Origin of the sequence: Chromobacterium sp. IRSSSOUMB001, from assembly GCF_023507765.1 — a bacterium.
Classification (GTDB): Bacteria; Pseudomonadota; Gammaproteobacteria; order Burkholderiales; family Chromobacteriaceae; genus Chromobacterium; species Chromobacterium haemolyticum.
Genome location: NZ_JALCYU010000015.1, coordinates 57,672 through 115,342, shown reverse-complemented (window position 1 = coordinate 115,342; position 57,671 = coordinate 57,672). Strand labels below are relative to the sequence as shown.

General features: G+C 61.8%; 47 protein-coding genes (2 of these 47 cut by a window edge). 25 read left to right on the top strand and 22 right to left on the bottom strand.

Going from position 1 to position 57,671, the window contains the following annotated elements; all coding sequences use genetic code 11:
- The 8 genes from MOV80_RS18895 to MOV80_RS18860 all read left to right on the top strand — a co-directional run.
- Window positions 1-821: the 3' portion of a ferritin-like protein gene (locus MOV80_RS18895; protein ID WP_043592613.1), read on the top strand. The gene continues 241 nt to the left of window position 1, outside the view; the window shows 821 of its 1,062 coding nt (coding positions 242-1,062); its start codon lies off the left edge, out of view; its stop codon occupies window positions 819-821.
- Between the two features lie 228 nt (window positions 822-1,049).
- The gene (locus MOV80_RS18890) at window positions 1,050-2,282 is read left to right on the top strand and encodes a 3-dehydroquinate synthase (RefSeq protein ID WP_019100962.1); all 1,233 of its coding nucleotides are present in this window, start codon (window positions 1,050-1,052) and stop codon (window positions 2,280-2,282) included.
- Window positions 2,269-3,504 (top strand): metabolite traffic protein EboE, encoded by a 1,236-nt coding sequence (gene eboE / locus MOV80_RS18885; protein ID WP_019100963.1) that lies wholly within the window; start codon window positions 2,269-2,271, stop codon window positions 3,502-3,504. Before MOV80_RS18890 ends, eboE begins: the two co-directional genes overlap by 14 nt.
- A complete protein-coding gene (locus MOV80_RS18880) occupies window positions 3,501-4,442 on the top strand; it encodes a UbiA family prenyltransferase (protein ID WP_052052146.1) in 942 nt (313 codons plus the stop codon). Before eboE ends, MOV80_RS18880 begins: the two co-directional genes overlap by 4 nt.
- Before the next feature lie 16 nt (window positions 4,443-4,458).
- The gene (locus tag MOV80_RS18875; protein ID WP_019100965.1) at window positions 4,459-5,157 is read left to right on the top strand and encodes an EboA domain-containing protein; all 699 of its coding nucleotides are present in this window, start codon (window positions 4,459-4,461) and stop codon (window positions 5,155-5,157) included.
- Window positions 5,144-6,034, top strand: coding sequence for a TatD family hydrolase (locus MOV80_RS18870; protein ID WP_198001622.1), 891 nt, complete (start codon window positions 5,144-5,146; stop codon window positions 6,032-6,034). The genes MOV80_RS18875 and MOV80_RS18870 overlap by 14 nt, the downstream gene beginning before the upstream one ends.
- A 4-nt stretch (window positions 6,035-6,038) precedes the next feature.
- On the top strand, window positions 6,039-7,454 hold the full coding sequence (locus tag MOV80_RS18865; RefSeq protein ID WP_249605385.1) for a nucleotide pyrophosphatase/phosphodiesterase family protein: 1,416 nt from the start codon (window positions 6,039-6,041) through the stop codon (window positions 7,452-7,454).
- A 1,055-nt stretch (window positions 7,455-8,509) separates the two neighbouring features.
- A complete protein-coding gene (locus MOV80_RS18860; protein WP_249605384.1) occupies window positions 8,510-8,959 on the top strand; it encodes a hypothetical protein in 450 nt (149 codons plus the stop codon).
- A 133-nt stretch (window positions 8,960-9,092) separates the two neighbouring features.
- Here MOV80_RS18860 and MOV80_RS18855 read toward each other — a convergent pair whose 3' ends face one another.
- The 3 genes from MOV80_RS18855 to MOV80_RS18845 form a co-directional block, all read right to left on the bottom strand.
- Window positions 9,093-10,625, bottom strand: coding sequence for a catalase (locus MOV80_RS18855; protein WP_019102509.1), 1,533 nt, complete (start codon window positions 10,623-10,625; stop codon window positions 9,093-9,095).
- Between the two features lie 127 nt (window positions 10,626-10,752).
- A complete protein-coding gene (locus MOV80_RS18850) occupies window positions 10,753-11,331 on the bottom strand; it encodes a TMEM175 family protein (protein ID WP_043592606.1) in 579 nt (192 codons plus the stop codon).
- A 72-nt stretch (window positions 11,332-11,403) separates the two neighbouring features.
- Window positions 11,404-12,435, bottom strand: a complete 1,032-nt coding sequence (locus tag MOV80_RS18845) for a histidine kinase (protein WP_019103969.1) — start codon at window positions 12,433-12,435, stop codon at window positions 11,404-11,406.
- A 125-nt stretch (window positions 12,436-12,560) separates the two neighbouring features.
- Here MOV80_RS18845 and argH point away from each other — a divergent pair, with 125 nt between their 5' ends.
- The 3 genes from argH (at window position 12,561) to MOV80_RS18830 (ending at window position 16,821) form a co-directional block, all read left to right on the top strand.
- Window positions 12,561-13,949 (top strand): argininosuccinate lyase, encoded by a 1,389-nt coding sequence (argH, locus tag MOV80_RS18840; protein ID WP_019103970.1) that lies wholly within the window; start codon window positions 12,561-12,563, stop codon window positions 13,947-13,949.
- A 376-nt stretch (window positions 13,950-14,325) separates the two neighbouring features.
- On the top strand, window positions 14,326-15,933 hold the full coding sequence (locus MOV80_RS18835) for an EAL domain-containing protein (protein ID WP_043592601.1): 1,608 nt from the start codon (window positions 14,326-14,328) through the stop codon (window positions 15,931-15,933).
- A gap of 120 nt (window positions 15,934-16,053) precedes the next feature.
- On the top strand, window positions 16,054-16,821 hold the full coding sequence (locus tag MOV80_RS18830) for a DeoR family transcriptional regulator (protein ID WP_019103455.1): 768 nt from the start codon (window positions 16,054-16,056) through the stop codon (window positions 16,819-16,821).
- A gap of 127 nt (window positions 16,822-16,948) precedes the next feature.
- Here MOV80_RS18830 and MOV80_RS18825 read toward each other — a convergent pair whose 3' ends face one another.
- A complete protein-coding gene (locus MOV80_RS18825) occupies window positions 16,949-18,538 on the bottom strand; it encodes a diguanylate cyclase (RefSeq protein WP_232060462.1) in 1,590 nt (529 codons plus the stop codon).
- A 113-nt stretch (window positions 18,539-18,651) separates the two neighbouring features.
- Between MOV80_RS18825 and MOV80_RS18820 the strand changes: the two genes are divergently transcribed.
- Window positions 18,652-20,571 carry an RNB domain-containing ribonuclease gene (locus MOV80_RS18820; protein ID WP_249605383.1) on the top strand — a complete coding sequence of 640 codons (1,920 nt, stop codon included), beginning with the start codon at window positions 18,652-18,654 and terminating at the stop codon, window positions 20,569-20,571.
- A gap of 213 nt (window positions 20,572-20,784) precedes the next feature.
- Here MOV80_RS18820 and MOV80_RS18815 read toward each other — a convergent pair whose 3' ends face one another.
- The 3 genes from MOV80_RS18815 to edd form a co-directional block, all read right to left on the bottom strand.
- Window positions 20,785-21,606, bottom strand: coding sequence for an HDOD domain-containing protein (locus tag MOV80_RS18815; protein WP_043592597.1), 822 nt, complete (start codon window positions 21,604-21,606; stop codon window positions 20,785-20,787).
- Between the two features lie 236 nt (window positions 21,607-21,842).
- Complete coding sequence (locus tag MOV80_RS18810; RefSeq protein WP_039753845.1) at window positions 21,843-22,469, bottom strand: bifunctional 4-hydroxy-2-oxoglutarate aldolase/2-dehydro-3-deoxy-phosphogluconate aldolase; 627 nt, start codon at window positions 22,467-22,469, stop codon at window positions 21,843-21,845.
- A 2-nt stretch (window positions 22,470-22,471) separates the two neighbouring features.
- Window positions 22,472-24,322, bottom strand: coding sequence for a phosphogluconate dehydratase (gene edd / locus MOV80_RS18805; protein WP_249605382.1), 1,851 nt, complete (start codon window positions 24,320-24,322; stop codon window positions 22,472-22,474).
- A 254-nt stretch (window positions 24,323-24,576) separates the two neighbouring features.
- Between edd and zwf the strand changes: the two genes are divergently transcribed.
- The 5 genes from zwf to pgi all read left to right on the top strand — a co-directional run bounded on the left by zwf (window position 24,577) and on the right by pgi (window position 30,693).
- Entirely contained in the window at window positions 24,577-26,055 is a 1,479-nt protein-coding gene (gene zwf, locus MOV80_RS18800; protein ID WP_043592594.1) for a glucose-6-phosphate dehydrogenase, read from the top strand.
- Window positions 26,056-26,489: 434 nt separating this feature from the next.
- A complete protein-coding gene (pgl, locus tag MOV80_RS18795) occupies window positions 26,490-27,167 on the top strand; it encodes a 6-phosphogluconolactonase (RefSeq protein ID WP_019103154.1) in 678 nt (225 codons plus the stop codon).
- A complete protein-coding gene (locus MOV80_RS18790; protein WP_043592587.1) occupies window positions 27,148-28,173 on the top strand; it encodes a glucokinase in 1,026 nt (341 codons plus the stop codon). The genes pgl and MOV80_RS18790 overlap by 20 nt, the downstream gene beginning before the upstream one ends.
- Window positions 28,174-28,177: 4 nt before the next feature.
- Window positions 28,178-29,029, top strand: coding sequence for a transcriptional regulator HexR (hexR, locus tag MOV80_RS18785; protein WP_019103156.1), 852 nt, complete (start codon window positions 28,178-28,180; stop codon window positions 29,027-29,029).
- A gap of 5 nt (window positions 29,030-29,034) precedes the next feature.
- Window positions 29,035-30,693: a glucose-6-phosphate isomerase gene (pgi, locus tag MOV80_RS18780; RefSeq protein ID WP_249605381.1), complete on the top strand. Its 1,659-nt coding sequence runs from the start codon at window positions 29,035-29,037 to the stop codon at window positions 30,691-30,693.
- A 67-nt stretch (window positions 30,694-30,760) separates the two neighbouring features.
- Here the strand turns inward: pgi and MOV80_RS18775 are convergent, their stop codons facing one another.
- The 8 genes from MOV80_RS18775 to MOV80_RS18740 all read right to left on the bottom strand — a co-directional run bounded on the left by MOV80_RS18775 (window position 30,761) and on the right by MOV80_RS18740 (window position 39,621).
- Window positions 30,761-31,438, bottom strand: coding sequence for an META and DUF4377 domain-containing protein (locus MOV80_RS18775; protein ID WP_249605380.1), 678 nt, complete (start codon window positions 31,436-31,438; stop codon window positions 30,761-30,763).
- Window positions 31,439-31,502: 64 nt separating this feature from the next.
- Window positions 31,503-32,174, bottom strand: a complete 672-nt coding sequence (locus MOV80_RS18770; RefSeq protein WP_249605379.1) for an META and DUF4377 domain-containing protein — start codon at window positions 32,172-32,174, stop codon at window positions 31,503-31,505.
- Window positions 32,175-32,348: 174 nt separating this feature from the next.
- Window positions 32,349-33,725: an NAD(P)(+) transhydrogenase (Re/Si-specific) subunit beta gene (locus MOV80_RS18765; protein ID WP_118268560.1), complete on the bottom strand. Its 1,377-nt coding sequence runs from the start codon at window positions 33,723-33,725 to the stop codon at window positions 32,349-32,351.
- 9 nt (window positions 33,726-33,734) lie between these two features.
- Window positions 33,735-34,031, bottom strand: a complete 297-nt coding sequence (locus MOV80_RS18760; RefSeq protein ID WP_019101645.1) for a proton-translocating transhydrogenase family protein — start codon at window positions 34,029-34,031, stop codon at window positions 33,735-33,737.
- Between the two features lie 10 nt (window positions 34,032-34,041).
- Window positions 34,042-35,163, bottom strand: a complete 1,122-nt coding sequence (locus MOV80_RS18755; RefSeq protein ID WP_019101644.1) for a Re/Si-specific NAD(P)(+) transhydrogenase subunit alpha — start codon at window positions 35,161-35,163, stop codon at window positions 34,042-34,044.
- 463 nt (window positions 35,164-35,626) lie between these two features.
- The gene (locus MOV80_RS18750; protein WP_249605378.1) at window positions 35,627-36,334 is read right to left on the bottom strand and encodes a transporter substrate-binding domain-containing protein; all 708 of its coding nucleotides are present in this window, start codon (window positions 36,332-36,334) and stop codon (window positions 35,627-35,629) included.
- A 258-nt stretch (window positions 36,335-36,592) separates the two neighbouring features.
- Window positions 36,593-38,671 (bottom strand): M60 family metallopeptidase, encoded by a 2,079-nt coding sequence (locus MOV80_RS18745; protein WP_249605377.1) that lies wholly within the window; start codon window positions 38,669-38,671, stop codon window positions 36,593-36,595.
- Window positions 38,672-39,135: 464 nt separating this feature from the next.
- Window positions 39,136-39,621, bottom strand: coding sequence for a hypothetical protein (locus MOV80_RS18740; RefSeq protein WP_019101543.1), 486 nt, complete (start codon window positions 39,619-39,621; stop codon window positions 39,136-39,138).
- A gap of 497 nt (window positions 39,622-40,118) precedes the next feature.
- On the opposite strand from MOV80_RS18740, the gene MOV80_RS18735 reads away from it, so the two are divergent.
- The 8 genes from MOV80_RS18735 to MOV80_RS18700 all read left to right on the top strand — a co-directional run bounded on the left by MOV80_RS18735 (window position 40,119) and on the right by MOV80_RS18700 (window position 49,651).
- The gene (locus MOV80_RS18735; protein WP_249605376.1) at window positions 40,119-41,369 is read left to right on the top strand and encodes an MFS transporter; all 1,251 of its coding nucleotides are present in this window, start codon (window positions 40,119-40,121) and stop codon (window positions 41,367-41,369) included.
- A gap of 29 nt (window positions 41,370-41,398) precedes the next feature.
- The gene (locus MOV80_RS18730) at window positions 41,399-42,523 is read left to right on the top strand and encodes an acyl-protein synthase (RefSeq protein ID WP_081575297.1); all 1,125 of its coding nucleotides are present in this window, start codon (window positions 41,399-41,401) and stop codon (window positions 42,521-42,523) included.
- A 1-nt stretch (window position 42,524) separates the two neighbouring features.
- Complete coding sequence (locus MOV80_RS18725; RefSeq protein ID WP_249605375.1) at window positions 42,525-44,948, top strand: acyl-CoA reductase; 2,424 nt, start codon at window positions 42,525-42,527, stop codon at window positions 44,946-44,948.
- Window positions 44,945-46,219 carry a phenylacetate--CoA ligase family protein gene (locus tag MOV80_RS18720; RefSeq protein WP_240333846.1) on the top strand — a complete coding sequence of 425 codons (1,275 nt, stop codon included), beginning with the start codon at window positions 44,945-44,947 and terminating at the stop codon, window positions 46,217-46,219. Before MOV80_RS18725 ends, MOV80_RS18720 begins: the two co-directional genes overlap by 4 nt.
- Entirely contained in the window at window positions 46,216-47,124 is a 909-nt protein-coding gene (locus tag MOV80_RS18715; RefSeq protein ID WP_107731404.1) for a GNAT family N-acetyltransferase, read from the top strand. Before MOV80_RS18720 ends, MOV80_RS18715 begins: the two co-directional genes overlap by 4 nt.
- A 442-nt stretch (window positions 47,125-47,566) precedes the next feature.
- The gene (locus MOV80_RS18710; RefSeq protein WP_107731405.1) at window positions 47,567-47,947 is read left to right on the top strand and encodes a hypothetical protein; all 381 of its coding nucleotides are present in this window, start codon (window positions 47,567-47,569) and stop codon (window positions 47,945-47,947) included.
- A 17-nt stretch (window positions 47,948-47,964) separates the two neighbouring features.
- Window positions 47,965-48,354 carry a hypothetical protein gene (locus MOV80_RS18705; protein ID WP_107731406.1) on the top strand — a complete coding sequence of 130 codons (390 nt, stop codon included), beginning with the start codon at window positions 47,965-47,967 and terminating at the stop codon, window positions 48,352-48,354.
- Window positions 48,355-48,727: 373 nt separating this feature from the next.
- Window positions 48,728-49,651 (top strand): LysR family transcriptional regulator, encoded by a 924-nt coding sequence (locus tag MOV80_RS18700; RefSeq protein WP_081575301.1) that lies wholly within the window; start codon window positions 48,728-48,730, stop codon window positions 49,649-49,651.
- Window positions 49,652-49,748: 97 nt separating this feature from the next.
- Here MOV80_RS18700 and MOV80_RS18695 read toward each other — a convergent pair whose 3' ends face one another.
- The 7 genes in view from MOV80_RS18695 to MOV80_RS18665 are tightly spaced (at most 59 nt apart) and all read right to left on the bottom strand, a layout consistent with a single transcriptional unit that may run on beyond the window.
- Window positions 49,749-51,422 (bottom strand): hypothetical protein, encoded by a 1,674-nt coding sequence (locus MOV80_RS18695; RefSeq protein ID WP_146176161.1) that lies wholly within the window; start codon window positions 51,420-51,422, stop codon window positions 49,749-49,751.
- 59 nt (window positions 51,423-51,481) lie between these two features.
- The gene (locus MOV80_RS18690; RefSeq protein ID WP_146176162.1) at window positions 51,482-52,561 is read right to left on the bottom strand and encodes a hypothetical protein; all 1,080 of its coding nucleotides are present in this window, start codon (window positions 52,559-52,561) and stop codon (window positions 51,482-51,484) included.
- A complete protein-coding gene (locus tag MOV80_RS18685) occupies window positions 52,539-53,999 on the bottom strand; it encodes an ABC transporter ATP-binding protein (protein WP_107732985.1) in 1,461 nt (486 codons plus the stop codon). The genes MOV80_RS18690 and MOV80_RS18685 overlap by 23 nt, the downstream gene beginning before the upstream one ends.
- On the bottom strand, window positions 53,996-54,817 hold the full coding sequence (locus tag MOV80_RS18680) for an ABC transporter permease (RefSeq protein WP_107732986.1): 822 nt from the start codon (window positions 54,815-54,817) through the stop codon (window positions 53,996-53,998). Before MOV80_RS18680 ends, MOV80_RS18685 begins: the two co-directional genes overlap by 4 nt.
- Complete coding sequence (locus MOV80_RS18675; RefSeq protein WP_146176163.1) at window positions 54,814-56,052, bottom strand: polysialyltransferase family glycosyltransferase; 1,239 nt, start codon at window positions 56,050-56,052, stop codon at window positions 54,814-54,816. The genes MOV80_RS18680 and MOV80_RS18675 overlap by 4 nt, the downstream gene beginning before the upstream one ends.
- Window positions 56,053-57,009: a myo-inositol 2-dehydrogenase gene (locus tag MOV80_RS18670; RefSeq protein WP_107732988.1), complete on the bottom strand. Its 957-nt coding sequence runs from the start codon at window positions 57,007-57,009 to the stop codon at window positions 56,053-56,055.
- Between the two features lie 29 nt (window positions 57,010-57,038).
- Window positions 57,039-57,671: the 3' portion of an oxidoreductase gene (locus tag MOV80_RS18665; protein ID WP_146176164.1), read on the bottom strand. It continues 333 nt past the right edge of the window; 633 of the gene's 966 nt are visible here — the last part of the coding sequence; its start codon lies beyond the right edge, outside the window; it ends in the stop codon at window positions 57,039-57,041.

Below are 57,671 nucleotides of genomic sequence, written 5' to 3'. Positions count from 1 at the left end.
GCCATCCGCAGATCAACAAGCCGCCGTTCATCCCCAAATATCCGGGGCCGCTGCCGATGTCCATAGGCGGCGAGGACTTCATCGTCGGCATCGAACCGTTCTCCAAGGAGCTGGTGTTCAACACCTTCATGGTAATCGAGGAACCGGAAGATCCGGTGCCGGTGGAAACGCCCAAGCTCGCCGCCGAGGACGAGCCGGACTACGCCACCATCGGCGAGTTTTACGACGCGATCAAAAAGAAGATCAAGGAGCTGGGCGACGGCATCTTCATTCCGGCCACCGTGCCCAAGCAAGTGCTGGGCTGGTTCTCCCCGGAACGCTTGTTCCCGATCACCGACGTGGCCAGCGCCCTGCACGCCATCAACATCATCATCGTTGAAGGCGAGGGCACCAGCACCAACCCGAACCAATCTCCGGGCAACCCGGCGCACTACTACAAGTTCGGCGAAATCTACTACGGCCGCCGCATCGTCAGCACCCCGGACGGCGGCTACGCCTACGCCGGCGCGGAAGTGCCCTACGACCCGGCCGGGGTCTACCCGATGGTGTCCAACCCGCAGGACTACGACTATCAGGACAACACCCAGGCCAAGGTGAGGGTGGAAGCCTTCGCCTACAGCTACAGCAGCCTGCTCAACGCCCTGCACCAGGCGTTCAACGGCGATCCCAAGCGCATCGACACCGCCATCGGCCTGATGTACGACCTCAAGGTGCAAGCGGTGAGCCTGATGGAAACGCCGGTGGCGCCGGGCAGCGAGAAGACGGCTGGACCCAGCTATCGCTACGTGAATACGCAAGGAGGGATGGACACCAGCGATTAAACGCCGTCCGCCATTGCGCAAGGCCAAAGCGGTCCGGCGGATGCCGGGCCGCGTTTGCCGTCTCATCGACGCGCAGCAGATTTAAGAACCGCTAACAAAACCTCGCAGAGAACCTGAGCCAAGGCGCGCTGACGCAGGCAGTACAAAGTGGTACGACAAGGAGGCGCAACGCGGGGTCAGGGGTTTTGTTAGCGGGTCTAAGAACCGGTTTTATTTAGGAGCAGAGCCATGCCACTGCCAGTCAGCAAGCCAGACCTCGGAGACGCCGCAAGCGGCCGCAGCGCCGGGGCCATGACCATGCAGCGCTTCAGCGTGCCGTTCGAATACCCGGTGTATTTTGGCCGCGGCTTGCTGAGCGACCCTGGCAACCCGCTGTTGCGGCAAGCCATCTGCCGGCGCGAGCCGGAACGGCGCCATCGATTCGTGGTTCTGATTGACCAGGACGTGGCCGCCGCCCACCCGCGGCTGCCCGCCGCCTTCGAGCGCTACGCCCGGCGTCACCGCGACGCGCTGGAACTGGCCGCGCCGCCGCGGCTGACCATGGGCGGCGAAGCTTGCAAGAACGATCCGGAGCAGCTGTTCGCGCTGCAAGGCTGGTTGCAGCAATGCCATGTAGACCGTCACAGCTGCGTGGTCATCGTCGGCGGCGGCGCGCTGCTGGACATGGCCGGCTTTGCCGCGGCCACCACCCACCGCGGCGTGCGCGTGGTGCGCATGCCCACCACCGTGCTGGCGCAGAACGATTCCGGCGTGGGCGTCAAAACCGCGATCAACGCCTTTGGGGCCAAGAACTTCCTCGGCGCCTTCGCGCCGCCGTTCGCCGTGCTCAACGACTACGACTTCATCGCCAGCCTGCCGCGCCGAGACCGCATCGCCGGCATCGCCGAAGCGGTGAAAGTGGCGGCGATACGCGACCGCGCCTTCTTCGACTGGCTGGACGCCAACGCCGAAGCGCTGACCGACGGCGACGACGAAGCGATGCAATGGATGATACGGCGTTGCGCCGAACTGCATCTGAACCACATCGGCCAGGGCGGCGACCCCTTCGAGTTCGGCAGCGCCCGGCCGCTGGATTTTGGCCATTGGGCCGCGCACAAGCTGGAAGCGCTGAGCGGCTACGCGCTGCGCCACGGCGAAGCGGTGGCGATAGGCCTGGCGCTGGACTGCCGCTACGCGGTGTTGGCCGGCTTGCTGCGCGAACCGGCGCAACTGAGTTTGCACCGGCTGCTGCTGCGGCTGGGCTTTTCGTTATGGCACCCGGCGTTGGACTGGCGCGACGGCGAGCGTCGCCAGGTGCTGGCCGGGCTGGATGAGTTCCGCGAACACCTAGGCGGCGAACTGACCATCACCCTGTTGCAGCGTTTGGGGCAGGGTGTGGAAGTGCACGCCATCGATGCGGATCGGATGAACGCGGCCATAGACTGGCTGCGCGACAGGAGCGATGACCATGTTGCTGCTTGACCCCCAACAACGGCCGGACAGTCTGCCGGCCACCACTCTGCCCGCGGTCCACATGAGCTACTGCACCAATATCCACCCCGGCGAAAGCTGGCAGGAAATGCGCGCTCAACTGGGCTTCCACCTGCCGCGCATCAAGGCGCGAGTGGCGCCGGACCGGCCGTTCGGCATTGGGCTGCGGCTGTCCGCGCTGGCCGCGCGCCAGTTGGAGGAGGAACCGGCGCAGGCGGAATTCCGCGATTTTCTGACCGAGCACCAATGCTATGTGTTCACTCTCAACGGCTTTCCCTTCGGCGCCTTCCACCGGCAAGTGGTTAAGGATGGGGTTTACCTGCCGGACTGGCGGGACCCGCAGCGGCTGATCTACAGCAACCGGCTAGCCCAGCTGCTGTCCGCGCTGCTGCCGCCGGAACTGGAATACGGCAGCGTCAGCACCGTGCCCGGCGGTTATCGCCAACACCTGAGCGGCGACGGCAGCGGCGCGCTGTGGATCGCCACCCATCTGCTGGAGCACGCCGCCTTTCTCCACCGGCTGCGACAGGACAGCGGCCGCCGCATCGTGCTGGCGCTGGAACCGGAGCCGGACTGCCTGCTGGCCACCAGCGAAGACGCGGTCGCCTTCTTCGAGCTGCATCTATTGAGCCGGGCCGCGCTCAACCAAGTGGCCAAATGGTGCAATGTCAAACGCGAAGAAGCCGAAGCCATCGTGCGGCGGCACCTGGGCGTGTGCCTGGACGCCTGCCACGCCGCAGTGGAGTACGAACAGCCGGAAGACGCGGTGGCGCGGCTGGATCAGGCCGGCATCGCCATCGCCAAGCTCCAGCTCAGCGCCGGCCTGCGCGTGACCCGGCCGGACCGGATGGCGGCGGAAGCGCTGCGCGCCTTCGCCGAAGACACCTATCTGCACCAAGTGGTGGCGCGGCGCGGCGACGACCTGTGGCGCTATCCGGACCTGCCGGCGGCGCTGACGGCCCTGCCGCGACAGCCGGCCGACGAATGGCGCATTCACTTCCACGTGCCCATCTGCCACGCCGCGCTGGGGCCGTTCGCCAGCACCCAAGACTTCCTGTCTCGGCTGCTGGCCCTGCAACGCCAGCGGCCGCTGAGCAGCCACCTGGAAGTGGAAACCTATAGCTGGGGCGTGCTGCCCCCGGCACACCGTCAGGGCGACCTGGGCGAAGCCATCTGCCGGGAGCTGCAATGGGCGGAGGGCCAGCTGCGATGAGCGGCCAGCGCGCCCTGCCCATTCCCAAGACCAGCGCCCGGCGGAGGCTGTCGCGGCGGCACGCGCGCCAGACTCGCCGGCGCGTGGCCGGGGTCTGGTCGCTGGCGCTGCGGCTGGGTCGGGTATCCAACCTGCCCACGGTGTGGAGCAACGTCCTCGCCGGCGCGGTATTGTCCGGCCACGCCGTGACTGGCGGGCCGCTGGCCTTGCTGCTGCTGTCGCTGTCCTTGATCTACGTGGCCGGCATGTATCTGAACGATGTCTGCGACCGCCACATCGACGCGCGCGAACGGCCGGAACGGCCGATTCCCTCCGGGCTGGCGTCGGCGCGGCTGGTGTTGCTGGCCGGCGCCGCCCAGCTCGCGGTCGGCGTCGCCCTGTTGGCGGCGCTGGGCCTCCCCGCCTTGTTGGCCGGCCTGTGCCTGGCCGCCACCGTGGTGCTCTACGACCTCTGGCACAAACACAATCCGCTCAGCCCGCTGCTGATGGGCTTGTGCCGGATGCAGGTTTATCTGATCAGCGGCCTGGCGCTGGGCGCTGGAGCTTTATCCGGCCCGCTGTTGCTGGCGGCGCTGGCGCTGCTGGCTTATCTGATCGCACTGACTTACGTGGCCAAGCAGGAAGGCCGCGCCGGGCTGGGGCGGCTGGCGCCGCTGCTGGGCCTGGCCGCGCCGCCGCTCTACCTGCTCAGCCAACCGTTCCAGCCCTGGGCGCTGCCCTTTTTGCTGCTCAGCCTGGGGTGGAGCGCGCATTGTCTGCGGCTGGCCTGGCCCGGACCCGGCCGCGACATGCCGCGCGCCGTCGGCGGTCTGATCGCTGGCATCGCGCTGGCGGACGCTTTGTTCATCGCCGCCGCGGGCCAGCCGCAGTGGGCGGCGTTGGCGGTTTTGGCCGCCTGGCTGACCCGGACATGGCAACGCCGGGTGCCGGGCACTTGAACGGAGAATCTGCGCGATGGAAACGCAAACCATGCTGGCGGATCAATTGCACGCCAGCCTGCTGGACGCGGCGGACCGCCACAACGCCGCCCAGGCGCTGGTGTGGTTGGAGGCCTGTCGTCGGCTGACCGCCGATGCGCCGGAGCCCGCCGCCTGTCGCCGCTTGTTTAGCGTGGCCAACCGGCAACTGGCGGCGCTGACCCTGCTGCCCAAGGCCGCGATCAAGGCCTTGCAAGCCCAACGCGTGCTGGCGGCGGAAGCGTGGTCGCCCGGCGACGCCGGCCGCGCCCTGCTGCTGTTGAGGGCCTTGGCAGCCGGCGCGGATCCGGCGCTGGCGTTCGATCTGTATCGCGGCGGCGATAGCCTGGAACAGCAGGCGGTGGTCAAGACGCTGATCCTGCTGCCCAAGCCGGAAGACTGGCTGGCGCTGGCCACCGACGCCAGCCGCAGCCACGTGGCCGGCGTGTTCCAGGCGCTGGCTTGTGACAACGCCTACCCGGCGCAACAGTTTCCCGATCTCAATTTCAACCAGCTGGTGCTCAAGGCCTTGTTCACCGGCGCGCCGGCGCGGCGTATCGCCGGCCTGGAACGGCGCTGGAGCCCAGAGCTGGAACACATGGTGGCCGCCTACGCCAGCGAGCGACGCGCCGCCGGCCGCAGCGTGTCCGACGACGTCGTTTTCCTACTGCAAGGACTGCATCATGAAAATGTTTGATCCGCACATCCACATGACCTCCCGCACCACCGACGACTACCAGGCGATGAGCCGGGCCGGCATCAGCGTGGTGGTGGAGCCGGCGTTCTGGATGGGCCAGCCGCGACGGCACGTCGGCAGCTTCGACGACTACTTCCTGTCGCTGCTGGGCTGGGAGCGCTTCCGCGCCGCGCAATTCGGCATCCGCCACTTTTGCACCCTGGGCCTCAACCCCAAGGAAACCAACAACCCGGACGTGGCCGACGGCGTGATGGCGCTGCTGGAGCGCTACTTGGACAAGGACGGCGTGGTGGCGGTGGGGGAAATCGGCTTCGACGACGAAACCCCGGCCGAGGAGCGCTACTTCGCTCGCCAGCTGGAACTGGCGATGGAGTTCGACCTGCCGGCGCTGGTCCACACCCCGCATCGAGACAAAAAGGCCGGCACCCTGCGCAGCCTGGCGCTGGTGCGCGACAGCGGCATTGCGCCGGGGCGGGTGCTGATCGATCACAACACCGAAGAAACCCTGCCGCTGGTGCTGGACTCCGGCTGTTGGGCCGGCCACTCCATCTACCCCAACACCAAGATGGACGAACCGCGGATGGTGGCGCTGGTGCGCCAGTACGGCAGCGAACGCATCATCATCAACAGCGCCGCCGACTGGGGCGTCAGCGATCCGCTGAAAGTGCCCAAAACCGTGGAGGCGATGCGCGCCGCCGGCATCGCGGAGCGCGACATCGAAACCATCGTCTGGCGCAACCCGCTGGACTTCTTCGCCCAGAGCGGCCGTCTGGACATCGAAGAAGCCAACAGCCCGCTGGCGGTGGACCAGCGCCGGCTGTATCAGGGCAATTCCGTGCTGCGCGGCCAAAATCCGCAGGTGGATATCGTGGAGTGACATCATGCAACGCACACTCGTTCTGAACGTGGTGGGCCTGACGCCGCAGCTGCTGCGGCACGCGCCGCACTTGATCCGGCTGGCGGAACGCGGCGCGCAGCGCCCGCTCATGGCGGTGACGCCGGCGCTGACCTGCCCGGCGCAAGCCACCTATCTGACCGGCCAGCTGCCGCAGGCGCACGGTTGCGTCGCCAACGGCTGGTATTCGCGAGAGTTGGCCGAGCCGTTGTTCTGGAGACAGAACAACGCCTTGATTCAGGGCGAGAAACTTTGGCACGAAGCCCGGCGTCTACACGCCGGCTTCAGCTGCGCGCAGTTGTTCTGGTGGTACAACATGTACGCCGACGTGGACTGGAGCGTGACGCCGCGCCCGATCTACAAGGCCGACGGCCGCAAGATTCCCGACTTCTACTGCAACCCGCCGGAGCTGCACGCGGAATTGCGTCAAAAGCTGGGCGATTTTCCCCTGTTTCACTTTTGGGGGCCGGCGGCGGATATCCGCTCCAGCCGCTGGATCACGGATTGCGCCTTGCATCTGTACCGCTCGCGCCAGCCCACGCTGACCCTGGTCTACCTGCCGCATCTGGATTACTGCCTGCAGCGTTTGGGGCCGGATCATCCGGACGTGGCGGCGGAGGTGGCGGCGGTGGATCAGTTGTGCGGGGAGTTGATCGAGGAGGCGGACCGGGACTGCAGCCGCGTGATCGTCTTGTCCGAGTACGGCGTCACGCCGGTCAGCAACGACATCGCCATCAACCGCATTCTGCGCATGGCCGGTTGGCTCAAGGTGCGGGAGGAGGAGGGTGAGGACAAGCTGGATTGCGGCGCGTCGGCGGCTTTCGCGCTGGCGGATCATCAGATCGCTCATGTCTATGTGCGTCAGCCGGAGCTGGTGCCGGAGGTGAAGGCTTTGTTGCTGGAGCTGGACGGGGTGGAAATGGTGTTGGACCAGGCCGGCAAGCGTTTGCTGGGGCTGGATCATCCGCGTTCCGGCGAGCTGGTGGCGGTGAGCCGGCCGGATCGTTGGTTCAGTTATTACTATTGGCTGGACGATGCGCACGCGCCGGATTTCGCCCGCACGGTGGATATTCACCGCAAGCCGGGTTACGACCCGGTGGAGTTGTTTTTGGACCCGGCTTTAAGTTGGCCGAAGTTGGACATTGCCTGGACCTTGTTGAAGCGCAAGTTGGGGATGCGGAGTTTGTTGGAGGTGATTCCGCTGGATCCGGCGTTGGTGCGGGGTTCGCATGGACGTCCCACGTTGAATCCGGAGCATGGTCCGTTGATGATTAGTTCTTTGCCGGACAGTTTGCCGCCGGGCGCTGTGCCGGCGACGGCGGTGCGGGACATCATCATGGATCATATGTTTGGGGAGGTGGAGACGCGGCTGGCGTATCGGGCGCATGGGGTGATGGAGTAGGGCGGAGGCCCCGCGTGGGCTTTTTTATGGGGTTTTCGCTCTTTGATCGCGCTTTGATTGGAGAGGTTTTTTTGTTGAATCCGCTTCCATGGGCTTCCTTTGATAGCGTGGAGCTGAGTGGTGATGGTTCTGTTGAATCCGCTGTGCGGATGATGTTTTGGGTGCCGCTTTCCGCGCGGCGAACGGGGAGGGGGCGGGCCGCCGCCCCCTTCCATCCCCCCTCGTCCCCCAGGACGCGAAACCCCGAAGAAAAAGGGGGCTGCAAGGCGCGGCTGAACTCGCGATTTGCTAGCGTCAAATCGCTCAAACAAAGCAGCCGCTTAAAACCTTGCAGACCCCTTTTTCTCCGGCGCGCCCCGAGGGGACACTTGGGCGCTACACGAGGTGGTCTTTTTTGAATTAAGAGAGGTGGTTTAGCAAAGTGGGCCATTTCCGTGGATAACTTGGCCCCATTGCTCTTGTCTGTGGATAAGTCTGACTCCCTAAAAGAGAGCATGTATCCGACGCGCCCTGGGTCCCTTCAAGCCTGCCGTCGGGTGGCAGGTCCGAGGTCTTAAGCGGCTGCCCTGTTTGAGCGATTTGACGTTAGCAAATCGCGAGTTCAGCCGCGCCTCGGACCTGACGGGAAGCCGTAGGCCAGGCTTGCAGGGTGGCCTTTAGGAGTGGAGAGGATATTTGGCCAAGCAAATATCCTCTCCCTGCTCGCCGGGCAGTCCCGGCAATGAAAATCATCTTCCGCGTAGCGGATACAAAACCCACACACCTCGCCACACCAACCACCCCACCTTGACCCCAACCGCCCCCTCGGCAACAATCCCCCCGTTGCCGCCAAAACAAGCGGCACACGGGATTGGCGTCCCGTTGCTATGAAATTCTGCGTACTTGTTACGCAGGCAGCACACCCACAGCCATGCCAACTTGGCAGGCGTGTGGTGGGAGAGTGCTATGCACTCGCCGGTTTCATAGCTCGGTACGCCAATCCTGCCACGCGCCTGCCCAATACCTCAGCCTTCCCCGGCAGGTGGTTTATCTTGTGTCACAGCAGGAGAAACACCATGCAACATTCTCACAAATTCCCCCGTCGTCGCCGCTACAAACTGCACTCGCTGGAACAGCAGGAAGCCTTGCTCCCCTTCGTCCGCCTCTGTCCCGGTCGCACCTATCGGCATTACTGGCAAATGCCCACGCCCCGTAAGGATTACCCCGCGGACAGCGCCTACGGCCGCGAATGCGCGGCCCACCTATTGCAATGGATGAAGGACAACCGCGAATATGTCGGCAAAGGCCTGCTCAGCCGTGTCGCCCGCGACATCGACTTTGACGACCGCGGCGGGCGCTACCAGTGGATGGGTTTCTTCAACTATCTGGAAATCATGATGTTGCTGGGCGCGGACCGGGTCAGGGTCTACCGCCATGTCGATAGCCAACATCAGTTCTATCTGGCGCTGGGACAACGGCTCAAGCTGGAGGCGCGTTTCCGCCGCATCCGCCTACGCAATCGCTGACCTAAGCAGGTGGGTGGAGCCGTAGGCGATATCCACCAAACCCCGCTGCCGCCGCTTGCCACTGCGCGGAGCGGGCGCAAAAAAAAAAAACGGGGTGGCCATGGGCCGCCCCGCTTCATTCAAGCGGCTACGCTTATTCCTGCAACAGCGCCGCCCTGCGCTCAATCCCCTTCACCTCCACCTTCAAGGCCTTGGCCAGACGCTCGCCGTACTGGCGGTCCGCCTTGTAGAAGTGCGACAACATCACATCGCGGGTCTCGGCATTGCGTACCTTGGCCAGGTCGCCGGACAGATTGCGGATCAGGTCCGCCTGGTCCTGCGCGCTCAGCGAGCGGTAGAACTCGCCGGCCTGCTGGAAGTTCAGCGTTTTGGCGATGGCCTCTTGCTGGGTGTTGCCCTGTAAGGGCAGGCGGCTGTGCTTGAACTGCGGGTCTTGCGGCTTGGGAGCCTGCCGGCTGGGCTCGTAATTGACGCTGCCCTGGCGGCCGGAGGCGTTGTGCGCGCCGTCCTGATTGTTGTTCACCACCTCAACCCGCGGGCGGTTTACCGGCAGCGCCTGGAAATTGGTGCCCACGCGGTGCATCTGGGTATCCAGATAGGAGAACAGCCGGCCTTGCAGTAGTCGGTCTTCCGAGGCCTCGATGCCCGGCACCAAGTTGGCCGGCGACATCGCCACTTGCTCGGTGGCTTCGAAGAAGTTGGCCGGAATCCGGTTCAGCGTCATGGTGCCCACCTTGCGTTCCGCCACGCCGGTCCACACTTTGGTGGGGTCCAGCGGGTTGAAGGCGAAGCGGTTCATGTCCTCTGGCTGGATCAGCTGCACGTACAAGTCCCAGGACGGGTAACGTTTCTGTTCGATGCTTTGCAGCAGGTCCGCGGTGGCGTGGCTGACCGATTGGCCCTGCACCTTGGGCAGTTCGTCCGGGCGCAGGTTGCGCTCGCCCTGGCGCGATTTCCAGGTGAACTTGGCGTATTGGTAGCGGCCGTCGGCGGCCACCAGTTTCAGCGCGTGCACGCTGCTGCCGTTCATTTCGCGGTAATTGGCCGGGGTGCCGTAGTTGGAGTACACCCGGGTCAGCATGTGGGTGGATTCCGGCAGGTGGGAGAAGAAGTCGAAGATACGGTTGGGGTCTTGCTCATTGCTCACCGGGTCCGGCTTCAGCGAGTGCACCATGTCCGGAAACTTGATCGCGTCGCGGATGAAGAACACCGGCAGGTTGTTGCCCACCAGGTCCCAGTTGCCTTGCGCGGTGTAGAACTTGGTGGCGAAGCCGCGTGGGTCGCGGTCGGTTTCCGGCGCGCCGCGGCTGCCTATCACGGTGGAGAAACGCACGAACACCGGGGTTTGCTCGCCCTTGCGGAACACCAGGGCGCGGCTGACGTCCTGCAAGCCCTCGCTGGCGACGAAGACGCCGCCGGCGCCCACGCCGCGCGCGTGCACCACGCGTTCCGGGATCCGTTCGCGGTCGAAGCGTTGCAGCTTTTGCAGCAGTTGGATGTCTTGCAGCAGGGTGGGGCCGTTGGGGCCGGCGGTCTGGCTGTTCTGGTTGTCGCCCACCGGCGCGCCGTTGTCCTGGGTCAGGTTGGCGGCCTGGGTCAAAGCGGCGCTACAAGCCAGCGCCACGGTGAAAAGCTTGCGGTTCACGGAAAAGGTCAGAGCAGACATTGGCACTCCCATAAATTATTAGAACATTTACTAAGGGAGTGGCCATTATCGGAACTGGCAATAGTTTTGTTAAATCTTAAATTACAATTTGTTTGATAGTGTTTATTAATGGGCGACGACGACGGCGTTACTTTTCCGCCAACAGCCGCTCAATGCGCCGGTCCGGCACGAGCCAGATCAGGGCCATCAGCACGTACATCGCCGCGGACAGCCATTCCCAGTAAAAGGCAGCGGCGATGCCGATCAGGTAGCACAGCGGGGATATCTTGCCCTTGATGTCCCTGCCCAGCGCCTCGGACAGCCGGGTGCGGTTGCCGGGCAGGCACAGCAGGGATTGTTGCATCAGCCACCAGGCCAGTGCGCACATCAGCAGCACCACGCCGTACAGGGCCAGCGGCAGCGGAGCGAAGTGGTTTTCTCCCATCCAGCCCGTGACAAAGGGAATGAGGGACAGCCAGAACAGCAGGTGCAGATTGGCCCACAGCACGCGGCCGTCCACGCGCTGGATGGCGTGATAGAAATGGTGGTGGTTGTTCCAGTACAGGCCCACATAGATGAAACTCAGCACGTAGCTGAGGAAGACCGGCCAGCGGTCTTGCAGCGCCGTCCAAGTGGTGTCGTGCGGCACTTTCAGCTCCAGCACCATGATGGTGATGATGATGGCGAGCACGCCGTCGCTGAAGGCTTCCAGCCGGTTCTTTCCCATGATATCCCTATCAACTGTTTCAATCGGATGACAGGGGGAGTATAGACGGCTTTGCAGATCGTAAATAGGCTCTCAGCCTGGCTGCTGGGTTGGCGCCGGGCGGTAAGGCAGGCGGATGCGGGTGATGAAACGATCACCGTCCAGCCGGGCGCTGAGCGAGGCTTCGGCGTCGAAATACAGCTCCAGCCGCTCGGCCAGGTTGTCCAGCGCCATGTGGTGTCCGGGCGTGGCCGCCGCCGGTTCCAGGTTGACCGGATTGCTCAGCGTCAGCTCCAGCAGTTTTTCATGCTGGCGCGCCTGGATGCGGATCTCGCCGCCGTCGGCCAACCGTTCTATGCCGTGGAACACCGCGTTTTCCGCCAGCGGCTGCAGGATCAGCGGCGGCAGCGCGGCGTCCAGCGGCGCTTGCACGTCCCAGCTCACTTGCAGGCGCGCGCCCAGCCGTTCGGCCTCGATCGCCAGATACATGGCCGCCAGTTCGATTTCACGGCCCAGCGTGGATTGTCGCGCCGGGTCGCCCAGCTGGGCGCGGAACAGGTCGGCCAGGTTTTCCAGCACCATTTCCGCCTTGTCCGGCTGCTTGCCGATCAGGGCGATGGCGGCGTTGAGGCTGTTGAACAGGAAATGAGGGCGGATGCGGGCCTGCAACGCGATCAGTCGCGCCTCGGACAAGGCCGGGGACAGCGCGCGCGCGCGCAGATTGAGGTAGTGCTGCATCAGCCCGCCCACCGCGCCGGCCAGCAGCACCTGGCCCCAGGGCATGGGCGCCAGCGGGTTGAGCAGGCGGCCGCAGAAGGCGAAGGACAACAAGCAGATGGCGGCGGCGGCCAGCGCGGCGCGCCGCCCGTGGTGGAGGCGGCGGCCCAGCAAGGCCAGCAGGCCCAGGCTTAGCAAGGCGCCGGGCACCAGCAGGCTGGACAGGCGCAGCAAGCGCCAGGGCAGCGGTTCTCCGCCCTCGTCCAGCAGCAGGCCGCCCAGCAGGAACAGGCCCAGCAGCAGCAGCGCGCGCAGCAGCACGCCCAGGTTGCGGTAGTCGGGCAGGTCGGGCGAGGGCGGTAGCGGCATGGCGGCGCGGGGAGGGGCGAAATAGGATAGCAGCATCATAGCAAGGAAAACCCGCACTGGCCGAAGGCGCTCGCCGCTGGCATAGTAAGAGGTTCCCGGCGGCATTGCGCGTGTCCGGGGTTTCGCCAAGTTTTTCGTCCGCAGCCATCGTAGAAAGCATTGCCATGCAAGATCAACACGCCTGGTCCGGCCGTTTCTCGGAGCCGGTATCCGAACTCGTCAAGAAATACACCGCCTCGGTGGATTTCGACCGACGACTGGCCGAATTCGACATCGAGGGCTCGCTGGCCCACGCCGCCATGTTGCAGCGCGCCGGCGTCTTGTCCGCCGAAGACCTGGAAGCGATCCGACGAGGCATGGGCGAAGTGCTGGACGATATCCGCGCCGGCCGCTTTGAGTGGAGCGTGGATCTGGAAGACGTGCACATGAACGTGGAGCGCCGGCTGACCGACAAGATCGGCGACGCCGGCAAGCGCTTGCATACCGGCCGCAGCCGCAACGACCAGGTGGCCACCGATATCCGCCTGTGGCTGCGCGCGCAGATCGACGCCATCGTCGGCCTGATCGGCGAGTTGCAGCACAGCCTGCTGGACCTGGCCGAGCAGCACGCCGAAACCGTGTTGCCGGGCTTCACCCATTTGCAGGTGGCGCAGCCGGTGACTTTCGGCCACCACATGCTGGCCTATGTGGAAATGCTGGCGCGCGACGCCGAGCGCATGAGCGACTGCCGCAAGCGCGTCAACCGCCTGCCCTTGGGCGCGGCGGCGCTGGCCGGCACCACTTTCCCGATAGACCGCCATTACACCGCCCAGCTGCTGGGCTTCGACGATGTCTGCCACAACTCGCTGGACGCGGTGTCCGACCGCGACTTCGCGATCGAATTCACCGCCGCCGCCAGCCTGGTGATGGTGCACCTGTCGCGCTTGTCCGAGGAGCTGATCCTGTGGATGAGCCCGCGCGTCGGCTTCATCGACATCGCCGACCGCTTCTGCACCGGCAGCTCCATCATGCCGCAGAAGAAGAACCCGGACGTGCCGGAGCTGGTGCGCGGCAAGTCCGGCCGCGTGGTGGGCCACCTGATCGCGCTGGTGACGCTGATGAAGGCGCAGCCGTTGGCTTACAACAAGGACAACCAGGAGGACAAGGAGCCGCTGTTCGACACCGCGGACACCTTGATCGACACCTTGCGCATTTACGCCGACATGATGCGCGGCGTCACCGTCAAGCCGGAGGCGATGCGCGCGGCGGTGCTGCAAGGCTTCGCCACCGCCACGGATCTGGCCGACTATCTGGTGAAGAAGGGCGTGCCCTTCCGCGATAGCCACGAGGTGGTGGCGCTGACGGTGCGTCACGCGGAGCAGCAGGGCGTGGACATTGCCGACCTGTCTCTGGCCAAGCTGCGCGAGTTCTCGCCGCTGATCGAAGACGACGTGTTCGCCGTGCTGAGCCCGGAAGGCAGTCTGGCGCAGCGCGACCACGTGGGCGGCACCGCGCCGCGCCAGGTGCGCTTGCAGATCGAGCGCCATCGCCAACGCTTGCCGCCGCCGCGCTAAGCGCCCCGCATGGCTGTCAGGCCGCGCCCCGCCCACCCCGGCGGCTCGCGGCCTGATTGCGTTTTGGTCGGCGTCGACTGCGGCGATTTATATCAAATACAAGTCAATCAAAGACATTTTATTAAATAAATCTTTCTAATTAGCTTTTCTGTCTTCGGCTAAACCGTTATCTTTAGCGCCAGACTTGCGGGAGCTTCGAAAAATCGCGATGGCGGCCGGGCACGCGCCGCGCGGCAATGCCCGCTCATCCCTCATCCTGGCAGTCCCCGTCCATCCATGCTGTTCTCGCCAGCGCCAGCCGTGTCGCGGATTGGCGCGCGTCCTCATGGCCGGACGCCGGGCTGCTTCTTGTCATTTAGTCACGCCGGGGAACAATGTGTTTTGTCGCCATCGCTTCCGTCACCTGATCAGCCGAGGCAATCAGTTTCGCGGCAGCCTCAACGCCGCGGAATGGGCCTTGGTCTTGCTGGTGGCCGTGTTGCCGGCGGCAATAGGCCTGCCCTTGACCTGGAACCGCTACCAGCTGGATGTGCAGGCGCAGCTGCAAAGCGCCGCGGGGCGCGCGGTCAATTCCGTGGACCGGGTGTTTGGTCAGGTGGATCGCTCGCTGCGCGAAGCCGCGCCGCTGGCTGGCCTGCCCTGCGCGCAGGCGCGCGGCAAGCTGGTGTCGCTGGCGGCTTTCGACCCCTATATCCGCTCGCTGGGGCTGCTGGACGGGCGCCGCCTGTATTGCACCTCGGTGCTGGGCGCGCAGGACACGGTGCTGCCCTTCACTCCATCGGCGCCGCAACAGCTGATCCATCGCCAGGGTTCCGGCCCCCTGTATCCCAAGCGCCCCTTCCTGATGCGTTCTTTGCTGAGGGAGCGGGGGCAGGGCATTGTCGCCAGCGTGGAGCTGGCCTATTTCAGCCCCTTGCTGCCCTGGCAGGCCGATGACGGCCACAGCGGCTCGCTGCTGGTGTTGAACCATAAGGAAGCGGTGCAATCCACCTTGCCGGGCGTTGCCGAAGTGCCGGGCAGCGCGGTGCTGCGCGTGATCGCGGCGTCTCGGCACTATCCGCTGGCGGTGCACAGCTGGGTGGACTCCGAGTACCTGTGGCGCGGCGCGTCGGCGCGTCTGCTGCGCGCCTTGCTGCTGTTGCTGCCGGTGGGCGTGGTGGGGGCGGCCCTGCTGCTGGGCTATTTGCGCAAGCGCGGCTCGGTCAGCGGGGAGATACTGCTGGCTTTGCGCAATCAGGAGTTCCTGCCTTACTACCAGCCGGTGTTCGACGCTTGCGGCCATCGCTGCATGGGGGTGGAAGTGTTGCTGCGCTGGCAGCATCCGCGCCAGGGCCTGGCGCCGCCGGATCTGTTCATCCCGGTGGCGGAAGCTTCCGGCATGATCATCCAGATTACCCGCTACCTGATGCGGCGGGTGGCCGCGGACATGGAGTCGCTATCCTTGCCCGACTGTTTCTTTGTCGCGCTCAATCTGTCGCCCAGCCATTTGCAACATGCGCAGCTGGTGGAAGATTGCCAGGCGTTTTTGCAACACTTCTCGAAGACGCCGCCGCGCTTGGTGCTGGAAGTGACCGAGCGCGAGCCTATCCGGGTGACGCCGCAAAGCCAGCAGGTGATGGCCGAGCTGCGGCGGATGCGGGTGCAGATCGCCATCGACGACTTCGGCACCGGTCATAGCAGCTTGGCGGAACTCAACCGCATTCACGCCGACCATTTGAAGATAGACCGCGTGTTCGTGGCGGCGATAGGCAGTGATTCCATTGCCAACCGCATTCTGGAAATGATTATCGACCTGGCCAAGCAATTGCGTATCTCCATGGTGGCCGAGGGGGTGGAAACCGAACAACAACGCGCCTATCTACAGCAAAGCGGCGTGCATTACCTGCAGGGCTATCTGCTGGCGCGGCCGATGCCGCTGGAGCAGTTGCGCGATTTTCTGTGGGGACGGCGTGCGTCCTTGGCGGAGGGCCAGGCGGCTCCCTGAGTAAAAAATGCGCAATAAACGAACACTATTGGCCGATATCAAGCCGGAATAGTGGTTCTGTTTGCCGCTGACCCGCAAAATATGTTACTAAAGTGACGTGATTTTCGATTCCGAATAGTTATGAGCCGCTCACCCCGTCACGACAAGATTCTGCAGCTGGTCCGCGAAAACGGCTTCATGCCGATCGAAGAGCTGGCCAGACTGCTCGATGTCACCCCGCAAACCATTCGCCGCGATATCAACCAGCTGTGCGAGGCCAATTTGTTGCGCCGTTACCACGGCGGCGCCGCCTTGGGCAGCAGTGTGGAGAATGAGGACTATTTCGCGCGCAAAGGAAAATTCCAGAGCGAAAAAGCGCATATCGCGGACATGATCGCCAGCAGCATTCCCGATCATGCCTCGCTGTTCATGAGCATAGGCACCACCATAGAGGCGGTGGCCCAGGCGCTGACCAGCACGCACAAAGGCTTGCGGGTGATCACCAACAACATTCACGTCGCCTCCATCATGTCCACCAATCCGGATTTCACGGTGATGATCACCTCCGGCACGGTGCGCGCGTCCGACGGCGGCATCACCGGCGTGGCCACGCTGGATTTCATCAATCAGTTCAAGGTGGACTACGCCATCATCGGCGTATCCGGCATTGAACCGGACGGCTCGCTGCTGGACTTCGATTACCGCGAAGTGCGGGTGGCGCAGGCGATGATGTCCAACGCCCGTCACCGCTATCTGGCGGCGGACCACAGCAAGTTTGGCCGCAACGCCTTGGTGCGCATGGGCCACATCAGCGAATTCCACACCGTGTTCACCGACGCGCTGCCGCCGGAACCGGTGACCAAGCTGCTGGAAGAGCAGGGGGTGCGCCTGGTGCTGACCGAGGCCTGATGACCCGCGTGTAAGAGCCTGTTTACGATCTCGCTCTTGCTCGCGAGACTTTGAACAGGCTCTAAGCGTGCGAGAAAAAAGCCGGAGCGTCCTTGACGCCCCGGCTTTTTCATTGTCCGCGCCAGGCTCAATTCGGCATGGTTTCCACCCGGTTGCGGCCGTTGGCCTTGGCCCGGTACAGCATTTCGTCGGCCTGCTGCACCAGCTCCGTGCTGCTGCCGGCGGTGTCCATCGAGCTGATGCCCACGCTGAAGGTTTGACGGAAATCACCGTCAGGCGCGCGTTGCTGGATCTGGCTGAAGTCCTGACGCAATTGGTCCATCAGTTCACGCGCCTGCGTCTGATTCGTGCCCGGCAGCACGATGGCGAATTCCTCTCCGCCGTAGCGGCCCACCAGGTCGCTGCTGCGCAGCCGTTCCTTGAGAAAGCGCGCCAGATTGATCAGCAGCTCGTCGCCGGCAGGGTGCCCATGGCTGTCGTTGATGGTTTTGAAAAAGTCCAGATCCAGCATGGCCAGCGACAGCGGCCGTTGATCGCGGCGCGCGCGCTGGATGCTGTACTCAAGCTGACCGTGCAGATGGGAGTGATTGAGCAGGCCGGTGAGGCTGTCGTTGATGATGTAGGAGCGCAGCTTGCGGTAACGGCGCGCGCGGTTGATTACGGTGACGATCAGCTCCTCCGGCGCCACCGGCTTGGTCAGAAAGCCGTCTATGCCCAGGGTCAGCGCGTCCAGCTGTACCGCCTGGCGCTTTTCCACCGACAGGAACACCACGGGGATGCCGTCCAGCAGCCGTTGCTGGCGGATCACCTTGGCCAGCTCCATGCCGCTGCATTGCGGCATGTACATGTCCATCAGGATCAGATCCGGGCGGAACTGCTCTATCATGTCCAGCACCCGTTCCGGCTGGGTTTCCTCGCGGGTTTCCACTCCCTGAGCATTGAGCACGCTGGAGTAGAGCCCGGCCAGCGACTCCATGTCCTCCACGATCAGCACGCGCAGGGGCTCGCGCTTCTCGCCCAGATCCCCGAAGCTCAGTTGGTCTATCAGCTGATGCGCCTGCAATGGCCAGTCCAGCAGGCTGCCGGCGCCGGCGCGCACCGCGGCCAGCCTAGCCTGGAAATCGTGCCGCGGGGAGGTCAGGATCAGCGGACAGATACTGCTGATGGTGGGCGCCAGCAAGAGGATGGGGTCGTTGGCGGCGAACTCGGTGAAGGCCACCACCGCCTCCGGCGCCTTGTCCTGCAACGCCTGGGCCAGCTTGGCCGCCTGCTGGATCACCTTGGCGTGGATGCCGTAGCAGGACAGCTGCTGGATCAGCGGCGTGGCGTCCGCATCCTGCGGCAGCCATAGATAAAGGGTGACCAGGTCGCCGCCCAGCAGTTTGTCGTAGTCGATCTCCGGCAGGCCGTCCTTGCGCTCCATCATGCCCAGTTGGCTGACCAGGCCCAGGTGGTGGCGCAGGCGGTTGTAGCGCTCGCTTTCCGACGGAGCGGTCTGCGGTTGCTGGATCCAGCCCTGCAGCAAGCGCGACAGGGTTTGGATTTCTCCCGTGATTTCGTTGAGGTCCTGCTCGCGCACCATATCTTCCAGCCGCAGGATCAGCGACAGCAGGTGGGCGGCCAGCGGCCGTTCCCAGCGAGTGACCAGCAGGTGGCCGATGCGATCGATTTCCTGTGCCAGATGCACGCGTTGTTTGAAAGCCTGATGTTGCGACATGGTCAAGTGTTCCCCGGTGGACCCGGTTGTCCGATATTCAAGTTCTGAAGCCGCGCCTTGGGCGCGCTGTTATAATTCGCCGTTGGATTGCAACGGCCTGGCAAAAATTTTTAATGAACGTTTTTTACGAAGAGAGCGGCGGCTTTAAGGTCGGCAGCATCGTTTCGCGCAATGACGCTAGTCTGCAAGTGGATACCCAGCATGGCAAGCGCGCCAAGATTAAGGCCGCGAATGTTTTTCTGGAGTTTAGTTCCGCATTGGGCGATTTTCTGCCCATGGTAGAGCAACTTGCCGCGGATATTGACCTGGATTTCCTGTGGGAATGCTGCCCGGACGACGAGTTCGGCTATGAGGCGTTGGCCGCCGATTATTGGGGCCGCGCGCCGTCGGCGGCGGAGGCCGCCGCCATCGTGTCGCGTCTGTACGGCGCGCCGATGTATTTCTACAAAAAGGGCAAGGGCCGCTACAAGAAGGCGCCGGAAGACGCGCTGAAGGCGGCGCTGGCCGGGCTGGAACGCAAAAAGCGCGAACAGGAGCAGATCGACCAGTGGGTGGCGGAACTGAAAGCCGGCCAATTGCCGGAGGCGATCCACGGCCAGTTGATGACGTTGTTGTGGAAACCCGACAAGAACACGCTGGAGTTCAAGGCCTTCGACCAGGCCGCGCGCGAACTGAGCCTGCCGCCGCTGCGGCTGGCGGACAAGGTGGGCGGCATCTCTTCGGTGCCGGACTACCTGATGGCCGGCTTCATGCTGGAATTCTTCCCCAAGGGCCGCGGTTTCGGCAAGTACGAGCTGCCGGCGTTGCCGGAGGACTTGCCCTTGTCGCCGGTGCGCGCCTTCTCCATCGACGACGCCAACACCACCGAGATCGACGATGCGCTGTCGGTGCAGGATTTGCCCAACGGCAATAAGCGCGTGGGCATCCACATCGCCGCGCCATCGCTGGGGATAGAGATCGGCTCTCCTCTGGAGAAGCTGGTGCTGTCCCGTCTGTCCACCGTGTATTTCCCCGGCGACAAGATCACCATGCTGCCGGACGATCTGGTGGACATGTTCACCCTGAAGGAAGGGCACGACTGTCCGGCGCTGAGCCTCTATGTGGAGGTGACGCCGGAGTTTGAGCCGGTGGCCTACGAAAACTGCATCGAAAAAGTGCATATCGCCGCCAACCTGCGCCACGCCGCGCTGGAGCAGTTCTTCAACGAAGAGACGCTGGCTTGCGATCCGGGCGTGGACTATCCGTTCAAGCAGGAGCTGATCTGGTTCTGGCAGTTCGCCGAGGCCTTGGAGAAGCGCCGCGGCAAATACGATCCGACCCGGCCGGTGCAGATGGACTACAACTTCGACGTGGTCGACGGCAAGGTGTTGATCACCCTGCGCAAACGCGGCGCGCCGATGGACAAGCTGGTGTCCGAGCTGATGATTCTGGCCAACAGCGAGTGGGGCCGGATGCTGGCCGAGGCCGACATCCCCGGCATGTACCGCGCGCAGAGCATGGGCAAGGTGAGGATGACCACGCGGCCCGAGCCCCACACCGGCTTGGGCGTGGCCCAGTACGCGTGGGCCACGTCGCCGTTGCGCCGCGCCACCGACTTCATCAACCAGCGCCAGCTGATGTCGATGATCCGCGAGGAGAAGCCGCAGTTCGAGCAGGGCGACGCGATGTTGTTCGCCATCCTGCGCGATTTCGACACTACTTACTCCGCCTACCTCGGCTTCCAGGACCGGATGGAGCATTTCTGGTGCCTGCGCTGGTTCAGCCAGGAAGGGGTGTCCGATCCCACCGCCACCTTCATCAAGGAGGACTTGGTGCGCATCGACGGCTTGCCGATGCGGGTGCGCATCCCGGGCCTGCCGGAACTGGCGCGCGGCGACCGCATTCAGCTGTCGGTGATCCGCATCGACGAACTGATGCAGGAGATCGAGCTGCGCTGCGTCGGAGTGCTCGGCCATGTCGATGCCGCCGAGGACGAGGAGACCGAAGCGGAGACGACGGGCGCAGTGGGCGAGGCGGGCGGCCAGGCCGGTTGAGTCCGCAATGCGAGACGTGCGAAAAGGCGGCCTGGGCCGCCTTTTTTGCGTCTGGTCGGATGATTCTTAGAAGCTTGTTCAAAGTCTCGCGAGCAAGGGCGAGACAAGGCGAAAACCGCTGAAAACGCGGAATGTACAAGCGGTACATGAGCATTTCGAAGCGGTACTCACCGTGTCACGTCTCACGAAGCGGAGCAGATCGTAAACAGGTTCTTAGAACATTTCGTCCAGCGCGGTGCAGGCCTCGCGCAACTCCGGCAGCGCTTCCGCCAGCCCCTCGCGGTGCAGGCCGGCGCGCTCCATCACGCTGACCGGCAAGGTGGCCAGCATGTCTTCCTCGCTCATATCGTGATTGAAGCCGGAAGTCATGAAGGAAGCCAGGCCAATTAACAGCGCGAACGGAGACACTTCCTCATTCAGCAGGTCGTGCTGGTTGAAGATGGCCTCCTGGATTTCGTCCGGAAAATTCCAGCGCCGCGCCAGCTCGGCTCCCACCTCGGTCAAATCCATGCCCAGCAGCATGCGCTCGGTGGCCACCCGGTCGGCGCCGCCGGCGACGATGCGGTCTATTTGCAGCGCCTGTTCCGGCACCGCCACATAGAGCACCAGTTCGCCGATATTGGACAGCAGGCCGCAGGTATAGCCCAGTTGCGGGTCCAGCTTGGCCAGCCTGGCCAGCCGCTTGGCGGCGTTGGCCATCGCGAAGCTGCGCTGCCAGAACGCCTTCATGTCGAAGCCCTGGATGCCCAGCGTGGCGCCGGTGACGCCGGAAGCGATGACCAGCACCCTGAGATTGTCGAAGCCGAGCAGGATGATGGCGTCCTCCAGCGAACCCACGCGCCGGCTGCCGCCAAAGCGCGCGGTATTGGCCAAGCGCAGCACGCGCGCGGTCAACACCTGGTCATGTCCCACCTTGTCGGTAATTTCATCGATGTTCACGTCGGTGCGGTGAAAACTGGCCACTAGCTCCTGGACCACTTTGGGCACCATGGGCAGCTTGCCCGACGCTTTTTCAAATATTTCCGCCACTTGCATATGGGTCTCCAATATGAGGGTCGGTTGACGTCTGTTTTCCAGCGGAAAAACAGACGTCAACAAACCCAACGGTGCCGTCGCCGGCGCGGGCGTGGGCCGGCGGCGATGAAGTCCTGCACCTTGAGCTTAGGCAATTGGCGGGGGAAAGGAAGGACAAAACCGGACAGGGACGCGCCAGCGGCGGGCCGCCCCCAAAAAAAACAGGGCCGGGAGGCCCTGTAAAGAAGCAACGTCGTTTAATTCCTGTGCAGCTGGCTGGCTTCCAGCGCCAGCTGGGTGATGCGGTCCCAGTCGCGGTTGGCGATGGCGTCGTCCGGCGTCAGCCAGCTGCCGCCCACGGCCAGTACATTGGGCAGCGCCAGGTATTCCGGCGCTTTCTTGATGTCGATGCCGCCGGTGGGGCAGAAGCGCAGATCGGAAAACGGGCTGGCCAGCGATTTAAGCAGCTTGACGCCGCCCACGGCTTCGGCCGGGAACAGTTTCTGGATGGTGAAGCCTTCGTCTTGGGCGCGCATGGCCTCGGACGGGGTGGCCACGCCGGGAATCAGGGTCAGATTGGCGGCGCGCGCGGCGGCGCCCAGCTCCGGGGTGAATCCGGGGCTGACGCCGAACTGAGCGCCGGCGTCGATGGCGGCTTCCACATGAGCGCGGGTGCGCAGCGTGCCGGCGCCCACGATGGCGCCCGGCACTTCGTCGCGCATGCGGCGCATCGCCGCCAGCGCGGCCTTGGTGCGCAGCGTCACTTCCAGCACGCGCACGCCGCCGGCCACCAGCGCCTGGGCCAGCTCCACGGCCACGGCCGCGTCGTTGACGATGATCACCGGAACAACTGGGCCTTGGCGCAGCAGGGTCAATGCGTCCATATTCATTTTCTCCAAGAAGCGGGGTGGAAGTCGGGATGGCGGAAGCTGGTGGCGCCGGCTTCGGCGTGGTCTGCCACCGAGCGGAACACCGCGAACAAGTCCCGGCCCATGCCAAAATCATTGTGCGTCAGATCGGCCTGCGCCTGTTCGCGCGCGGCCCATTCTGCGTCGTCCACCAGCACGGTCAGCGCGCCGCTATTGGCGTCCAGCCGCACCGGGTCGCCGTCGCGCACCTTGCCGATCGGCCCGCCGGACAAGGCTTCCGGCGAGACGTGGATGGCGGCCGGCACTTTGCCGGAAGCGCCGGACATGCGGCCGTCGGTGACCAGGGCCACCTTGAAACCGCGTTCCTGCAAAATGCTCAGCGCCGGGGTCAGCTTGTGCAGTTCCGGCATGCCGTTGGCGCGCGGGCCCTGGAAGCGGATCACCGCGATGAAGTCTTTTTCCAGTTCGCCGCGCTTGAACGCGGCCAGCATATCGTTTTGGTCGTGGAAAATCACCGCCGGCGCTTCCACTACCCGGTGTTCCGGTTTGACCGCGGACACCTTGATCACCGCGCGGCCCAGTTTGCCGGACAGCAGCTTGAGGCCGCCGTCGGCGGAGAACGGGTCGGCGGCGGTGCGCAGCACGCTATCGTCTCCGCTGTCGGTGGGCGCGTCGCGCCATTTGAGCTCGCCGTTGTCCAGCCATGGCTCCTGCGCATAGCGCGACAGGCCGCGGCCCACCACGGTGCCCACGTCCTCGTGCAGCAGGCCGGCGGACAGCAGCTCGCGGATCACAAAGCCCATGCCGCCGGCGGCGTGGAAGTGGTTCACGTCGGCCTTGCCGTTGGGGTAGGCGCGGACCAAGAGCGGCACCACGGCGGAGAGTTCGTCGAAATCGTCCCAGTTCACGGCTATGCCGGCGGCGCGGGCAATGGCGACGATGTGCATGGTGTGGTTGGTGGAGCCGCCGGTGGCCAGCAGCCCTACGATGGCGTTGACGATGGACTTCTCGTCTATCATCTCGCCCACCGGGGTGAAGGCCTTGCCCTGCGCGGCGATACGGGCCGCTTGCTGAGCGGCGGCGCGGGTCAGCGCCTCGCGCAGCGGGGTGCCCGGATTGACGAAGGCGGCGCCGGGGAGGTGCAGACCCATGATCTCCATCAGCATCTGATTGGAGTTGGCGGTGCCGTAGAAAGTACAGGTGCCGGGGCCGTGGTAGGACTGGCACTCGGATTCCAGCAGCGCGTCGCGGCCCACCTTGCCTTCGGCGTACAACTGGCGCACCTTGGCTTTTTCATCGTTGGCGATGCCGGTGGTCATCGGGCCGGCGGGAACGAATACCGCGGGCAGGTGGCCGAAGGAGAGCGCGCCTATCAACAGGCCGGGCACGATCTTGTCGCACACGCCCAAGTAAAGCGCGGCGTCGAACATCTGGTGGGACAGCGCCACCGCGGTGCTCATCGCGATGATGTCGCGGGAGAACAGGGACAGCTCCATGCCCGGCTGGCCCTGGGTCACGCCGTCGCACATCGCCGGCACGCCGCCTGCGAACTGAGCGGTGGCGCCGGCCGCCAGCGCCGCTTCCTTCAGCTGCGCCGGATAGGTTTCCAGCGGCTGGTGGGCGGACAGCATGTCGTTGTAGGAAGAGACGATGGCCAGATTGGGGCGGTGTTCTTCCTTAAGATGTATCTTGATGCCGTCGGGCATGGCGGCGAAGGCGTGGGCCAGGTTGGTACACGACAATTGCGAGCGCTCCACCCTTCCCTGATGGGCTGCGGCGCGCAAGCGGTCCAGGTAGGCGGCGCGCGTTGCCCGGCTCCGGTTGACGATGCGCTCGGTAACGGCGGACAGGGTGGAATGCAAGGCCATGATGACGTTCCGTGTTGAAGTGGGTTGATAGTAGTTTTACTACACTCAAATTGCAAGACGCGCTCCAGCGCCGTTCCGCCATGATACGCCCGGCGGCGCGAGGCAACACCCGCCGTTGCAGCGATTGAGGGAATTGTTTGCTTTGGGGCAAAAGGTGTTGCAAAAGCGGCCTGCGTCAGCGCGATGACATGGACAAGGCAAAAGCTGGTGGTAATATAACTACATCTACAAACGTCTCGAGATGGAAGATCAGGATGGATACCCGTACTACGCCAACCCCGGCCTTCGATATGGTGTTGTTCGGCGGCGCCGGCGATCTGGTGATGCGCAAGCTGCTGCCCTCCTTGTATCAGGCGCACGCCGCCGGCCTGCTCAATCAGCAGGGCCGCATCCTGGCGCTGGGCCGCAAGGAACTGAGCCGCGACGACTACCTGGCCTTTGTCGAGAAGAACTCGCGCCAGCACGTCAAAGCCCATTTCGACGCCGCCGCCTGGGACAGCTTCTGTGCGCGGATCGAATACCTGAAAGTGGACGCCTCCCAGCCGCGGGATTTCCCGGCGCTGGCGGACAAGCTCAAGGGCGACGACGACCGCGTGGTGGTCTGTTATCTGGCCACCGCGCCCAATCTGTTCGCCGGCATCTGCGAGAACCTGGCGGCGGTGGGTCTCAATAGCGGCAATGTGCGCGTGGTATTGGAAAAGCCGCTGGGTACCGACCTGGATTCCTCCAACGAGATCAACGACGACGTGGCGCGCTTCTTCAAGGAAGAGCAGCTGTACCGGATCGACCACTACCTGGGCAAGGAATCGGTGCAGAACCTGATGGCGATCCGCTTCGCCAACGCGCTGTTCGAACCGCTGTGGCGGCGCGAATGGATACACGACGTGCAGATCACCATCTCCGAAGACCTGGGCGTGGGCAGCCGCGGCGACTTCTACGACGGCACCGGCGCGCTGCGCGACATGGTGCAGAACCACCTGCTGCAACTGCTGTGCATTGTGGCGATGGAGCCGCCGGCCAATATGGAAGCCGACGCGGTGCGCGATGAGAAGCTCAAGGTGCTGAAGGCGCTGCGCCCGTTCAGCGAGCAGGACGTGGCGGCCAAGACCGTGCGCGGCCAGTACAAGGCCGGCGCCGTGGGCGGCCAGCCTGTGGTGGGCTATTTGAGCGAGCAGGGCATCCCCGCGGACAGCCAGACCGAAACCTTCGTCGCGCTCAAGGCCGAGATCGACAACTGGCGCTGGGCCGGCGTGCCCTTCTTCCTGCGCACCGGCAAACGGATGCAGGAGCGGCTGGCCGAAATCGTCATCAACTTCCGCGACGTGCCGCACCAGCTGTTCAACGGCCCGATGAGCGGCAGCCACACCGCCAACCGGCTGGTGATCCGCTTGCAACCGGAAGAAAGCATCCGCCTCTACTTCCTGGCCAAGGAGCCCGGCGACACCATGCGCCTGCAACCGGCCTACCTCGACCTGGACTTCTACAAAGCCTTCAAGGTGCGCCGCGCCGACGCCTACGAGCGCCTGCTGCTGGACGTGATCCGCGGCAAGCTGGCGCTGTTCATGCGCCGCGACGAGCTGATAGAGGCCTGGCGCTGGGTGGAGCCCATCATGGACAGTTGGAGCCGTAGCAGCAATCTGCCGCCAAAGCAGTACACCGCGGGCACCTGGGGGCCGGCGGCGTCCAGTGCTTTGTTATCGCGCGATGGGATAGGCTGGCACGAGGAATGCTGAGCCGCTTGGAGGCATCCATCTGCTGCGCGCCCCGATCTCGAATGCTGCGGTGCTCGCCGTACTACTTGTACGGCTGCGCGTCTCGCTTCGACCTCGAGGCGCTCGCGACGATGGCTGTCCCATGCTGACCGTTTGCTGCGCGTCTCGATCTCGAATGCTGCGGTGCTCGCCGTACTACTTGTACGGCTGCGCGTCTCGCTTCGACCTCGAGGCGCTCGCGACGATGGCTGTCCCATGCTGACCGTTTGTTGCGCGTCTCGATCTCGAATGCTGCGGTGCTCGCCGTACTACTGTACGGCTGCTCGTCTCGCTTCGACCTTGAGGCGCTCGCGACGATGGACGATGGCATGCGCCATGCTGACTGTTTTGCAGCGCGTTTCGAACTCGAACGCTGCGATGTTTGATCTTGATTTTTTACCCGCGGAGCGCCGCTGATGAACTGCGTAGAATTTTCCGATAGCGAGCAACAGTCCACCGCGCTGGCCAATAGCGTGGCCGCCAGGCTGGGCGCCGCCATCGCCAGTCAGGGCGCCGCCGTGCTGGCGGTGTCCGGCGGCAAATCGCCGATTCCCTTTTTCCACATGCTCAGCACCATGGCGATAGACTGGTCCAAGGTGACTGTCACCCTGGTGGACGAGCGTTTCGTGCCGGACAGCCATCCGGACAGCAACGCCGCGCTGGTGCGCGCCCACTTGCTGCGCGACCGCGCCGTGGAGGCGCGTTTCCTGCCCCTGGTGGAAGACGCCGCGGACATCGACGCCGAGGTGGCGCGCGCCAACGCCGGCTTCGTTCCGCCCACCGTCGCCATCCTGGGCATGGGCGAGGACGGCCACACCGCCTCGCTATTCCCCGGCGCCGACGAGCTGACGGCCGGGCTGGACCCGGCCTCCGCCGCGGCCTTCCTGGCGGTGACGCCCAAGACCGCGCCGCACCGACGGATCTCGATGAGCTACGCCGCGTTGCTGCGCGCCGGTTGTCTGATTCTGTCCATCCAGGGCGACAAGAAGCGCCAGGTGCTGGACGCCGCCGCCAAGGGCGTCAGCGACGCGTTGCCCATCAGCCATTTCCTGGCCCAGAACAAGGTGGAGCTGGATGTCTACTGGTCTGCCTGAGCAATGGCCGCGGCTGCTGGCCGATATCGGCGGCAGCAACGCCCGCTTTGCGCTGGAAACCGCGCCTGGCGTGATCGAGGACATCGAGGTGCTGCCCTGCGCCGGCTACCCCACGCTGTTGGACGCGATCCGCGCTTATCTGGACCTGGCCGGCGCGCGCGCGGTCGCCCATGCCGCTTTCGGCATCGCCAACCCGGTGCTGGGCGACTGGGTGCAGATGACCAATCACCATTGGGCGTTCTCCATCGAGGCCACGCGCCAGGCGCTGGGCCTGACCACGCTGCGGGTGATCAACGATTTCACCGCGCTGGCGCTGGCCCTGCCGCATTTGCCGACGAGCGAACTGCTGCAAATCGGCGGCGGCGAGGCGGAAGCCGGCGCGCCGCTGGCGCTGATCGGCCCCGGCACCGGCCTGGGCGTGTCGGCGCTGATTCCCTACCCGGGCGGCTACGCGCCCTTGTCCGGCGAGGGCGGCCACGTCGGCTTCGCCCCGTTTGACGAGCGCGAGGCCGACATCTGGCGTCACGCGATGCGGCGCTTTGGCCATGTATCCGCCGAACGGCTGCTGTCCGGCTCCGGCATCCCGTTGATTTACCAAGCCTTGTGCGAACGCGCCGGCGAAACGGCCGCGGTGTTGGACCCGGCCGAGGTCACCGCGCGCGGCCTGTCCGGAGCCTGTCCGCGCTGCCGCGAAACCCTGGAAGTGTTCTGCGGCATGCTGGGCGGCGCGGCAGCGAATCTGGCCCTGAATCTCGGCGCCCGTGGCGGCGTGTATCTAGGTGGTGGTATCGTGCCGCGTCTACGCGGTTTTTTTGAACAATCACCATTCCGCCGCCGCTTCGAGGATAAGGGACGGATGTCCGGCTATCTGGCCGCGATTCCGGTCTATCTGATCGTCAGCTCCTACCCGGCTTTGCCGGGCGTGGCCGCCCATCTGGCGGCCGAACTGGCGAGCGCCCGCGCCCGACCCCGGGCGCATCCTGACGACGGCGCGGCAGGAGAGTAAATACATGCTTGAACGTATCAGGAGCCAATTGGAGATCCTGTCCTCGGCCGAGCGCAAAGTGGCCGAGCTGGTGCTGGAGCAGCCTTACACCGTGATCCAGGCGGCGGTGGCCGACATCGCCAAGAACGCCGGCGTCAGCCAGCCCACCGTGATCCGCTTTTGCCGCACCGTGGGCTGTTCCGGCCTGCCGGACTTCAAACTGAAGCTGGCCGGCAGCCTGGTCACCGGCGTGCCCTATGTGCACTCCAGCGTGCGCCCTGAAGATCCCACCTCGGAAATCGTCGCCAAGGTATTCGACAACACCGTGTCCGCGCTGCTCAAGTGCCGCAACGACGTCAATCCGCAGTCGATAGAATCCGCGGTGAGGCTGCTGACCGACGCGCGCCGCATCGAGTTCTACGGCCTGGGCAACTCCGGCATCATCGCCGCGGACGCCCAGCACAAATTCTTCCGCTTCGGCATTCCCACCGTCGCCTATTCCGATACCCACATTCAGATGATGGCGGCGTCGGTGCTGGGGCCGGGCGATGTGCTGGTGGCGATCTCCAGCTCCGGCCGCACGCTGGAGTTGCTGGAAGCCGTGGACGTGGCCTTGTCCGCCGGCGCCAGCGTGGTGGCGCTGACCACCAGCGGTTCGCCGCTGGCGCGCCGCGCCACCGTGGCCTTGATCGCCGACACATTGGAAGACAATGAAACCTACAGCCCGATGATTTCGCGCATCGTGCATCTGGTGCAGATCGACATCCTGGCGGTGAGCGTGGCGCTCAAGCGCGGGCCGGGCCTGATCAGCCAGCTGGAAAAAACCAAGCACAGCCTGAAGAACCGAAGGCTGGACAACAAAACCGAAGAGGATTGACCATCATGAGCGAACTGACCGAACTGCCGGCCTGGCAGGCACTATGGGACCATTTTGCCGAGGCCAAGCACCAGCACATGCGCGATTTGTTCGCCGCCGATCCGGAGCGGGCGGAGCGCTATGCGCTGGAGGTGGGCGGCCTGTTCCTCGACTATTCCAAGAACCGCATCACCGACGACACCCTGAAGGGCTTGATGCAACTGGCGCGCGAATCCGGGCTGCCGGCCAAGATCAAGGCCATGTTCAAGGGCGAGAAGCTCAACAGCACCGAAAACCGCGCAGTGCTGCACGTGGCGCTGCGCAACCGCACCAACTCGCCCATCCATGTGGACGGCGAGGACGTGATGCCCAAGGTCAACTCGGTGCTGGAGCGCATGGGCAAGTTTGCTCACGCGGTGCGTTCCGGCGAATGGCTGGGCTATACCAACCAGCCCATCACCGACATCGTCAACATCGGCATCGGCGGCTCGGATCTGGGCCCGTTGATGGTCTGTAGCGCGCTCAAGCCTTTCGGCCATCCGCGGCTGAACATGCACTTCGTCTCCAATGTGGATGGCGCCCAGCTCAAGGAAACGCTGAAAAAGGTCCATTCCGAGACCACGCTGTTCGTGGTGGAGTCCAAGACCTTCACCACTCAAGAGACGCTGACCAACGCGCTGACCGCGCGCGACTGGTTCTTGCAGCGCTCGCGCGATGAAAGCGCGGTGGCCAAGCACTTCGTGGCGGTGTCCACCAACCAGAAGGCGGTGGCGGATTTCGGCATCGACCCGTCGAACATGTTCGAATTCTGGGACTGGGTGGGCGGCCGCTACAGCCTGTGGTCGGCCATCGGCCTGCCCATCATGCTCTACCTGGGCGAGGAGAACTTCACCGAACTCCTCAACGGCGCCCACATTATGGACCAGCATTTCAGAAACGCGCCGTTCGAACAGAACATGCCGGTGCTGCTGGCCATGATTGGAGTCTGGTACATCAATTACTACGGCGGCGGCAGCCATGTGATCGCGCCTTACGATCAATACCTGCACCGCCTGCCGGCCTTCATCCAGCAGCTGGACATGGAGTCCAACGGCAAGCAGGTGATGCTGGACGGCCAGCCGGTGAACTTCGAAACCGCTCCCATTATCTGGGGCGAGACCGGCATCAACGGCCAGCACGCCTTCTTCCAGCTCTTGCATCAAGGCACCCACATTTCGCCGATCGACCTGATTGCCTCGGTGCAAAACTGTTCCAGCCTGCCCGGCCACCATGAAATCCTGCTGGCCAACGTGTTCGCCCAGGCCGAGGCCTTCATGCGCGGCAAGACCGCGGACGAGGTGCGCGCAGAGCTGAAGGAGCAGGGCCTCAAGGGCGAGGCGCTGGAAGCGCTGGTGCCGCACAAGGTGTTTGGCGGCAACCGCCCCACCAACACCCTGCTGATGAGCCGCTTGAACCCGCGCAATCTGGGCTCCTTGATCGCGCTGTACGAGCACAAGATCTTCGTCCAGGGCGTGATCTGGCACATCAACAGCTTCGATCAGTGGGGCGTGGAACTGGGCAAGCAACTGGCCAAGACCATACACGCGGAGCTGACCGGCAAGCTCAAGCACGCCGAGCACGACAGCTCCACCCGCCGCTTGATCGAGCTGTACCGCCAGGTCAACGCCGACGACTGCAAGTGCTGAGCCGGACGCCGGCCCAATAAAAACGCGAGGCCTCGGCCTCGCGTTTTTATTGGGGTCACACCGCCGCTTATTTCTTGACGACTTCCTGCTCCACCACCATGTCCAGCACCCAGCGGATGGACGAAGCGTCGGCCGGCGGGTTCTCCACCTTGAACTCTTTCAGGCGCAGGCGGTAGGCGATGCCCGGCTCCGGCTTGAAGCCCTCGATCTCGCCGTAGTGCAGCTGCCACGGCTGGTCCTTGCTTTCGCGGATCTGCAGGCATTGCATCGGCGCCACGCCGGTGCAGGGCTTGCGCTCGGCGGCCACGTAGACGAAGCGGGTGACGCCGCCTTCCAGCGAAGGCTGGCGCTCAAAGCTCAACGTCTTGTCGCCGGCCTGCAGCGTCAGCTTGTCGCCGTCCAGCTTGACCGCGGGCTTGGCGCCCAGGAAGGCGGCCAGCGCGCGGTCGCGCTCCATCGCCTCCGGCGGACACATCATCAGGGTGCTGGCCAGCTGCTTGCTGACCAGCTTGCCGCCTTCCAGCGACACCGGGCCGAACATGCCGTTGCAGCCGGCGCGGGCGGATACGCCGCCGTCCTTGAAGCTGAGGGTGATCGGGTGCTCGGCGGCGTCCTGTTTCCATTGGCCGGCCAGCGCGTCCAGTTTGATCTCCGCTTGGGCGTCCATTTTGGCTCCGGTTTGCGGGGTGGCGCAGGCGCTCAGGGCGGCTGCGGTCAGAGCGGCGAGCAAAAGCGATTTTTTCATTATCGTATTCCGTGGTTAAGGTCATGGGCGGACTGCGCTTGGAGCGCTGGCCGGCCTCGAGAGTTCAGCGCAGTTTGCTGACTTCCTCGCTGTAGACGATGCGTTCCAGCGTCCAGCGCGCGCCGGCGTCGGCCTGCGCCGCCGGTTTCAGCTTGATGTAGTAGCTGATGCCGGGCTTGGGGTGAAAGCCGGCGATTTCGCCTTGCAGCGGCCGCCAGCTTTGCTCGGCGCGCTCGCGCACCTGCAGGCAGTCGCGCGCGGCTTCGCCGTTGTGGCAGGCCTGGCGTTCCGGCGCCACGTACAGGTATTGCAGCTTGGCCGGCTGCGCCGCCGGGTCGGCGTCGGGGGTCAAGCGCACGAAGCGGTATTCGGCGCGCTCCGACTTCAGCACCAGGTTCTGCGCCCGGCCGTCCGGCAACACGCGGAAGGGGCTGGAGAGGAAGGCGATGAAGTGTTGCTCCATCTCCATCAGCGGCGGCCGGCAGGCCATGCGGGTGGTGGCCACCTGCGCCTTGCCCTTGGCGTCAACGGTGCGGATGAAGCGGTTGCAGCCGGCGAAGCCGGTGATCTTGCCCGGCTGGAAGGCGACGGTGGGCGGCTGGCCCGCGGGCGCGGGTTCCACCATCCGCCATTCGGTTCCCTGCAGATTGGGCATGGCCAGCGCCGGCAGCGGCAAGGCCAGCGCGCCCAGCCACAGCGCCGCCAGGCGCCGGGCGGAGAAGCCAGTATTTTGCATTGCCATACTCCATGTATAAACAAAAACTAATATTTGTTTACAATACACCTGATAACCGCCGCTTGTGAAGCGCGGCGGCGCGGAAAAGCGGAGCTCGAAATAGACGGAAACAAAAAACCGCCCAAGCTTAAAACATTGGGCGGTTTTGAAATGCCGAAGGCATGGGGCTGCGCGCTACAGCTGCTCCACTCCCCTGAGCAACTCCTCCACCACCTTCTTGGCGTCGCCAAACACCATCATGGTCTTGTCCATATAGAACAGCTCGTTGTCCAGACCGGCGTAGCCGGCGTTCATCGAGCGTTTGACTACGATTACGCTGCGCGACTTATGAGCGTCCAGGATGGGCATGCCGTAGATCGGGCTGGTTTTGTCCTTCTGCGCGGCCGGGTTGACCACGTCGTTGGCGCCTATCACCAGCACCACGTCGGTGTTGGAGAAGTCGGAGTTGATCTCTTCCATCTCCTGCACCTGCTCGTAGGGCACCTCGGCCTCGGCCAGCAGCACGTTCATATGGCCTGGCATCCGGCCCGCCACCGGGTGGATGGCGTAGCGCACGTTGACGCCTTTCTGGTGCAGGATTTCGGCAAACTCCTGCAAGGCGTGCTGAGCGCGCGACACCGCCAGGCCGTAGCCGGGGACGATGATCACGCTGTCGGCGTTGGCCATCAGGAAGGCGGCGTCCTCGGCGGAGCCGGACTTGTGGTTCTTGGGTCCGCCGTCGCCGGCGCCGCCCCCCGCGGCCGTCTCGGCGCCGAAGCCGCCCAGCAGCACCGCGACGATGGAACGGTTCATCGCCTTGCACATGATGTAGGACAGAATCGCGCCGGAAGCGCCGACGCAGGCGCCGGCGATGATCAGCACCGGGTTGTTCAGCGTGAAGCCGATGCCGGCGGCCGCCCAGCCGGAGTAGGAGTTGAGCATGGACACCACCACCGGCATGTCGGCGCCGCCGATCGGAATGATCAGCGTCACCCCCAAGGCCAGCGCGATGGCCAGCATGGTCAGGAAGGCGGCCTGGCTGTCGCTGAGGAAATACACCACGCCAAAGCCAACCATGGCGACGGCCAGCAGCAGATTAAGCAGGTGTTGGCCTTTGAAGTTCACGGCCTTGGAGCCGAAGCGCCCGGACAGTTTGCCGTAGGCGATCACCGAGGCGGTGAAGGTGATCGCGCCGATGAAGGCGCCGATGAACAGCTCCACCTTTTGCACCTGGGTGTGCTCCACGCCGCTGTGGAAGATGGCCGCCACCGCGATCAGCACCGCGGACAGGCCCACCAGCGAGTGCATCGCCGCCACCAGCTCCGGCATGCCGGTCATCTGCACGGTCTTGGCTTTCCACGCGCCGATGGCGCCGCCGGCGACAATGGCGGACGCGATCAGCGCCAGCACCGGTTTGTCCATGATCAGCAAGGTGGTGGCCACGGCGATGAGCATGCCTATCATGCCGTAGAGGTTGCCGCGCAAGGCGGAGGCCGGACTGGACAGCCCCTTGAGCGCCAGGATGAACAACACCGCGGCGATGAGATAAAGAATTGCGGACAGGTTTTCCATCGTGGTCCCTTATTTCTTCTTTTTCTTGAACATGTCCAGCATCCTCTGAGTGACCAGGAAGCCACCGAAGATGTTGATGCTGGCGAGGAAGATGCCGATGGTGCCCAACACCGAGGTGAGGGTGATTTCGGAACCGTTGATGTCCACCACCTGCAGCATGGCGCCGACGATGATGATGCCGGAAATGGCGTTGGTCACCGCCATCAGCGGGGTGTGCAGCGCGGGGGTGACGTTCCAGACCACGTGGTAGCCGACGAAGACGGCCAGCACGAAGACGGTGAGGCTGGTGATGAAGGGATCTACCATCTTGTTCTCCTTAATCGGCGGCGGGGAAGCGGACCTGGCCGGCGTGGGTCACCAGCGTGGCGGACAGGATCTCGTCTTCCAGATTGAGGTTCAGGCCTTCCGGCGTCAGCAGCAGGCCGAGGAAGGTCAGCAGGTTCTTGGCGTACAGGCTGGAGGCGTCCGCCGCCAGCAGGCCGGGCAGATTGGTCTGGCCGACCACGGTGACGCCGTTGTCCAGGCGCACGGTTTCGCCGGGGCGGGTCAGCGCGCAGTTGCCGCCGGTTTCCGCCGCCAGGTCCACGATGACCGAGCCCGGCTTCATCGCCTCCACCACCTCGGCCGACAGCAGCTTGGGCGCCGGTTTTCCCGGGATCAGCGCGGTGGTGATCACGATGTCCGCCGCCTTGGCGTGTTTGGCCACCAGCTCGCCCTGGCGCTGGCGATAGCTCTCGGACATTTCCTTGGCGTAAACGCCGCTATTGGCCATTTTTTCTTCTTCGCTCATCGGCACTTCGATGAACTTGGCGCCCAGCGACTCCACCTGTTCCTTGGTGGCCGGACGCACGTCGAAGGCCTCCACCACCGCGCCCAGGCGCTTACCGGTGGCAATGGCCTGCAGGCCGGCCACGCCCACGCCCAGAATCAGCAGCCGGGCCGGTTTCACCGTGCCGGCCGCGGTCATCAACATGGGCATGAAGCGCGGATAGTGCTGGGTGGCCAGCAGCACCGCGCGGTAGCCGGCGATGTTGTTCTGGCTGGAGAGCACATCCATGCTCTGCGCGCGGGTGCTGCGCGGCAGCAACTCCAGCGCGAAGGCGGAGACGCGTTTGGCGGCCAGCGCCGGTAGGTTGTGGTTGTGATAGGGGTTGAGTTGGCCGATCAGCGTCGCGCCGTCCTTCAGCGCGGCAATGCCGTCCTCGTCCAGCGGGCGCACCGTCAGCACTATGTCGGCCTGGGCCAGCGCCGCGGCGCGGTCCGCCGCGATGACGGCTCCGGCTTCCTGATAGGCCGCGTCCGGCTGCGCGGCCGCGAGGCCTGCGCCGCTTTCCACCGTGACGGCGTGGCCGCCGGCCACGAGTTTCTTCACCGTGTCCGGCGTTGCGGCCACGCGGTGTTCACCGGCCAGCCTCTCGGCTGGGATAGCGATATGCATGGTCTTCCTTTCCTGCGATTAGATAACAAAGATTCCAGATAGCGAACGCCCGTGCGGGGCTAAATCGAACGAGCGTTTGAATTCAATTAAAGGCATGCGGGATTTTCCCGCGCAACACTTATATTGCCGACCGTATACCGTCAGACAATTTCGACGGTGAAAGGGCCGGATGCTAGCAAAACCCTACAGCAGCGATGTGACGTGAATCAGACAGAGGTCAGTCAACGGCTGTTGGAACGGAATTGCGGAAGAAAGACGGCGAAGCGGCCGTGGGCGGGCAGGCGGAACAAGGCGCGGAGGCGGATGAGGCCGGTCGACGCGCATATGCTGCCGGCAAGGCTTATGCACGACACTAGCGTTGACGGCGCGGCTTGTAAAGCTGCGCCATGCGCCAGTTGCCAGCCCGGGAGCGCGGCCGCGTCGGGCGGCTTGGGCTGTTGCGCGCGCGCGACGGCGGGGCCGGCTAGAAAGCCGGACGCGGCGCTTCCGCCAACAAGCGCGCCACGGTGCCGTCTTGCAGCATGGAACGCATCGCCAGCGCGATGCGGCGCTTGTGCGGGGAGCGCGGGGACAGGCCGATGCGGCGCGGCTCCGGCGAATACAGCAGCAGCGGCGCGCGCTTCACGTACCGGCGGAATTCGGCGTTGGCGGCCAGCTCGGCGGTTTGGCGTTCATCGGCGATCAAGGCGTCGATGCGGCCGGCCTTGAGCTTGCGGAAGTTGGAATCCAGCGACGGGGCCGGCTCGCGCCGCACGCGCAGGTCGCTGTCGAACTCGTCCTGGTAGCGCACGCCCTCCACCACGCCGATCAGAAAGGGGTAGAGCTGACGATAGCTGCGCAGCGGCCGCGGGTCGTCGGCGCGCTGATACAAGGCCAGCCGGCTACCGGAGGCGAAGGCGGGTTCGATGAAGTCGATGAACTCGCGGCGGGCCGCGGTGTTCTTCACCCCGATCACCAAATCGGCCTTGCCCTGGCGCAGGTATTGCAGACAGCGGGTCAGCGGGCAAGGGAGGAAGACCAGCCGCAGCTTGGCGCGCTTGGCCATCTCGCGCATCAGCTCGGTGTACGGTCCTTGCGGCGCGCCGTACGCGTCCATGGTCTTCCAGGGCGGGAACAGATTGTAGGCGAAGACCAGTGCCGGCTCCGCCGCCGCGCACTGAATGCCTGCCATCAGGCAGATCAGAGCCAAAAGGGACTTGAGTTTCACAATGATGAACAGGTGCGAACGGGCGTCGGCGGCCCCACGCCGCCGACTGCAGCCAGAAAGCCATTATCGGACGGCTGGGCGCGGCGCGGGCGTAAAAATTCACCGTTCCGAAAAAAACCATGAAAACAATATGGTATTGGAAATGTCCGCATCCGCCACCTGGCCGCTTTGGCGGGCCGGCCTTGACGAAGGCCAAGGCCGGCCCGCTAGCCGGACCCGAGTTTACGGAGTCAGGTACTGGCTGCCGTCATAAGCGCCGATGAAGGTCCAATTGCCGTTGCTGACGCCGGTGGTGGGAAAGTAGCCGTAGTTCGCGTTCTTCAGCACGAAGTAGTCGCGGGAGGAGCGATAGGGGTTGTCGTAGACATAGACGTCCCCCACCGTGCCGGTTCGGCTCTCGCTCCAGCTGTTCAAACGGCTCTTGCGTTGCGAGGTCAGCATCGCCAGGTCGTAGGACTGGGTGGCGGACAGCGGGGCGCCGTTGTAGCTGTCCAGGAACTGCCAGCCGGCGTTGTTGCCGCCGTCGGTCGGGAAGTAGCCATAGCGCGCGGTTTTCAGCTGGAAATAGTCGCGGGTGTTGCGGTAGGGGTTGTCGTAGACGTAAACATCCCCCGGCGCGCCCGTGCGGCTCTCGCTCCATTTTTGCAGCGATCCCTTGTTGTACGCGGCCAGAATCATCGCATCGTAGCTTTGCGCGCCGGGGCGGCGCAGCTGGATGGCGCTGCCCAGCGTCATCTGGGTGACGCCGTCGCTGACGGTGACGCGAATCGGCGCGTACGCGCCTTGCAGCGCCTGCGCGGGCGCGGTCAGCGTCGCCGTCGCGCTGTTGCCGGGCGAACCGCCGAAACCGGGCGGCAACTGCCACTGGTAGCGCAGCGTCTTGCCGCCGGCGTTGCTGACCCGCGCTTCCACGCTGAAAGCGCGGCCGGCGTCGACGGCGGCCGGCAGCGACACGCGGCCGGCCAGGCCCTGCTGCTCAAGCGGGTAGCGATAGAGCAGGCTTTCATCGCGGTTCAGCCAGATCGGCTGGGACAGGGCGGGCAGGGCCAGGCTGCTCAGGGTCTGTCGGGTGGCCGTGCTGGCCTTCAAGCCCCATTTGTCGAAAAACGGGGTCAGGTTGTGACCGGCGACGCGGCTGGTTTCGATGATGAAGCGCTGGCGTTTGTCCTCGTCGCCGGCGGGCAGCTCGGCAAAGGGCATGCTGCGGTAGCGCTGCCCCAGCCGGCTGTAGAAATCCTTGCCGAAGGCCAGGTCCAGTTGCCAGAACATCGCCGCGCGCACGAACAAGTCCGCTTGCGCGTCGTAAGACGGCTGCGCCTGGTTCAGGTGCTGGCGCACCAGGTCCCATTTGCCGCCGGTTTCCAGCCGCGAACGCTGGCCCAAGGCCCGCTGCACATAGAGCGAGGTCAGGTTCACCGTTACCTCGGTCTGGTCGTTCCAAGTCATCGCCGGCATCTGGTAGTGATGGCCCAGCTCATGCCAGGGGCCCCAACCGTCCTGCTGCAGCAATTTGGAGTTGGCCACCGAGCCGGCGCCGCCGACATTGGTGCCCAGCCAGTAATTGCTGGCCGACATATAGCCGCCGCTGCTGTCCGGTTTGGTGACGAACTGGTACTGGAACGGCGTCGCCGCGTGCGGGTAAGGATTGCCGGCGGCCAGGCCGTATTGTTCCTCGGCCAGGGTGACGATGCGGTCCCACAGCGTCATGGCGGCGCTTGGGTCGTCCACCTGCTGGCGCAGGACAGGCAGCGGCATGGTCACGATCATGCGTTTGCCCACCAGCTCCGCGTAAGGCTCGGCCGCCAGGCGGCTCAGCATGGCGCTCCAGTCCGCCTTGCTGTGCTGCCCCAGGACGAAGCGCGGTATTTCGCGGCCGCCGCTTTGCAGCGTCGCCACGATCTTGCCGCTGCCGGGCTGGCTGCGCGGCGCGAAATAGATCACGCCGTCGTTCTGCGCGGTGATCTGATTGAGGCCGGGGCGTAGCTGGACCACCTGGTTGGACGGCATAGCGCTGTTGGCGTTGGCGATAGGCACCAGCCACAGCTCCGGAGGAAGGTTGGGCGGCGTGCCCTGGTAGGCGATATTGACGCTCAGCGCTTCGCCTTTGCGCGCCCAGTAGCCGGTGGACTGGGTGGGATGAGTGAGAAAACCGCGGCGGTGCGCCAGCAGCCACTCGCTGGGATCGCCGCGTTGTTCCAGCGTCAACTGGCGGGGAGCGTCCGCGAAGGCGGGCAGAGAGGACAGACTGGCGACCATCGCGGCGCCTAGCCACAGACAGGAACTGAGCTTAGATGCGTGCATATTTCTCTTATTCCATCAGGCCATGCCGGACTGCTGCGGGCGCTGGGCACGGCCTGTCCAGTTGCGGGTTGCGCCCTGGTCCCCGCTGGCTTGATGGGGGGGGGGACCTACCCACTGGAGTCCGCTTCTTATTCCAAAGTTCTTATTTTATTCAGGTAAATATTTACTTTGGACTAACTGTATTTATTCAGCGCATTGACATTTTTAGTCGCGAATTAGGCTAAAAGCGGCTAACAAAAATCGCTCTTAAGAGCCTGTTCAAAAGTCTCGCGAGCAAGAGCGAGACAAGGCGAAAACGGCTGAGAAAGCGGAATGCACACGTGGTACATGAGCATTTCGAAGGTGTACTCACCGTGTAACGCGTTCACGACGTGCGGCAGACTTTGAACAGGCTCTCGCGGCTGAGGCAAATCGGCGTAGATCGGCCGCAGCGCTTTGCTAGCGGCTTAAGCGCCGCGCCGCGCTCAGCGCACCACCAGCGCTTTCACCCGCCAGGCCAGCTTGGCGTCGATGTCGGCGGTTTGCAGTTCGCGGAAGTCGTTGAGCGGATACATCATCCATTGGCTGAAGCCCATCTCCTCCAGTGGCCGGCCGTTGATGCGCAGCGCCAGGATGGGCTGATAGCGGCTTTGGTCGCCCGGCGGAATCACCACCTTGTACTGGTCCTCGGTGACCACTTCCACCGGCCGGCCGGCCGCGCCCACGGCGCGCAGGATGGCGGAGAGCGTGGGGCCGGAGAAGGCCGACTTCGGCGTCCAGGTGGTCTTGGTCTGGATGGTGCGCTGTTGCAAGCGTTCCAGCTCGGCCTTGCTGAAGTGGTATTCGCCGGCGCTGGCCTGGTTGGACACCTTGATCTGGCCGGTGACGACCAGGGCCGGAGGCGCGCCGGCCCAGGAAGGCGCGGCGCAGAACAAAGACAGGAGGGTGGCAAAGGACAGGATGGATCTCATGGGGATGGGCTCCTGGAAGCGGAATGTCGATGGAGATGACATTCTAACCTTGAGAATCCATTGTCATTCTTGCCGTTGCGCAATAAAACAAGTCCGCTCCGCATTTTGGATCTTACATTGCCCAGCAGTATTTAGGTGCTAATTAGAAAAGTCTTCTTTAAATCAATTAATGGTTGCAACTGGGATCGTTTTGTTTTGCATTAACCAAATTGCCATTTGCATATTATTTTAGGGTGTGGTTTATTTATATAAATATCCGTCGCCAAAATTGGATATTAATATATTTACTCTAGAATAACTGTCCAATAGGGCAGTCAATTCAAACAAAAAGCCTGTCTATAATCTCGCCCCTTCTGAGTAGCCCGACGTCATGTTTCGGGCCTATTCAGTTGCCGAAACAAATGCCGCGCCGTCCATCTCTCCGCGTTGCTTTTCATTGTCGGTTTTAAATTGCCCATGGTTTTTATAGGGCTGCCATTCAATTACCTTGATATTTTATGAGTCAAAACGCAATTCAATCTTTGCTGCCTATTTCCCGAGGCCGCGCGCTGGGCTTTTGCCTATTGCTGGCCGCTTTCGAACTACTGACTTATATCGGCAGCGATATGGTGATGCCAGCCATGCTGCAAGTCGTCGCGGATTTGAACGCCGACGCCCGTCACGTGCCGACGGCGCTCAACGCCTACCTGCTGGGCGGGGTGGCCTTGCAATGGCTGATTGGTCCATTGTCCGACCGTTACGGCCGCAAACCGTTATTGGTGGCCGGCGCCGTCGGCTTCGCCCTGGCTTGTCTCGCCGCCGTCGGCAGCCGCGATATAGAGCTGTTCAATCTGCTGCGCTTCATCCAGGGCCTGTCTCTGGGCTTCGTGATGGTGGTCAGCTACCCGGCGCTGCAAGAAGCGTTTCCGGAAAAAGACGCGGTGCGGCTGATGGCCCTGCTGGCCAATATCGCGTTGCTGTCGCCGCTGGTCGGCCCCTTGTTGGGCAGCTTGTTGTTGGGCCTGTTGCCGTGGCGCGGCTTGTTCGCGCTGATCGGCGCGCTGGCGGCCTTGGTGGCCGTCGGCCTGTGGCGCTGGATGCCGGAAACCCTGGGCGTGGAGCGGCGCGACGGCAGCCGGCTGGCGGCGAGCCCGCTGCGCCTGGGCCGCAGCGCGCGTCAGTACGCGGCTTTGCTGCGCAACGCCCCCTTCATGCACGGCAGCGTGGCGCTGGGCCTGCTGTCCATCCCGCTGGTGGGTTGGATCGGCCTGTCGCCGCTGCTGCTGATGCGCGGGCTGGGCTTGTCCGGCATTGAGTACGGACTGTGGCAGCTGCCGGTGTTCGGCGGGCTGATCGCCGGCAACCTGACCTTGAACCGGCTGGCGGCCAGCCTGGAGCTGGAACGGGTGCTGCGGCTGGCGTTGTGGCCCTTGTTCGGCGGCCTGGCGGCGATGCTGGCGTTGACCTGGTCCAGCGGCGCGCTGCCGGCGCTGGCGGCGGGCCTGACGCTGTACGCCTTCGGCCTGGGCCTGGGCCACGCCACCCTGTACCGCTTCACCCTCTACGCCAGCGAAAGCGGCAAGGGCGCGGTGGCGGCGATGCTGGGCATGATTTCCACCGCTTTGCTCGGCCTGGGTTGCAGCGCGCTGGCCTGGCTGGGCGCCGGCCTGCAAGCCTTCGCCGGCTGGGCCGTCTTGGGCGCCGGCCTGGCGGCCTGGCCGCTGTGGCGCTTGCTCAAGCAGCGCGCTTACGCCTTGCAAGCGGCTTGAATCCCCATTCTCACTCCCGGAGCCTCACCATGCTGAACCACGTCGACGCGCTGTGCGCGCTGGAACACCCTTATCGCGCCGATGCCGACTGCGGCCGGCTGTTCGACGCCGCCATGCGCGAACTGAGCCATTACCACTGCGAACACACGCCCGGCTATCGCCATTGGCTGCAGGCCAACGGCCTGGACGCCGCGGCGCTGGAGACGCTGGACGATTGGTCGCGGCTGCCGCCGCTGTTCGCCAACTACTTCAAACGCCAACTGGTGGTAAGCGCCGCCGGTCAGGACGCGCTGGAGCTGACCTCCTCCGGCACCACCGGCCAGAAAAGCCGAATGCGTTACGACGCGCGCAGCCTGGGCGCGGCGCAAAGCATGGTGGACCGCATCTTCCGGCATTACGGCTGGGACACGCCGCAACAGCCGTGCAACTACCTGCTGCTCAGCTACGAACCGGCCGGCGCCATCACCCTGGGAACCGCCTACACCGACCAATTCCTGTGCAAGTACGCGCCGGTGAACCAGGCCTGTTACGCCTTGCGCCACAACGGCCACGGTAATGAGTTCGACCCCTTCGGCGTGATCCGCGCCTTGCAGGACTTCGCCGAACAAGGCCTGCCGGTGCGTATGCTGGGTTTCCCCGCCTTCCTGTGGTTCGCGCTGGAGCGCATGCGGGAACTGGGCCTGCCGCCGCTGCAACTGCACCCGGAATCGCTGGTGTTCCTGGGCGGCGGCTGGAAAACCCACGCGGACCGCGCCATTCCCAAGGCCGAGCTGTACCGGCGGCTGGGCGAGCAACTGGGCATCCCGGACGCGCGTTGCCGCGACGGCTACGGCGCGGTGGAGCACCCGGTGCCTTACGTGGAGTGCGAACGCCACCGTTTCCACCTGCCCAGCTACGCCCGCGCCGTGATCCGCGACACCGCCAGCCTGCGGCCGCAACCCTACGGCGCCGCCGGCTTCCTCAACCTGCTGTCGCCCTACATCACCTCCAGCCCGGCCCACAGCATCGTGATGGGCGATCTGGCCGTGCTGCATCCGGCCGAGAGCTGCGGCTGCGGCCTGGCCACCGACTGGTTCGAACTGCTGGGCCGCGCCGGCACCAGCAAGAGCCGCAGCTGCGCGGTGGCCGCCTCCGAATTGATCAAGGAATCCTGATATGTATCTATTGAACGGAACACTGAACGCCGCCGTGGACGCCGCCGCCGCGCTGGCGCAATTGCACGCGGGGCTGCCCGCCGCGCTGGCCCGGCCGCCGGCCTTGGACGCGGTGCTGGATTGCGCCGAACGCTTCGCCGCCGCCCTGCCGCAACGGGCGGAGGCCCTGGGCCTGGACGCCGCCGCCGTCGACGCGCTGCAAGGCTTTTGCCGGCGCGAGGCGCTGCAAGCCAAGGTCCGCCGCGAGCTGGGCGAGCAAGCCTTCTCGCTGCGCCGCTTCGACTACCGCCAGCCGCGTTTTGAAAGCTGGCGGCCGCTGGGCCTAGTGGCCCACATCACCCCGGCCAACGCGCCGCTGCTGCCCTTCATGGCGGTGCTGGAAAGCCTGCTGGCCGGCAACGTCAACTGGCTGCGGCCCAGCGGCAGCGACCAAGGCCGCAGCGCGCGGCTGCTGGCCGATTTCCTGAGCCACGATGCTGCCGGCGTTCTGTCCGCCCACGTGGCGGTGCTGCCGCTGGCCACAAATCAACTGAGCGGCCTGCTGGCCCGCGCCGACGCCGTGTCCGCCTGGGGCGGCGACGCCGCGCTGGAGGCCATCCGCCGCCAAGCGCCGGCCGGCTGCCGCTGGATACCCTGGGGCCACCGCATCAGCTTCGCCTACCTGGACCCGGCCGCGGCGACGGAGGCCGATTACGACGCGCTGGCCGACGACGTCTGCCGTTTTGATCAGCAAGCCTGCTCCAGCCCGCAATGCCTGCTGGTGGACAGCGAGGACGAAGCCGCGCTGCACAGTGCGGCCCAGGCCATGGCCGCCGCGCTGACGCGGCGCGCGCCGGCCTGGCCCGCACTGCAGCCGGACGTGCAGGAAGCCGCGGAAATCTCCAGCCAGCTGGCCATGCTGCGGCTGGACCAGTCGTTTGCCGGTGTGGCCGGCGCGGTGGAGCAGGGCGAGCGTTGGCGCGTGGCCTGGGCGCAGCGCCAAGAGCTGGCGGCCTCTCCGCTGTTCCGCACCCTGCAACTGCGGCCGGCGCCGCGCGCGCGGCTGGTGGAACTGCTGCTGCCCTGGCGCACCCATTTGCAAAGCTGCGGCCTGATCGCCGCGCCGGAGCAAGTGCCGGCGCTCAGCCGCCTGCTGCTGGACGCCGGCGTCAGCCGGCTGTGTCCTGTGGGAGCGATGCACGACGGCTACGCCGGCGAGCCGCACGACGGCGTTTACGCGCTGAGCCGGCTGACGCGGCGGGTGTCCGTGAGCCTGAGCGACGGCCAACTGCCCGGCCATGCGACGCTGGACGCCTTGCCGCCGCCGCCGGCCGGCCTGGACGCGCTGCCGGTGATGGACAAGGCGGCCTTCCAGCAAACCGAGATGGGGCCGGCGGCCCAGCTGTTCTTCCGCAGCGGCGGCAGCAGCGGCGAGCCCAAACTGGCCGGCTTCAGCTACCGCGACTACCACCGCCAGATGCAAGCGGCGGCGGACGGCCTGTTCGCCGCGGGTCTGGACCCGGCGCAAGACCGGGTAATGAATCTGCTCTACGGCGGCAACCTCTACGGCGGCATGCTCAGCTTCTTCACCATCCTGGACAAGTTGGGCGTGCCGCAATACCCGATGGGCGGCCCGGTGGACGACGACTTCAGCCAGATCGCCCACTTCATCGTGTCCCGCGGCGTCAACACCCTGGTGGGGATGCCGGGCACCTTGCAGCGCTTGTTCGAGTGCGAGGAAGCCGCGCTGCGCGCCTACGGCGGCGTGCGCAAACTGTTCTGCGGCGGCGAACACATCAGCGAAGGTCAACGCCGGTTCCTGACCGGCTTCGGCGTGGAGCTGATCCGCTCCGCAATGTACGGATCGGTGGACGCCGGCCCGCTGGGCCATGCCTGCGGCCACGGCCGCGACGGCGAATTCCACCTGCTGGCCGATATTCAGTGGCTGGAAATCCTGGAGCAGGACAGCGACCGTCCGGCCGCGCCCGGCGCCGTCGGCCGGCTGGCCTTCACCTCGCTGGCGCGCGAAGGCCAGCCGGTGCGGCGCTACGACCTGGGCGATCTGGGCCGCTGGCTGCCCGGCCGCTGCGGCTGCGGCCTGCCGTCGCCGCGCTTCCAGCTCACCGGCCGCCACGGCGCGCTGCTGCGCGCCGGCACCATCTTCGTCAACCCGGAAGCGCTGTCCGCGCCGCTGGGCCTGGCTTTGCAATGGCTGGTGGACCACGCCGCCAGCGGCGGCGACCGCATCCGGGTGCTGGCCGACGGCGACGCCGCGCAAGTGCGCGCCCGCCTGCTGCAACACCCGATGCTGAACGAAGTGGTCAGCGGCGGCCTGCTGCAGCTGGAAGTCATCGCCACCCCGGCCAGTCAGTTCCAGCGCCATCCGCAAAGCGGCAAGACCCCGCTGGTGTTGGACCAGCGCCGCAACACGGAGCCGGCGCGATGAACGCCGCTATGGATGCCAGGCTGCGCCGGCTGGTGGAACACGCCCGCGCTCACTCGCCGTTTTTCACTGCACTGTACCGCGAGCTGCCGGCGGACTGGACGCTGAGCGATCTGCCGCTGATCGAGCCGGCCGACTACTGGAGGCAGTGCCAGCCCTTGGCGGACTGGCCGGTGCTGAGCGGTCCGCTGGCGGACGGCCATGTGTTCAAGACCGGCGGCTCCACCAGCGAAGGTAAGCTGTCGGTGTTCCGCCGCGACGAATGGCAGGCCTTCGTCCGCGCCTTCGGTCAGGGCCTGGGCCGGCAGCTGCTGCCCGGCGACCGCGTCGCCAATCTGTTCTTTGCCGGCGATCTCTACACCAGCCTGCTGTTCATCCACGGCGCGCTGTCGCACTCGCCGGTGCCGGTGGTGGAATTCCCGTTCACCTGCAATGTCGAGGACGCCGCGCTGGCCGACGCCATCGCCACGCTGGACATCAATGTGCTGGCCGGCGTGCCGGTGCAACTGGTGCGCTTCGCCAGCTGGCTGCAACAGGCCGGCCGCACGCTGCCCGGCGTGCGCTGCCTGCTCTACGGCGGCGAAAGCCTGTTCGCCGAGCAACTGGCCCTGCTGGGCCGGGTGTTTCCCAAGGCCCGCATCGGCTCCATAGGCTGCGCCAGCGTGGACGCCGGCCTGATCGGCGCCGCCGGGCCGGATTGCGGCCAGGGCGAACACCGCGTGTTCGACGCCGACACCCTGGTTGAAATCATCGACGAGGCCAGCGGCCTGCCGATCACCGAGCCGGACCGCAAGGGCCTGCTGGTGGTCAGCAATCTGCAACGCCGGCTGATGCCGGTGATCCGCTATCCCACCGGCGACCTGGCCTGCTGGCGCGAGCCGGCCGGGCGGCCGGAACGCAAGTTCGCTCTGCAAGGGCGCGCCAGCCGCGGCCACCGCGTGCGCGTCTGCACGCTGTCCTTGTTCCCGGACGAGCTGGATCCGCTGCTGCGGGGGCAGGACGGCGTGCTGGCCTGGCAACTGCTGGTGGGCCGCCGCGACGGCGTCGACACCCTCAGCCTGCGGGTGGCCAGCGAATACGCGCCGGCCCCGGCGGCGGAGCCGCTGCGCCAACTGCTGCTGGAGGCGCAACCGGCCCTGGCCGAACTCTGCAGCCAAGGCCTGCTGCGCTTGGACGCCGCCTATTGCGCGCCGGAGGCCATGCTCACCCATCCGCGCTCCGGCAAGCTGATGCGGGTGGTGGACCAGCGCCGTTACGACGAGGTGGCGGCATGAGCATAGACATTCGCGCTTTCCAGGCGGACGACGCCGCCGGCGTCAGCGCCTTGTTCCGCGCCATCTACGGCGAACACTACGTCTACCCGGACGTCTATCTGCCGTCGATGATCCGCCGCCACAACGCCGCCGGCCGCTGGCATTCCGCCGTGGCCGTGCGCGATGGCCGGGTGCTGGGCCACGCCGCGCTGTGGCGCGACCCGCATTGTCCGGGCAGCGCCGAGCTGGCGCTCAACGTGGTGCACCCGGACGCGCGCGGCCAGGGCATGGCCACCGCGCTGGGCCGCCATCTGCGCGCCCAAGGCATTGCCCTGGGCCTGAGCATGCTCACCATCAAGCAAGTGTCGTCCCACGGCCAGAGCCAGCGCCTGGCCAAGACCCTGGGCTTCCACACCACCGGCCTGCTGCTGGACTACGTGGCCTCGCCGTTTGGCCAGCCGCAGCCGGAAAGCATCGTGCTGGGCTGCCTGCCGCTGCAAAGCCGGCCGATCCCGGCGTTGAACTGGCCGGCGGCGTGGCGGGAATGGCTGACGCCGCTGACCCGCGCCTTCGGCAGCGCGCCGCCGCCGGCGCAGGGGCCGGCCGGCGGACTCAGCATCGCCAGCCACGGCCGGCGGCTGGAAGTGGGGCTGGGAGAGATCAGCGGCGGCCGGCTGCGGGAAGTGGCGGCGCTGCCGGCCGGGCGGCTGGTCTACGTCAGGCTGGCGCTGGGGCCGGACGCCCCGCGCGCGGCGGACGCCTTGCAACAGGCCGGCTTCGTCTGCGGCGGCCTGGTGCCCGGCCCGGACGGCAGCTGGCAGGCGTTGCTGCTGCGGGGGCATGGTCAGCAGGAACTGGCGCTGAGCTGCCCGCTGGCCAGCCATCTGCATCGGTTGAGCCGGCAGGAGGCGGCGGTTGCCGCCTAAGAATCTGTTCATAATCTGCTGCGCTGCGGCGATACGGCGTTGAAAACCGCTTCGAAATGCTCATGTACCACGTGTACATTCCGCTTTCTCAGCCGTTTTCGCCTTGTCTCGCCCTTGCTCGCGAGATTTTGAACAGGCTCTAAGGCCCCTGTCCCTCTCCGTTCCTTGACGGCCTCCGCCAGCCTGTTTAGGCTTGGTCCCGCGTCGTGCTCAATCACACGGCGCCGGGCTGGCAAGCCTATAAATTACTAGACCGCAGACAAGTCGTGTCCGCCTTTGGCACTGCTACGTCTGCTGCCACGCCGTACCCATTCGGGGCGGGCCGTGGCAGGGAGTCCTCTGGACTGCCGGTCGTTGGTCTAGTAAGCCGGTCTTGCCACCTTGTCACGTGCCTGTCCCAGCCTCGCCTGGGCAGGTTTCCAAAGCTGACATGGAGACCGTAATGACCTTTTCCACCTTTCCCCCCGCTATGCCGCCGCCCACCTGCCCCCACTGCGCAGGCCAACACTCCACGCCCGCCGCTGTGCCGGTGATGGAGCAGTTGCACCTTTGTTCCCAGCGCTTGCCCGCCGCCGCCGGCGATGTGACGCTGCTGGGCGAACTGGGCCAGCAACTCAACCATTGCTATATCGAACTGGACACCGCGCTGCTGCGCGGCGTGATGGACATGCGCGCCGCCCACACCGGGCTTTTAGCCTTGCTGACTTTGCTGGAACGACGCGACGAGCCGCTGCTGTTCAGCAGCGAAGAAGCCTTGGCCTTGCTGGAGCCGATACAGCAGCGCTTGAAACAAGGCTTGGATCACTTCAACCACCTGCTGTGATTCCGGGGAGCATTGCCATGATGAAACTGCTGATCCAGCACAACCAGGCCCTTAAGCGAGCCGCCCGTTTGATCATTGCTTATGAGATGCGCCTGGGGGTGATTTCTCTGGCGGAGAACAATCCAATCCACCCGGCCAACACCGAAGACATCCATCAGGAAATCAAGCAGGCGTTGACGGCTTTCCATTATTGGCGCAAATGGCGGGGCGAGAATGAGCCTGCCCGCGCCGTCCTGTTGCAGATGTGGGCGTCCGGGAAATGGACCAACCGCGACACCTGTGTGCGGCAGTGTTATCGCCTGGCGGGGTTCAAGAATATGGTCACCGCCCGCCAGGCGCTGGTGGGCGCGCCGCCGCCGGAACCTTTAGCCATCCAGAGGCAACGCGCCATGTGGGCGAAGCCTTAGAACCTAATACGATCTGCTGCGCTTCGTGAGACGTGACACGGTGAGTACCGCTTCGAAATGCTCATGCACCACGTGTACATTCCGCTTTCTCAGCCGTTCTCAACGCCGTATCGCCGAAGCGCAGCAGACTTTGAACAAGCTCTTAGGGCTGGAGGTCCGGTACGGCGTTGGGATCATGTCGCGGCTTGCGGGGGGAGACGGTGTATGAAGGATGTGATGGCGACCAAAACCCGGTCTCAGAGGCTTGCGTTTGAGTTTTATCGGCAAAGCCGGAGCCGCCGTTCCATGATGAAGAGCGTGGATGTTAAGCGCGCAAGTATTGAAAGTTATTTGTGTAAAATGAATTAATAAATCCAATCAGTTCCAATCCTTCATGAATATCTCTCTCCGCCACCTGCGCGCCTTCTCGGCCGTTGCCGAAGCCGAAAGCTTCACCGCCGCCGCCCGCCAGCTGTTTTTGACGCAATCCACGCTGACCAAGACCATACGCGAACTGGAGCAGGAGATTGGGCTGGCTCTGTTTGAGCGCACCACCCGCAAAGTGGCGCTCACCACTCAGGGCAACGCCTTTCTGCCGGTGGCCCGCCGGCTGCTGAACGACTTTGAACTGCTGCTGTCCGATCTGCGCGAAAAATCCGCCGGCAGCAGCGGCAGCGTCTACTTGGCCAGCGGCATGGCCTTTGCGTCCAGCGTGCTGCCGGAGGTGCTCAAACGGCTGAGAAGAGACTACCCGTGCATCCATGTGCGCCTGCTGGACGATACCAGCGGCGGCGTGGTGCGCCGCATCGAATCAGGGGAAGTGGACATCGGCATCGGCTCCTATGTGGGCGCGGCCGGAGACAAGCTGGACAAGCGCAAGCTGCTGTCCGCCCGGTTGGGGGTGATGTTTCCGCCGGGCTTCGAGCCCCCAGCGGGGCCGCTCAACTGCCAATCCTTGCGGCAATGGCCCCTGCTGCAGGACGAGAGCGACACCAGCATCATGTCCGCGTTGGAGCGCAGCCATCCCGAGCTCTGGCAGCAGGTGGCCAGCAAGATCACCGTCACCAATCTGGACATGCAGTTCTGCCTGATTCGCGCGGGGGTGGGCGCTTGCGTGCTGTCGGCACTGGCCGCCTCTCATCCATCGGCGCGGGATCTGCCCTACCGCTTGTTTGAGTCGGCCGAGCTGCAGCGGGACGTCCACGTGTTCACCCGGCGCGGCGTGCCGCTATCGCCGGCCGCTTTCACCTTTTTGCAGGTGCTGGATGAAACCTTGCCGGCTATCGACTTTCATCCCGGAGTGACATTGGCGGCGTAGCGGTAGCCTGTGCGGGCAGTTGGGAGCTAACATCGCTGATGTGGAAGCAGCCGAAGCTTCTTATCCGTGAAAGCAGGTTATTTTTAGCCTGATTTGGCTAATTAACAGCAGATAATTCGTCAAATAAATTTAAAAGACGCTCGCCTGCTTTTCCGTCAACTTGGCAAGAGTTGCTTGCTACTTTCATTTGAGCTTTTTGTAACTTGCAATAGGTCGTAGGGTCATTAAGGATGGCGTCTATAAAGGATCGGTACTCTTGTTTTGATTTTGCCTCACATATCCCCGGCTGGCCTTTGTAGTCATCGTAATTATATTGGTATGCATCATAGTTGACGACGGGTATTCCGCAAGACATTCCTAATCTGATAGTTGCAGAGGCGACGGCAATATATACGTCAGCAAGAGGCACTAAGTGTTCGATTGGCTCATTAATAATCATTGCTTGATACGTTGAAAGAATCGATGTGTTATTATATTTGATTCTGGGGTGAAGGTTAATAAGAATAGTGGTTCGCTCGTCACTTAATTCTTTTACGGTGTCAATCATGAATCGAATTAATTCTTCATGGTTGTCAAACTCGCAACCTTGTCTTTTTCCTCCGCCAAATTGATCGGGAGGTAACCCAATTAGAACTATTCTCTCCGTAAGCGAAATGTTACAACGCAATTCTAGTTCTTTACGATAATAGTCTCGTTGAGAGAGTAGTGAGAAAATCCTGTCATCGGAAAGACTGCCAGTGAAACGTATTTTGTTTCTTTTAATTCCTGCACGCATATAGTAGTCCGACATGAATTGGCTTTCCGCTGCGATTGCATCGGCATCGCTGCTATTAATCAACCAAGGGATGTCTGGAACTATATTAAAAAGCTCGCAGGCTAATATAGTAACTGGTGGTAAAATAAGGTCCCTTCCTCTGTGCTTAAGAACCCAGAATGGGAAGGCCTTTGCAAATAGTCTATTCCAGCCTTTGTTTGCATGGTAGATGCTGACGTCAAAAAAAGCTTCAGCCCACTCAAGTGTGTTCACTATGGTGAAAGGAACTATGGCAACGGGCACGTTGTTGCTATGCGCGGCATGTATTAAGTAGTGACTGTTGTAAAAAAGATTGGCTTCAGGTAGGACAACAAGATTTACTTTCTGTTGTTTTATAAATGTATCTGCGGCTTCAAAAAATTCGCACTGCTCATTGAGTCCAGTAAATAAGCCTTCAGTAAATAGTCGTATCAAACGTTGAAGAATGCAAATTTTTGTGTGCGTAAATTTTTTTGATGAAGCATCCCACTCTTGTGCGAATGAGGTGAGTAAAAATCGTTGCAACCAATTACGCTTCTTGGCGTTTAAATAGACCGTGCGTCTATTGAATGAGGGCCAGGTGAAAGATAAGAAGTTGATGATTAATGCTTTAAATACGCTGCAAGCTCCGGCCAAGAAACGAACAGTCGGCGCAATAATATAAAAACAACTACGAATGATAGGGGTAATACTTGTAGGGTGAGGAAGAAAAGGGAGAAATCGTCTCAGTCCTCTATAGATTCCTTTGTTAGGAAGCCAGCTTGACAGACCCCTATTAGGGGTAGGATGGGGGGCTTCTGAGGTACTGTGTCCATATAAATAGTCTTCTTTTGATAGGAAGCGTCCTTGGGACCAAAGATAGGTATCATGAGAGGCATACTGGCAATTTTCATGATTTTGATCAAATACAGCGGATGGGTAGTAAACCAATACTGGTTGATATCGAGATGAAGATCTAAGTAGATCAGCGACCTCCATTAAAACTCGTAGATGGGTAGGGATTGTTACAAACAGAAATACTCTTGGAGTGTTGGTCACTAGCATGTACCTACTAAAGAGTCTGAACTGTTTAGGTTAATAAAGAATTCAGCGAGACGGCTAGTTCCAAGATCTGTCAAGTGGCAGATGTCTGAAAACAGAGTCTCGGATTGATTTAGTTGGTCAAAAAAAGAGTTGGCATCATGAAAAGCAATTCCATTTTTTTTACACAAGCTTTCAATGGATGACACAATTTTCTTGTAAATGGCAGGGTTTGCATACATGTTAATGGCTGGTATGCGTAACAAATCTGCAGAAATACATTCATGCTCTATTTGTGATGGCTTTTTGGTTGTCCATCCTAAAACGGGTTGTATCACAAAATGAACATCCATTTGGGTGGCTGATTTAATCCAGCCCCAAGTTTGTAAAACATTTTCAAAACAAGAAATGGCATATTCCAAGTTTGAATTAAACTTATCATGAGTTGGCGTTTCTATCGCAGTACCTTTTTCAATGCGTCGTTTGAATATTTTTTGAAGCCATTGTGTTTTATGATAGCGATCTTCAGCCCAGTCAAGAAAAGCTTGTTTTGCTTTTGCTGTATCACTATCTAGTATTGCAATACGGTTATAATGTTGTTTGTAGAATGTTTCTATACAATGCACAGCTCCAATCCCGCCAACCCAAAAATCTTCCGGTTGGGTCGCGAGCGAAACATCGCATACGCCTGTTAGAATAACTATTTTGTCAATGCAGGGAAGTAAATGCTTATGCGCAAGGTAGACTGAGAGCTCTTGTTGTACCGTTGCACCCCGTACACTAAGGCTAATGCAAGGTACGTCCTTTTGATTTAAATAATGTCCTAAAGTTTTGTTGTCCGCTGTTAATGAAACACCAAAGGCAGTGCTGTTACCTAAGAGTAAAGTACACTTGTCGTAGGTGTCCCGGGCTGTTTTAAGATCAATTAATTTTTTATCAAAGTCATATTGATAACGGAAACCAAAATCATCAATATTTAAAGACTTTGAGTGATAGCCTGGTTGCGCAACCGATACTGCATAAGGTGAGTATAAATTGGGCTGAGCAGAATAGTCACCGTGCCAGGGGAAGTGCTTATAACGAGGATGTTGAGACATCAGCAGGCTCTGTTGATTTCTTTACTGACCATGATAGACGTGGCCGAATAGGGTAATCAGGCCACTCACGAATCCAGTCTCCCCTGATAGAAGATGAGCTTAGATTATCAGTAATGGAGAATGAAACAGCATCAGGAACTGCAATGTAGTTTTCACTTGTAGGATTTGTGCAAATTACAACTTCAATACGGAAGGTTCCTTCATTTAGAAAATTTCTCTTGATCAAACATTCCTCAATGTATCTGCCTGCTGTTCTTTTTTGAATGCTTTTTGGAATGTCAAGATTGTCCATTGATACAAATAAGCGTTGCCCGGTTAACGTAGTCAAATAAATGTGAACATTCAACTCCACATTTGGAGTGTATACATCAAACTGAACTTCTACCTTTATATCTTCTGATACGTCAAATTGTTGAGATACATCATTTGACGATTTTAAGACAGCTACTCTTCTTAGAACAACACTGTTGTTTGCCATATGAGGAGCTATTTCCCCACTCCATAGGCGCTCAGCACAGGCACCACCATCAAAAATATAGTCAGAGATGGCTTGCTTTACAGATCGAAGACCATTTGCATTTGAATCGATAGTGGTTTCTGGTTGTTCAGTAATTAAGTTGTCTTCACTATTTGATGAAGTGGTTACGACTTGCCCATGAGACAATTCAAGTGCCTTGGTACATAGTGATGAAATAGCATTCATGTCATGGCTTACGAATAGCAGTGTTCGGCCTTTGCCTGAGACTTCTAGCATTTTGTTAAGGCATTTTTTTTGGAAGCCGGCATCACCAACGGCTAAAACCTCATCAACAATTAATATTTCAGATTCTAGATGCGCTGCAACCGAGAAAGCGAGACGCATGTACATGCCAGAAGAATAGCGCTTGATCGGAGTATCTATTTGTGGTCCAAGTTCAGAAAATTCAACAATTTCATCAAAGACTTGGTTTATGGCTTTTGAGGACATTCCATTGATTTTGGCATTAAGAATAATGTTCTCGCGGCCAGACAAATCAGGATGAAAACCAGTTCCCACTTCTAACAAGCTGACAAGACGGCCTCGATAATGGAATTGGCCTAGCGAGGGTGTGGTGATCCGAGATAAAATTTTTAATAAAGTGCTCTTGCCGGATCCATTTTTGCCGACTATCCCTACTCGTTCTCCTTCTTTTATCTCGAAGGAAACGTCTCGTAATGCCCAAAAATGCCCTTCTGGGCAACCAATTTGTTGTTCTGGTGTTAAGACAAGATGAGAATTTTGGGTATTCGTATCATCATGTAGAATAATATCGGTAAGAGGGGGGGCTCCATTAAATCGGCGAGTAAACGAAGCCAATTTTTGTTCAATAATTTGATATACACTGTCAAAGGCCGGAGTGACAGCAGTACCCATTCGGTACTGTTTTGATAAGTTTTCAACTCGAATCGCCCAAGTCATAATACGTCCACCATGTTTTGACTTTTTCTCATGAATACGTAAGCGCCAGCAGCAAGAACTATAGTGGAAAAAAGTAACGCATATATGACCAAGGGCCAACTTGGGCCGTGCCCATTTAGCAATGAGCGATAGGTGTTGATTATAATTGCAAAGGGGTTTATTTTAAAAAGCCAAAGGGCCCAGCTGGGAGCGACGGAAACTGGATACATGATAGGGTTTGCAAAATAATAGAGCTGAATAATTAATGGAATAATATGCTTGACGTCTCTATAGCGAGCATTGAAGGGGGCGAGTAATAATCCAAGCCCCAGCGCCCACGCCATTTGAATGAAAAGTAGTAGTGGAGTAACCAAAATAAATTCAATATTTAGTAGTGAAAAATGTAGAGCAAAAGCCATAACTACTAAATACCCAACCAAAAAATCTACGGTGCCGTTTATGACATAGGAGGCACCAATAACCAATCTTGGGAAATATATTTTACTAATAAGGCTAGAGTGTGCCTCTAATGAGGAAATTGTCTGATTAAGTACTGCTATAAAGGCATACCACGGGATAATTGCAACCAAATAAAACATTAAATACGGCAAGTCGTCAGAGGGAACTTTGATCATCAGGCCAAATACAAAGGTCATAACCCCTACAGTAATTAGTGGAGTTAAGACTACCCAGAGTGGACCAAATATGGTCTGAAAATATTTGACTTTTAGATCTCTGGAGGAAAATGCCCAGATTAATCCACGGTATTTCCAAAGATCAATAAGCAAACCTTTTGCTGAAATGGGTTCATCGGCTTTGATTGTAGTTATGCGATTCACGGTTCCATCTCCATGACTTTTCTAAACTGAGGGCAACGTGTTGAAGCAAAATCTAGCTGCTGTAAGTAAAGCTCATTGCTTTCTAAAACCCAGCTTTGGTTTTTCTTAGGGAAAAACTTATTGATTAACTTTCTATTTAATACGTGTGTTACTTGAAAGCCATAAAGATATGACAGTGAGACGGAGGAATAAGAGAGAGACAAAACTTGATTCCCTTTGATTAGTGACGGCATTAACTCAATTGGCCACTCGTCGGCACTAATCTCAATGATTTCGAAATTTGAGGAGAGTGCTTTTGTAATGCGAGTAATCTTGTCTTGCTGTGAGACGGGGTGCGCTTTCAGAAAAATCCTGCCGCCGGCTGGCACATATTGATCCGCTATCTCTATATATAGCCGTATCTCCTGATCTTCAGAGGTTAGACGCGATTCAGAGTAAGAGCCGAGCAGCATAACAAAAATGGGAGGCTGGTTAAGAGTAGTAATTGCCTTGTTTTTGTTATCCAGATGCCTCTCCGCAGCTTGTGAGAGAGTTCTTAGCGCCAGGAATAAAGAGGCATCGTCAACCAGCACTAAGTTTTTGCCCGCTAAAAAATCTCCTCCTGGATCACAGGGTAAAATAGGAACTACGTAACAGGCGTCAAGGCGGCAGTCTTTTCGTGGTAATGTCCAGTTTCTCTTAAGTCTAAATAGTAGGTTGCGAACTGTTGTCGCAGGCTGGCTAATTGCATGAATGATATTGCCTAAAGGGTAGGTCAATTCAGTAAAGTAGTCATTGCTATAGACAACGCCAAGGGCGTCACCAAAGCAAATTCGTTTTGCAGCGAGGAAAGCCTGCATTGCAGATTGAGCAATGAAGTCTGCGCTAATGTCGTGGGCGTAATAGATTGCATCAATTTTTGCTTCGCTGAATTTGTGACGAAGATAACTTGCTTTATCTAAGACCTTTGCATTATGTGATAGGTGGACCCGAACTTCATTCGGATCTGGAAATGAAAGTGTAGCCCAAGGAAAGCCGCCTAGTAATATATGGAATATCTCTAGCCTTTTTTTATAGGTAGAATAGGAGGTGGTTTCTGGGCTCCAAACCAAGACATGTAAAGGAGCTGTCTGCAGCATCCCATGGTGGCGTCTAAAGCTAAGAACCGCAGCCAGGGCAGGCAGGAGTTGCTGGGGATAATAAATACAAAGCAACGAGGCTGCGAGTTCGCTCTGTACATTAGTCTTGGTTTGCAATTACTTCATATCCCCACGAATACGGAGATACCAGTCGAGAGCATTGATCTGCTCCGAAATGGTCGGTAGCACAGTCGAGTCACCCGCTAGAAAGGCCTGCACTTGCTTATACAGTCCAGGTTTAAATTCCTTGTCTAGTCTGTCATCAATATCAACCATCTCTATGGCAACGCTGCCAATCTTTTGTATCTGTAGTTTTTCAAGTGGGCGGAAGAGCAAACGGTGTGCGGATGTCAATACCTCAAGCCCCCAACGTCCTGGGGCCGCCCAATTTGCTTGGTATGAAAAGAGGGCTCCGTGTTCAGATTTACCGGCACCAGAAAAAGAGCTTGCGGCGGGATGCCAGTCTAAGCTTCCCTGAACAAAGGAGGACATTTCACGTGGGAATCCACCAAGATGAAATGCGAGGTCGATCACATGTGTTGAGTTAGATAGAAGCCATTGCTCTTTAACACCCTCTTCCTTCTCTACTGCGGAGATGACATGTCCCCACTCAGTGAATTCGAAATTAAAAGACGTTACTCCTCCATCATTCGCAATAACTCGCTTTGCCGCTTCGACTGATGCATAGAAACGTCGATTGTATCCAATATATACCGTGGCTTGTTGTTTGATTGCGGTGGCATGTACTGACCGAATGTCTTCAGCATCGAACCCCCCGGGTTTTTCAACTAGCAGATTGCGGACTCCACGCATCATCAACAATTTCGTAGCCGTACCAATCCCTTTTTCCCCAACAGCAATAATTGCCTGTGTGGGGAGGGGGCTATTTGTATCTGCTAGCCAAACTTCAAGCCCTCTTGTGTCTACGGGAAGCCCTGTTTCTGCTGTGAATTTCTTGGCAGATATTTCACCACGCCCAATCACAATAGGTGAAACTCCCAGCGACTTGAGCACCTTGGCGTATTCGATAGCCATTGGGCCAGCGCCAACGAGTAAGACATTTGTATTGCTCATTTCTTCCCCTGCTTTTAAGAGTGCAACTGTTAAGTAAACGGATATCCGCAAGAGTTGGGTCTATGCGTGCGAATCAGTTCTAACAAGGGGTCGAGTAAGCGTAGATGCGTTTTTGCTGATCCTATATATGTTGTTAGGCCGCAATCGCCCGAGCTTAGCAATGATTCGATTACTGTAGTAGTAATCTGGCTCTGATAGGGAATATTTGCGGTACGTTCTGCCCATTCCCAGTTGGAGTGTATGTCCGAGTGCCAGAGTTTACCTTCGGACTCTCTCACCAGGTAGCGTTGGTTTTCGGTGAAAATTTCGACCATAACAGGGGCTGAGCCGGTAGGGTAGCAGGTCATTTCACACCGTGAGCCATCGGCAAAACGTGCAACCAATGTGCCATTCAATTCGAGGAAACCGGCGCGCTTGCTTGGAATCGGTTTGACGTCCAGGTCGCTTGTATCAAGCACGAAATCCGTGCAATTCGATAAGTGAACTACATGGTCGATGTAGTGAATTGCATTGGTAACAAGTCCAAATTGGCTGCCAGTTACTCGATATAGCAAGGGGCCGGGGGATAGTTCCTGTCGGAGTTGCTCATAGACCGGCATGACCCGCATTGGACAGTTAACCCATGCTTTCACTCCCGTCTTGGAAAAAAGATTCTCCGCATG

Coding starts and splice junctions, on each gene's coding strand:
- MOV80_RS18890 (WP_019100962.1), top strand. CDS start 1,050: ATGCCACTGCCAGTCAGCAAGCCAGACCTCGGAGACGCCGCAAGCGGC.
- eboE (WP_019100963.1), top strand. CDS start 2,269: ATGTTGCTGCTTGACCCCCAACAACGGCCGGACAGTCTGCCGGCCACC.
- MOV80_RS18880 (WP_052052146.1), top strand. CDS start 3,501: ATGAGCGGCCAGCGCGCCCTGCCCATTCCCAAGACCAGCGCCCGGCGG.
- MOV80_RS18875 (WP_019100965.1), top strand. CDS start 4,459: ATGGAAACGCAAACCATGCTGGCGGATCAATTGCACGCCAGCCTGCTG.
- MOV80_RS18870 (WP_198001622.1), top strand. CDS start 5,144: ATGAAAATGTTTGATCCGCACATCCACATGACCTCCCGCACCACCGAC.
- MOV80_RS18865 (WP_249605385.1), top strand. CDS start 6,039: ATGCAACGCACACTCGTTCTGAACGTGGTGGGCCTGACGCCGCAGCTG.
- MOV80_RS18860 (WP_249605384.1), top strand. CDS start 8,510: ATGCAACATTCTCACAAATTCCCCCGTCGTCGCCGCTACAAACTGCAC.
- MOV80_RS18855 (WP_019102509.1), bottom strand. CDS start 10,625: ATGTCTGCTCTGACCTTTTCCGTGAACCGCAAGCTTTTCACCGTGGCG.
- MOV80_RS18850 (WP_043592606.1), bottom strand. CDS start 11,331: ATGGGAAAGAACCGGCTGGAAGCCTTCAGCGACGGCGTGCTCGCCATC.
- MOV80_RS18845 (WP_019103969.1), bottom strand. CDS start 12,435: ATGATGCTGCTATCCTATTTCGCCCCTCCCCGCGCCGCCATGCCGCTA.
- argH (WP_019103970.1), top strand. CDS start 12,561: ATGCAAGATCAACACGCCTGGTCCGGCCGTTTCTCGGAGCCGGTATCC.
- MOV80_RS18830 (WP_019103455.1), top strand. CDS start 16,054: ATGAGCCGCTCACCCCGTCACGACAAGATTCTGCAGCTGGTCCGCGAA.
- MOV80_RS18825 (WP_232060462.1), bottom strand. CDS start 18,538: ATGTCGCAACATCAGGCTTTCAAACAACGCGTGCATCTGGCACAGGAA.
- MOV80_RS18820 (WP_249605383.1), top strand. CDS start 18,652: ATGAACGTTTTTTACGAAGAGAGCGGCGGCTTTAAGGTCGGCAGCATC.
- MOV80_RS18815 (WP_043592597.1), bottom strand. CDS start 21,606: ATGCAAGTGGCGGAAATATTTGAAAAAGCGTCGGGCAAGCTGCCCATG.
- MOV80_RS18810 (WP_039753845.1), bottom strand. CDS start 22,469: ATGGACGCATTGACCCTGCTGCGCCAAGGCCCAGTTGTTCCGGTGATC.
- edd (WP_249605382.1), bottom strand. CDS start 24,322: ATGGCCTTGCATTCCACCCTGTCCGCCGTTACCGAGCGCATCGTCAAC.
- zwf (WP_043592594.1), top strand. CDS start 24,577: ATGGATACCCGTACTACGCCAACCCCGGCCTTCGATATGGTGTTGTTC.
- pgl (WP_019103154.1), top strand. CDS start 26,490: ATGAACTGCGTAGAATTTTCCGATAGCGAGCAACAGTCCACCGCGCTG.
- MOV80_RS18790 (WP_043592587.1), top strand. CDS start 27,148: ATGTCTACTGGTCTGCCTGAGCAATGGCCGCGGCTGCTGGCCGATATC.
- hexR (WP_019103156.1), top strand. CDS start 28,178: ATGCTTGAACGTATCAGGAGCCAATTGGAGATCCTGTCCTCGGCCGAG.
- pgi (WP_249605381.1), top strand. CDS start 29,035: ATGAGCGAACTGACCGAACTGCCGGCCTGGCAGGCACTATGGGACCAT.
- MOV80_RS18775 (WP_249605380.1), bottom strand. CDS start 31,438: ATGAAAAAATCGCTTTTGCTCGCCGCTCTGACCGCAGCCGCCCTGAGC.
- MOV80_RS18770 (WP_249605379.1), bottom strand. CDS start 32,174: ATGCAAAATACTGGCTTCTCCGCCCGGCGCCTGGCGGCGCTGTGGCTG.
- MOV80_RS18765 (WP_118268560.1), bottom strand. CDS start 33,725: ATGGAAAACCTGTCCGCAATTCTTTATCTCATCGCCGCGGTGTTGTTC.
- MOV80_RS18760 (WP_019101645.1), bottom strand. CDS start 34,031: ATGGTAGATCCCTTCATCACCAGCCTCACCGTCTTCGTGCTGGCCGTC.
- MOV80_RS18755 (WP_019101644.1), bottom strand. CDS start 35,163: ATGCATATCGCTATCCCAGCCGAGAGGCTGGCCGGTGAACACCGCGTG.
- MOV80_RS18750 (WP_249605378.1), bottom strand. CDS start 36,334: ATGGCAGGCATTCAGTGCGCGGCGGCGGAGCCGGCACTGGTCTTCGCC.
- MOV80_RS18745 (WP_249605377.1), bottom strand. CDS start 38,671: ATGCACGCATCTAAGCTCAGTTCCTGTCTGTGGCTAGGCGCCGCGATG.
- MOV80_RS18740 (WP_019101543.1), bottom strand. CDS start 39,621: ATGAGATCCATCCTGTCCTTTGCCACCCTCCTGTCTTTGTTCTGCGCC.
- MOV80_RS18735 (WP_249605376.1), top strand. CDS start 40,119: ATGAGTCAAAACGCAATTCAATCTTTGCTGCCTATTTCCCGAGGCCGC.
- MOV80_RS18730 (WP_081575297.1), top strand. CDS start 41,399: ATGCTGAACCACGTCGACGCGCTGTGCGCGCTGGAACACCCTTATCGC.
- MOV80_RS18725 (WP_249605375.1), top strand. CDS start 42,525: ATGTATCTATTGAACGGAACACTGAACGCCGCCGTGGACGCCGCCGCC.
- MOV80_RS18720 (WP_240333846.1), top strand. CDS start 44,945: ATGAACGCCGCTATGGATGCCAGGCTGCGCCGGCTGGTGGAACACGCC.
- MOV80_RS18715 (WP_107731404.1), top strand. CDS start 46,216: ATGAGCATAGACATTCGCGCTTTCCAGGCGGACGACGCCGCCGGCGTC.
- MOV80_RS18710 (WP_107731405.1), top strand. CDS start 47,567: ATGACCTTTTCCACCTTTCCCCCCGCTATGCCGCCGCCCACCTGCCCC.
- MOV80_RS18705 (WP_107731406.1), top strand. CDS start 47,965: ATGATGAAACTGCTGATCCAGCACAACCAGGCCCTTAAGCGAGCCGCC.
- MOV80_RS18700 (WP_081575301.1), top strand. CDS start 48,728: ATGAATATCTCTCTCCGCCACCTGCGCGCCTTCTCGGCCGTTGCCGAA.
- MOV80_RS18695 (WP_146176161.1), bottom strand. CDS start 51,422: ATGGAGGTCGCTGATCTACTTAGATCTTCATCTCGATATCAACCAGTA.
- MOV80_RS18690 (WP_146176162.1), bottom strand. CDS start 52,561: ATGTCTCAACATCCTCGTTATAAGCACTTCCCCTGGCACGGTGACTAT.
- MOV80_RS18685 (WP_107732985.1), bottom strand. CDS start 53,999: ATGACTTGGGCGATTCGAGTTGAAAACTTATCAAAACAGTACCGAATG.
- MOV80_RS18670 (WP_107732988.1), bottom strand. CDS start 57,009: ATGAGCAATACAAATGTCTTACTCGTTGGCGCTGGCCCAATGGCTATC.